The sequence below is a fragment of the Vagococcus sp. WN80Y genome (genome assembly GCF_059621045.1).
Genome location: NZ_JCAQHY010000141.1, coordinates 1 through 45,235, shown reverse-complemented (window position 1 = coordinate 45,235; position 45,235 = coordinate 1). Strand labels below are relative to the sequence as shown.

At 40.4% G+C, this 45,235-nt stretch carries 37 protein-coding genes and 1 pseudogene; 27 read left to right on the top strand and 11 right to left on the bottom strand.

From position 1 onward, the window contains the following. Window positions 1-222 precede the first annotated feature (222 nt). Both AC5KOD_RS08740 and AC5KOD_RS08735 read left to right on the top strand, forming a co-directional pair. Entirely contained in the window at window positions 223-450 is a 228-nt protein-coding gene (locus AC5KOD_RS08740) for a hypothetical protein (RefSeq protein WP_496914167.1), read from the top strand. 200 nt (window positions 451-650) lie between these two features. Next, window positions 651-821 carry a DUF6440 family protein gene (locus tag AC5KOD_RS08735; protein ID WP_496914166.1) on the top strand — a complete coding sequence of 57 codons (171 nt, stop codon included), beginning with the start codon at window positions 651-653 and terminating at the stop codon, window positions 819-821. Window positions 822-890: 69 nt separating this feature from the next. Here the strand turns inward: AC5KOD_RS08735 and AC5KOD_RS08730 are convergent, their stop codons facing one another. Continuing rightward, entirely contained in the window at window positions 891-1,613 is a 723-nt protein-coding gene (locus AC5KOD_RS08730; protein WP_496914165.1) for a GntR family transcriptional regulator, read from the bottom strand. A gap of 195 nt (window positions 1,614-1,808) precedes the next feature. Between AC5KOD_RS08730 and AC5KOD_RS08725 the strand changes: the two genes are divergently transcribed. The 11 genes from AC5KOD_RS08725 to ftsY all read left to right on the top strand — a co-directional run bounded on the left by AC5KOD_RS08725 (window position 1,809) and on the right by ftsY (window position 19,381). Continuing rightward, window positions 1,809-3,545: a class I mannose-6-phosphate isomerase gene (locus tag AC5KOD_RS08725; RefSeq protein WP_496914164.1), complete on the top strand. Its 1,737-nt coding sequence runs from the start codon at window positions 1,809-1,811 to the stop codon at window positions 3,543-3,545. Window positions 3,546-3,557: 12 nt separating this feature from the next. After that, on the top strand, window positions 3,558-4,451 hold the full coding sequence (locus AC5KOD_RS08720; protein WP_496914163.1) for an ROK family protein: 894 nt from the start codon (window positions 3,558-3,560) through the stop codon (window positions 4,449-4,451). 35 nt (window positions 4,452-4,486) lie between these two features. Further along, complete coding sequence (locus AC5KOD_RS08715) at window positions 4,487-6,946, top strand: glycoside hydrolase family 38 N-terminal domain-containing protein (RefSeq protein WP_496914162.1); 2,460 nt, start codon at window positions 4,487-4,489, stop codon at window positions 6,944-6,946. A gap of 16 nt (window positions 6,947-6,962) precedes the next feature. Beyond that, window positions 6,963-9,056 carry a DUF5054 domain-containing protein gene (locus tag AC5KOD_RS08710; protein ID WP_496914161.1) on the top strand — a complete coding sequence of 698 codons (2,094 nt, stop codon included), beginning with the start codon at window positions 6,963-6,965 and terminating at the stop codon, window positions 9,054-9,056. 230 nt (window positions 9,057-9,286) lie between these two features. Further along, complete coding sequence (locus AC5KOD_RS08705) at window positions 9,287-10,573, top strand: PTS sugar transporter subunit IIC (protein WP_496914160.1); 1,287 nt, start codon at window positions 9,287-9,289, stop codon at window positions 10,571-10,573. A gap of 23 nt (window positions 10,574-10,596) precedes the next feature. Then, window positions 10,597-11,343 carry a MurR/RpiR family transcriptional regulator gene (locus tag AC5KOD_RS08700; RefSeq protein WP_496914159.1) on the top strand — a complete coding sequence of 249 codons (747 nt, stop codon included), beginning with the start codon at window positions 10,597-10,599 and terminating at the stop codon, window positions 11,341-11,343. A gap of 3 nt (window positions 11,344-11,346) precedes the next feature. After that, window positions 11,347-12,516: a MalY/PatB family protein gene (locus AC5KOD_RS08695; RefSeq protein ID WP_496914158.1), complete on the top strand. Its 1,170-nt coding sequence runs from the start codon at window positions 11,347-11,349 to the stop codon at window positions 12,514-12,516. 244 nt (window positions 12,517-12,760) lie between these two features. After that, complete coding sequence (gene rnc, locus AC5KOD_RS08690) at window positions 12,761-13,453, top strand: ribonuclease III (RefSeq protein WP_496914157.1); 693 nt, start codon at window positions 12,761-12,763, stop codon at window positions 13,451-13,453. Between the two features lie 76 nt (window positions 13,454-13,529). Continuing rightward, the gene (gene smc / locus AC5KOD_RS08685; protein ID WP_496914156.1) at window positions 13,530-17,111 is read left to right on the top strand and encodes a chromosome segregation protein SMC; all 3,582 of its coding nucleotides are present in this window, start codon (window positions 13,530-13,532) and stop codon (window positions 17,109-17,111) included. A 45-nt stretch (window positions 17,112-17,156) separates the two neighbouring features. Further along, window positions 17,157-17,969 (top strand): Cof-type HAD-IIB family hydrolase, encoded by an 813-nt coding sequence (locus AC5KOD_RS08680; RefSeq protein WP_496914155.1) that lies wholly within the window; start codon window positions 17,157-17,159, stop codon window positions 17,967-17,969. Window positions 17,970-18,040: 71 nt separating this feature from the next. After that, on the top strand, window positions 18,041-19,381 hold the full coding sequence (gene ftsY, locus AC5KOD_RS08675) for a signal recognition particle-docking protein FtsY (protein ID WP_496914154.1): 1,341 nt from the start codon (window positions 18,041-18,043) through the stop codon (window positions 19,379-19,381). 88 nt (window positions 19,382-19,469) lie between these two features. Here the strand turns inward: ftsY and AC5KOD_RS08670 are convergent, their stop codons facing one another. Genes AC5KOD_RS08670 through AC5KOD_RS08660 form a run of 3 tightly spaced genes read right to left on the bottom strand, consistent with a single transcriptional unit; the run spans window position 19,470 to window position 22,343 of the window. Further along, window positions 19,470-19,826: a cupin domain-containing protein gene (locus tag AC5KOD_RS08670; protein WP_496914153.1), complete on the bottom strand. Its 357-nt coding sequence runs from the start codon at window positions 19,824-19,826 to the stop codon at window positions 19,470-19,472. A 14-nt stretch (window positions 19,827-19,840) separates the two neighbouring features. Further along, window positions 19,841-21,406 carry an autoinducer-2 kinase gene (gene lsrK, locus AC5KOD_RS08665; RefSeq protein ID WP_496914152.1) on the bottom strand — a complete coding sequence of 522 codons (1,566 nt, stop codon included), beginning with the start codon at window positions 21,404-21,406 and terminating at the stop codon, window positions 19,841-19,843. A gap of 4 nt (window positions 21,407-21,410) precedes the next feature. Continuing rightward, window positions 21,411-22,343, bottom strand: a complete 933-nt coding sequence (locus AC5KOD_RS08660; protein WP_496914151.1) for a sugar-binding transcriptional regulator — start codon at window positions 22,341-22,343, stop codon at window positions 21,411-21,413. Window positions 22,344-22,571: 228 nt separating this feature from the next. Between AC5KOD_RS08660 and AC5KOD_RS08655 the strand changes: the two genes are divergently transcribed. The 5 genes from AC5KOD_RS08655 (at window position 22,572) to lsrF (ending at window position 28,208) form a co-directional block, all read left to right on the top strand. Beyond that, on the top strand, window positions 22,572-24,062 hold the full coding sequence (locus tag AC5KOD_RS08655) for a sugar ABC transporter ATP-binding protein (protein ID WP_496914150.1): 1,491 nt from the start codon (window positions 22,572-22,574) through the stop codon (window positions 24,060-24,062). 9 nt (window positions 24,063-24,071) lie between these two features. After that, window positions 24,072-25,040 carry an ABC transporter permease gene (locus AC5KOD_RS08650; RefSeq protein WP_496914168.1) on the top strand — a complete coding sequence of 323 codons (969 nt, stop codon included), beginning with the start codon at window positions 24,072-24,074 and terminating at the stop codon, window positions 25,038-25,040. A gap of 127 nt (window positions 25,041-25,167) precedes the next feature. Further along, window positions 25,168-26,202, top strand: coding sequence for an ABC transporter permease (locus AC5KOD_RS08645; RefSeq protein WP_496914149.1), 1,035 nt, complete (start codon window positions 25,168-25,170; stop codon window positions 26,200-26,202). A 1-nt stretch (window position 26,203) separates the two neighbouring features. Next, window positions 26,204-27,298, top strand: a complete 1,095-nt coding sequence (locus AC5KOD_RS08640; protein WP_496914148.1) for a substrate-binding domain-containing protein — start codon at window positions 26,204-26,206, stop codon at window positions 27,296-27,298. Between the two features lie 28 nt (window positions 27,299-27,326). Next, a complete protein-coding gene (lsrF, locus tag AC5KOD_RS08635) occupies window positions 27,327-28,208 on the top strand; it encodes a 3-hydroxy-5-phosphonooxypentane-2,4-dione thiolase (RefSeq protein ID WP_496914147.1) in 882 nt (293 codons plus the stop codon). 208 nt (window positions 28,209-28,416) lie between these two features. Here lsrF and AC5KOD_RS08630 read toward each other — a convergent pair whose 3' ends face one another. Continuing rightward, entirely contained in the window at window positions 28,417-28,569 is a 153-nt protein-coding gene (locus AC5KOD_RS08630) for a putative holin-like toxin (protein ID WP_496914146.1), read from the bottom strand. Window positions 28,570-28,935: 366 nt separating this feature from the next. Between AC5KOD_RS08630 and gshAB the strand changes: the two genes are divergently transcribed. From gshAB to AC5KOD_RS08610, 4 genes are all read left to right on the top strand, one after another. Next, window positions 28,936-31,224 (top strand): bifunctional glutamate--cysteine ligase GshA/glutathione synthetase GshB, encoded by a 2,289-nt coding sequence (gene gshAB / locus AC5KOD_RS08625; protein ID WP_496914145.1) that lies wholly within the window; start codon window positions 28,936-28,938, stop codon window positions 31,222-31,224. Window positions 31,225-31,363: 139 nt separating this feature from the next. Then, on the top strand, window positions 31,364-32,092 hold the full coding sequence (locus AC5KOD_RS08620; protein ID WP_496914144.1) for an alpha/beta fold hydrolase: 729 nt from the start codon (window positions 31,364-31,366) through the stop codon (window positions 32,090-32,092). A 14-nt stretch (window positions 32,093-32,106) separates the two neighbouring features. After that, on the top strand, window positions 32,107-34,638 hold the full coding sequence (gene mprF / locus AC5KOD_RS08615; RefSeq protein ID WP_496914143.1) for a bifunctional lysylphosphatidylglycerol flippase/synthetase MprF: 2,532 nt from the start codon (window positions 32,107-32,109) through the stop codon (window positions 34,636-34,638). A 152-nt stretch (window positions 34,639-34,790) separates the two neighbouring features. Then, window positions 34,791-35,198: a ribosomal maturation YjgA family protein gene (locus tag AC5KOD_RS08610; protein ID WP_496914142.1), complete on the top strand. Its 408-nt coding sequence runs from the start codon at window positions 34,791-34,793 to the stop codon at window positions 35,196-35,198. Between the two features lie 48 nt (window positions 35,199-35,246). Here AC5KOD_RS08610 and AC5KOD_RS08605 read toward each other — a convergent pair whose 3' ends face one another. From AC5KOD_RS08605 to AC5KOD_RS08580, 6 genes and pseudogenes are all read right to left on the bottom strand, one after another. Next, window positions 35,247-36,089: a MurR/RpiR family transcriptional regulator gene (locus AC5KOD_RS08605; protein ID WP_496914141.1), complete on the bottom strand. Its 843-nt coding sequence runs from the start codon at window positions 36,087-36,089 to the stop codon at window positions 35,247-35,249. A gap of 112 nt (window positions 36,090-36,201) precedes the next feature. Continuing rightward, a pseudogene (locus AC5KOD_RS08600) lies at window positions 36,202-37,632 on the bottom strand (PTS transporter subunit EIIC). Between the two features lie 21 nt (window positions 37,633-37,653). Next, a complete protein-coding gene (gene murQ, locus AC5KOD_RS08595) occupies window positions 37,654-38,544 on the bottom strand; it encodes an N-acetylmuramic acid 6-phosphate etherase (RefSeq protein WP_496914140.1) in 891 nt (296 codons plus the stop codon). 35 nt (window positions 38,545-38,579) lie between these two features. Next, window positions 38,580-39,635, bottom strand: a complete 1,056-nt coding sequence (locus tag AC5KOD_RS08590) for a DUF871 domain-containing protein (RefSeq protein ID WP_496914139.1) — start codon at window positions 39,633-39,635, stop codon at window positions 38,580-38,582. A 206-nt stretch (window positions 39,636-39,841) separates the two neighbouring features. After that, window positions 39,842-41,062 (bottom strand): toxic anion resistance protein, encoded by a 1,221-nt coding sequence (locus AC5KOD_RS08585; protein WP_496914138.1) that lies wholly within the window; start codon window positions 41,060-41,062, stop codon window positions 39,842-39,844. 3 nt (window positions 41,063-41,065) lie between these two features. Then, window positions 41,066-41,764 (bottom strand): 5-bromo-4-chloroindolyl phosphate hydrolysis family protein, encoded by a 699-nt coding sequence (locus tag AC5KOD_RS08580; protein WP_496914137.1) that lies wholly within the window; start codon window positions 41,762-41,764, stop codon window positions 41,066-41,068. A 282-nt stretch (window positions 41,765-42,046) separates the two neighbouring features. Between AC5KOD_RS08580 and AC5KOD_RS08575 the strand changes: the two genes are divergently transcribed. From AC5KOD_RS08575 to AC5KOD_RS08555, 5 genes are all read left to right on the top strand, one after another. Beyond that, complete coding sequence (locus AC5KOD_RS08575) at window positions 42,047-42,607, top strand: NUDIX domain-containing protein (protein ID WP_496914136.1); 561 nt, start codon at window positions 42,047-42,049, stop codon at window positions 42,605-42,607. A gap of 44 nt (window positions 42,608-42,651) precedes the next feature. Next, the gene (macP, locus tag AC5KOD_RS08570; RefSeq protein WP_496914135.1) at window positions 42,652-42,939 is read left to right on the top strand and encodes a cell wall synthase accessory phosphoprotein MacP; all 288 of its coding nucleotides are present in this window, start codon (window positions 42,652-42,654) and stop codon (window positions 42,937-42,939) included. A 15-nt stretch (window positions 42,940-42,954) separates the two neighbouring features. After that, the gene (locus tag AC5KOD_RS08565; protein WP_496914134.1) at window positions 42,955-43,644 is read left to right on the top strand and encodes a 5'-methylthioadenosine/adenosylhomocysteine nucleosidase; all 690 of its coding nucleotides are present in this window, start codon (window positions 42,955-42,957) and stop codon (window positions 43,642-43,644) included. Between the two features lie 30 nt (window positions 43,645-43,674). Beyond that, on the top strand, window positions 43,675-44,220 hold the full coding sequence (locus AC5KOD_RS08560) for a cysteine hydrolase family protein (RefSeq protein WP_496914133.1): 546 nt from the start codon (window positions 43,675-43,677) through the stop codon (window positions 44,218-44,220). Window positions 44,221-44,336: 116 nt separating this feature from the next. Continuing rightward, a complete protein-coding gene (locus AC5KOD_RS08555) occupies window positions 44,337-45,092 on the top strand; it encodes a hypothetical protein (protein ID WP_496914132.1) in 756 nt (251 codons plus the stop codon). Window positions 45,093-45,235 lie beyond the last annotated feature (143 nt).

The following is a 45,235-nucleotide window of genomic DNA, read 5'->3' as shown; positions in this document are numbered from 1 at the left end:
GGTCAACAATCGTTTGTTTGAACTCTTCAGTAAATCGTTGTTTTGCCATTTGAGACACGTCCTTTTCTTCTTAGGTATAATTCTACCAAAACGTGTCCATGATTTCATCCTAGCATCATTTATTTAAGTCAGTAATCAAAGCTGTATGCGGAATTATCACAGAGAGAAAAGTTTATCAATTAAGTCATTGATTATTTATTTTTAGAAAGTAGGAGAAAAATTATGAATGAAGTATTGAGTTCAGTAGTAAATTCGCTTATCTATGCAGTACCACTTTTATTGATTATTTTAGTCGTTACTAAAGTAGTTGGAAGTTCGCTAGACAAAAAGAGAGTTCCAGCTGGAAAAATACCAGTAGCGACGGGTAAAGGGTTTATTAATTTTTATTTTGGTGCAGTGCTAATCGTAGGTATTTTTTGGGTCATTATGACAATCGCTCTTAAACTTTAAAAAGGCAACATATAGATTTTAAGGTGGTGTGAGACTGGCTTCATTATTTATTGTTCTGTATGTGGTGACAGGAGAGTTTGAGTGTCTGTTTATTTGGTGGCTTTTTATTTACCAATAATTTTAGAAATGGAAGCTCTCAGAGAAATTTAACTGAAAGAACTAAAAAAACGATATTAAATTAAAAATATGGAGGTAAGAAAATGAGTGATAGACTAGAATTTTCAAAGGTTAAAGGAAGTTTAACAACTAAAGGAACTATTGTGACTGATAAGGAAACTGATGTGGAATATTTAATGATTAGTGAGAGTGGTATCGGTGCAGCCTTGGTGATGTTAGTCGATAAAGACGGAAAGCCTAAGTTAGCTAAGTAGGAAGTTAAGAATTAAGCAAATGTCCCATTCTATCTGATAGGATGGGGCATTTTTGTATCTAAAACCAACTCAATCAAAATCCAGATAATAGCGATACTTACTGCCAATATAAAAGCATTCCGTGTACTCATAAAAGGTCAATTCCTTTTGTGAAGTAAAGCGGACTCGTTTAAGAATTGGCTCGTTTTCGGTGATTTTGAGTAGCTTTTGTAGCTCACGTGTGGCGGAAATCGCTTCGATGTACTCATTTTCTTGATTGACTCGAATTCCTTTTGTTGCTAAGTAATCGTAAAATGATCCGTAATAATCGCTTGATTTTAGGGAGTAATCCTCTCGGTAAACTAAATGAGTTTTAAAGTAGGCGACGATATTTTTACCGTCACCGCGGACGCGTTTCAAGATTAAAATCTCGTCACCGGGTTTGATTTGTAAGTATTTAGCGATTTTATGATCGGCATGGCTTTTGCTAATATCAGCTTGTAGCGTTGTGGCGTTTTTACCTTGCTCGCGTAGCTCTTGGGTAAAGCTTTTGACGACGGTGGCATACTCGTTACTGTCAAGGTCGATTTTTTTGACAAAGGTTCCTTTGGCACGTTCTCGATAAAGTAAATTTTCACTTACGAGTTCGTTGATGGCTTTGCGGATGGTGATACGGCTGACGTGGTAAATCTCGCAAAGATCCATTTCTGTAGGAATACGTTCGCCTTCTTGCCATTTTTCGGTGCGAATGTTGGCTCGCAGCTGGTCAGCAATTTGGGCATATAAGGGGTAAGCAGATTCGTTTTTTAGCATCGTTAAACTCCTTTCGTGATTGCTCCTATTTGTTGGTTGTTATCAGCATTATATCATAGTGGAAAAGCTGATTTCGTTCTATTGTTATAACAATAGGCTGAAAAGGCTGAAACTAGTGGCTTTTAAAAAGACATTTTAAGTTAAAAAGCTATGCTATAATTTTGGTAAGTTAATTTTTAAGGAGGCGTGACACCCGTGGTTTATGATTTTTTTCCAGAAGTGAACGTGAGTGTAGATAAAGAGGTGTTCTCAGGTCAGTCGTCGATTGTGTCTCGATTAAAAGAGCGGATGGCTGCGGAAACACTTAATGTTATAACAATAGACTGCTACCCAGTGATTGATACTGAGAGCGTAAAGAACGGCCTGTTAAATCAGTTAGGGCTAGATGTAATTATTGCCAGTGATGAGTTGTTTTATGACAGCCAGACTGTGACGGAGATGATTTCTGCTAATTTGACGGATGACCGAGTCTTTGGTGTGATGTCGCACCATTCTTTGGCAGACTTTATTGATGAGAAACAGCAAGAGTTGCTACAGCAACAAATTACGGCGGCGTTAAAAGAAGGCTTAAAGGTTGGAATCATCGGCGTTGGGGCTAGTTTAGTTTATCCGTCTGATCTAATTGTTTATGCGGATTTGCCTCGTTGGGAAAGCCAAATTCGGTATCGGTCAGGAGCTTACTCTAACTGGAAAGCGGACAATGCTGGTGAGGATTCACTTCGGATGATCAAGCGAGGCTATTTCTTTGAGTGGCGGGTAGCGGATAAGCATAAGCGCGGACTTTATCCGCAGATTGCTTATTTCCTTGATACGGTTCGTGAGGACTGGGTGATGGCAGGTCGTGAGACATATGAGCAGGCACTTGTAGAGTGTGCTCATCAACCTTTCTCTTTGGTTCCCTTTTTTGATCCGGGAGTCTGGGGCGGTCACTGGATGCAGGAGCAATTTGATTTTCGTAAGGATGAGGTAAACCTAGCATGGAGTTTTAATGGTGTCCCAGAGGAGAATAGCCTGTTGCTGAATTTTGGCGGGACAAAGATGGAGATCCCCGCTAGTAATTTGGTTTATTTTCAAGGAGAGGCCCTTCTTGGCCAGCGTACGTATGGTCGCTTCGGTGCTAATTTCCCTATTCGTTTTAATTTCTTAGACACGATTGGTGGGTCTAATTTAAGCTTACAGGTCCATCCGACGACGGAATACGCTCAAGAAACCTTTGGGGCAACGTATACACAGGATGAGAGTTATTATATCTTAAAGGCAGAAGAGGATGCGAAGGTTTATTTGGGGGTCAAAAATGGCATCACTAAGCCTAAGCTGATGGCAGCATTGGAAAAGGCAGCGAGCGGTGATGGGGAATTTCCTGATGAGGAATTCATTTATCAACAACCCGTCAAGGCTCACGATCACTACTCAATTCCTGGTGGGACGATTCATTCGAGTGGGGCTAACTCAGTTGTGTTGGAGATTAGTGCGACACCGAATCGCTATACCTTTAAACTATGGGATTGGGGCAGAGTTGACTTAGATGGCTTGCCGCGTCCGGTTCATTTGAATCATGGAGCGCCTAATATCGATATTAAGCGAGATGAAGAGTGGGTCAAGCGTGAGCTGGTGAATCCTTTTGTTGTTGTGGCGACGGGGGAAGGCTGGCAGGAGGAGCGTACTGGCTTGCATGAGACAGAGTTTATTGAAACGCGTCGTCATACTTTTTCAGTCCCTGTGATTCATGAAAACCATGGCAGTGTCAATGTTCTCAATCTAGTTGAGGGAGATGAGGCACTTGTCGAGAGCCTAGACGGTAGCTTTGCGCCTTTCAAGGTTCATTACGCTCAGACCTTTATTATTCCTGACACAATTAAGCATTACCGCATTAGTCCAAGCGGTACGAGTCTTGGAAAAGAGCTCAAAACTATGAAGGCTTATGTTAGATAAGGAGGGGCGGCGATGAGCGGTTACTATTTTTTGATGGATGTCGGTGGGACGACGGTGAAGGTCAATTGCTTAAATGAAAAAAACGAACCACTTTTTATTACGAACCGTGAATTTCCTGCTCAATCTCAGGCCAATCGAGAGACGATTTTAACTAATTTTTATGAGATTGTTGTCTCCGTTAATCGTGAGATTTTGGCACAAGGGTATAGGCTACTTGGTGTTGGAGTTGCCTTTCCAGGTCCTTTTAATTATCAAGAAGGCTATAGCTTGATGCAGGGGATGCGAAAGTATGACGAGATCTATCAGGTTAATTTGAAAGAACTGATAAAAGAATGGCTTAGAACGGCTTTTCAGTTAGAGGTTCCGATTGTGTTTGAAAATGATGCGACGGCTTTTGGTTTAGGAGAATTTGTTCAACGACATGGGAGTGGACTAGGTAGAGGGATTTATCTAACGCTTGGCACAGGCTGTGGATCAGCTTTTATAGTAGACGGCCAACTGGTGAGAGCGGGCTACGGGCTGAATAATCAGGGCATGTTGTATGATAGTCCTTTTAAGGAAAGTCGGATTGATGATTATTTATCAGCTAATGGGTTGAAATTACTTGCTCAACAAGAAGGACTGGCAGGGTTAACGGGATATGAGTTATTTTGTCAGGCGGAGCTGGGGAATCAGCAGGCCTTAGCTGTTTTTGAGGGCTTTGGCGAGTGGCTAGGGCAAGCTTTGGCGCCTTTTGTGGCAGAGTTTCAACCAGATGAACTGGTTTTTGGTGGCGAGATTAGCGGCAGTTTGCTTTATTTTCAGCCCGCCCTTGTGCGTAGTTTAGGCGAGTTGTCCGTGATTAGAAAAAGTCAGAATACAAGTTTAGCAACACTTCAAGGGCTCGCGCTCTTGAGTCAGAGATAGCAGGAACGTTTACTTTTTATAAAGGGGTTAGAACAATGACAAAACGAACGCTTTATTTGGTCCATCATTCTCATACGGATATTGGGTATACGGATCGGCAAGAAAAAATTAGTCGGTATCATGTTGATTTTATCAAGAGTGTGATTGGCTTCTTAGAAGAGATTGAAGCTGGCGAGCGCCCTGAGTGGGCAGGCTTCAAGTATACGTGTGAAAACTATTGGCAGGTTGAGCAGTTTATGGCTAATAGCACACAAGAGGAGCAAGAAAAATTTGAGTATTTTGTCAAAAAAGGCTGGATGGACATATCGTTAAGTTATTTGAATATGACGGAGTTGGTTGATGAGCATGTCTTGGCTAAAATGTTTGCGAAGGGTCGTCGCTATGTCGATGGACTTGGACTGGTGGCTAATTCGGCGATGACGGCTGATATTAATGGTTTTTCATGGGGCTACGCAGAGACGATGTATCAAAATGGGATTGAAAATCTCTTTTCGTGTCTGCACACTCATCACGGTATGTTTCCACTTTTCAAAAAACAACTTCCTTTTTGGTGGGAAACACAGGCCGGTAATAAGATTCTTGTCTGGAACGGCGATCACTATCAGACGGGTAATGACTTTCTATTGGTACCTAACTCAGATCAAGCAAAGCAGTATGGACCTGAGGGCTATACGGAGGCAGAGGCTGAGTTACAATTTAAAGTGACAGAGGAGCGGATTTTTGCTCATTTTGATTTGTTGGATGAAGAGGGCTATAGCTTCAATTTTGTGCCTGCGATGATTAGTGGGATTGTGACGGATAATGCGCCGCCAAATCCACGTATGATGGAAGTGATTCATAAATGGAATCAGCTTCATGGTGAGACGATTGAGATTAAGTTGGTGACGCTGAATGAATTCTTTGGCATGCTACGTGAGCAAGACCTTGAGCTTCCGACTTATAGTGGTGACTGGGCTGACTGGTGGGCAGATGGGGTTGGTTCAACTCCGGCGCCGACAAAAATCTACCGAGATGCTCAGCGCAAATACCGAGTAGCTAATAAGCTTGATCCAGAGGCTACTTTGGGTAAACCAGACTTATTAGCTGAGGCTGAGCAGAATTTGATGATGTATGCTGAGCATACGTGGGGCTATCATTCTTCTGTGGGACAGCCGTGGAATACCTTTGTTAATGACTTGGACTACCGCAAGGCGGCATATGCGATTAATGCTAATAGCCTGATTTCTCAGCATTTGGATGAGATTTTAGCGAAGCTTGGGGAAGAGTCGATTCAGATGAATCGTGGGTCTCATTATAAGATCATTAATCCTCATGCTCGTCCGGTGACGGAGCATGCAAAAATTTATATCAAGCATTGGGAAACGGTGGATGACTCTTATTTCCATCTTGAGACCTCTGACTTTATTGAAGTGGTTGATTGCCAAACAGGTGAGGTTATTCCTTCACAAGTGGCAGATACGTCTCTAGGGAAAGAGATTGAATTTTTAGTTGATTTAAAGGCGGAAGAAGAGCGAATCGTTCGATTACGACGAGTAGCAACCCCACCTGCTAGACGGAAAAATTGGAATCATGCCTATATCGGTACGGAATTAATTGCTGATGTGGCCTCTTATGATGGCTATGAGCATTTGGTTTCTCCTTATGGTATAGAGACGGCGGATTTCAGCTTGGTTATTAATCACACAACAGGGATTGAGCAGCTTGTAGACAAGCGTACTGGGGCGAATCTACTTCATCAAAAGCAAGAGCATGCGCCTTTTGCAGGAGTTTATGAGGTGACGCCAATCACGACAGATGCGTGTACGGAGCGTCGAATTATGGGACGTAACCGCAAAGGTCGGGTAACAGAACGATCTGTCGCACAGCTTAAATCAGTTAAGGTAACGGTTGATGGCCCAATTTATACGATTTTTGAATTGGACTATGAACTAGTTGGAACCAAGATGTATACTGTGGTCTTGCGAGTTTATAAGGACTTGCCACAATTAAATGTAACGGTCAGAATTCAGAAGGAAAATGAATGGGCGCCTGAAAATCTGTATGTGCCACTTTCCTTTAGTTATGGTGATGAAAGTGAGTTTTATGTGGAAAAAACAGGAACAATTTTCCGTCCGGCGATTGATCAATTGCCAGGAACTAATACGGAATTTTATCTGTTAAATAATGGTTTAACCTTTACCGATGGTCAGCATGGGTTGGTAGTTGCGACGAAGGACACGCCATTAATCACACTAGGAAGCTTAGACAGTCATTTAGTTGAGCTGTGTTCAGCTGAAACAGCGGCTAAAAATCAAGAGGTCGTGTATTCTTGGCCGATGAATAATTTCTGGGAGACTAACTTTAAGGTTGATTTATCTGGTTTCTACGAATTTGATTATCAGCTATTCTTGATGTCTAATGAATCGCCTGAAGGGTTGATTGAAAAGGCGTCTGAATTAAATGAAGGAATTTTAACAGTTGCCTATAATCCGAAAGTAGACGAACAGCTTTTCTAGAAAGGGCGGAAGAGAGATGAAAAAAAAGCTTCATGTAGTGTTTAAAACCCACTTAGATATTGGCTTTACTGATTTAGCTAAAACAGTTGTGGAACAGTATTTGACTGATTTTATTCCGCGGGCGTTGCAAATTGGTGAAGAGGTGCCAGATCAGTTTGTTTGGACGACAGGTTCATGGTTGATTGATTTTTATTTGAAGCATCCTGAGGTAAGCGATCAGGATAAGGCGCGGATGGCACAAGCGATTGAACATGGCACGATTAAGTGGCATGGCTTACCAGTCACGATGCACAGTGAGCTGATGGATCAGCGCTTGTTTGAATACGGGCTGTCGATTTCGGAGTCGCTGGATCAACGTTTTGGGACTCAGACGATAGCGGCTAAGCTGACAGATGTTCCTGGTCACACGATTGGGATTGTTCCTTTAATGGCTAAGGCTGGCTTGAAATATCTACACATTGGGGTTAATGCCAGCTCCGCTATTCCTCATGTGCCAGAGATGTTTCTCTGGCGCAGTCAGGATGGCTCTGAGATTGTGGTTCATTACGCGCAAGATTATGGTGAAACCTTTATGCGTGAAGGCTGGGATGAGATGTTATACTTTGCTCACAGCCATGATAATGCTGGGCCACCAAGAGATAGTCATGAGGTGACTGAGCTGATGGCACAGTTAGCCACAGAAAATCCAGACGTGGAGATTGTGGCGTCAAGTCTCGATAGCTTTGCCGCGGCAGCGTGGGAAAAGCGAGAGACTTTGCCAGTAATTGAAGAGGAAATTGGCGATACATGGATTCACGGTGTGGCCTCAGATCCGTTAAAAATTGCTGATTACTTTAGCCTACTGCGCTTGCGCGATCAGTGGTTAGCCGAGGAGCAGTGGACGGTTGAGGAGCCTGAGTATCAAGCTTTTTCTGAGCAGTTGATGCTAGTAGCTGAGCACACGTGGGGCGGTAATGGCAATGTCTTTTTACCTGATTATACCAATTACCCGATCGCTGATTTTGAGGCGGCTCGCAAGCGTGATGTGATTACGTTTAATCACGACCGCTCAACGATGGATTTTGGCGATTTGATGGCGCTGATTAGTACGGATATTGAGTCGGAGGCTTTTCGACCGAAACGTTCTTATAAGCTTTATGAAGAATCGTGGCAGGAGCAGCGAGATTATTTAAAGGAAGCTGTGGCTTGTTTAAGTGAGTCGCGTCAGGCTGAGGCGAAGAAAGTGTTAGCACCAGAACAGCGAGAGATTCAGCCGCTACCGTCTGGGGTGACGGAGTCGGTGATGCCAGGGAAGGTTTATCAGTTTGGCGAGCTCTCGCTCTCGTTTTCACCAAGTGGCGGGATCAGCTTCTTGGAGAGTGCTGGTCGTTCGTTTGTTGCTGAGGGGCATGAGTTTGGTGGCTTATCTTATGAACGATTTGATTTTGCTAATTATGCGGATTTCTTAAGTAAATACAGTCGTTTGACTCGTTTTACCTCAAGCTGGTGTTTAGTAGATTTTGCTAAGCGGGGAATCGAGGCGTTTCAGACAATTCGCTACGAGCTGATTAAGCCGATGATTGAGGCCTCTTCGATGGTTCAATCAGGGTCACAATTAGTGGTGAGCTTTGATCTGTCCTTTACTGATTACCAACAAAAAATGTGGGGCTTACCACGGAAGAATCAATTGGTTTACGAGATTGATTTGGCAAAACTAAGCATTAAAGGAAACTTGAAATGGAATGGGAAGCAGGCAAATCGTATGCCAGAGGCGTATTGGTTGGAGACGAGTTTGCAGGTTGCCAATCCTTTCAGATGGAAAATGACCAAGTTAGGCTCACGTCTATCACCCTACGATGTGGTAGAAAATGGCAATCGGAGTATTCACTCATTGTCTCAAGAGGGGCTGAATTATACGGGGATTGAGGGAGAAATAGGGATTAGAAGCCTTGATGCCCCGCTCTTCTCCTTTGGTCGTCGCGGGTTATTGATTTTCGATAATCAACAGTGTTCCTTAAATGACGGGATTTATGTCAATCTCCAAAATAATGTCTGGGGAACGAATTTCCCAGCTTGGTTTGAGGATGATATGCTGTATCGTTTTGAAGCGGATATTTCTCAGAAAAAATAAGCAGTCTTAATTATTTCGATCATTAGAACGGATACCTATTTACAGATTGTTTTACGAGACTTATTACTATTTAAATAATTGAGCTACAAGCCAACTGAATAAACGAAGTGAATGAGCTATACCTACTTTTTTGGAATTTATCCCAAAAGTATGTATGGTTTATTTGTTTGAAAGCTACTATAATCATGGAGTATTCTATTAAATGACAAAAAAGATTATGGAGGAAAGTAATGAAGAAGTTTATTAGTACAATAGAAGATAAGGTGGTTCCGGTGGTTTCAAAAATTACCAATACGCGCTATTTTACGGCGTTAAGATCTGGTTTTTTAGTTATTATGCCCTTGACCATTATTGGGTCATTTTTTCTATTGTTGACAGATTTTCCATTGCCAGGTTATGCTGATTTTATGGGTTCCATTTTTGGGGATAATTGGACCTCTTATATTGAATCGGCTTACCGCGCTACCTTTAATATGATGGGATTCTTGTTGGCAGGAACGTTAGCATACAAATTGGCTGAGCTGTATAAGCTCGATGCGTTATCGTCTATGATACTTTCGCTTGTGTCGTATGTGGTGGTGACGCCTAAAAGTTTAGTGACAGAATCTGGTGAAACAGTTGGCAAGATCATGTCCTTTGACTGGTTAGGGACACAGGGCGTTATTACAGCGATGATTGTTAGTGTGCTAACCGTTGAAATTATCCGTTTTTGTGTTAAACGCAACCTCGTTATAAAAATGCCAGAATCTGTTCCAGATATGGTATCAAAGTCTTTCAGTGCGTTAATCCCGGGCTTTTTAACGGTGATTGTTATGTTGGTGCTTGCAGGTCTTTCAACTTTATATGCAGATTCGTTCCCTCATCTGATTTATAAAATTATTCAAATTCCTTTAGAGGGATTGACGTCTTCTTTAGGTGCGATTACAGTAGTTGCTGGACTTAATGGCTTCTTATGGTGGTTTGGTATCCATCCAACAGTTGTTAATTCAATCATTAATCCGCTATTAAATGCAAATTCAGTGAAAAATCTGGAGTTGTTTAAGGCGGGGAACCTTAGCTTGGAGACTGGAAATGTTGGAACGATTCAGATGATCGACCAATTTGCAACAATTGGTGGCGCAGGTGTAACATTAGGGTTAGTGATTGCGATGATTATTGTGGCAAAATCAAGTCGTTTAAAAACCATGTCAAAATTGAGTGTGGTTCCATCGCTATTTAACATCAACGAGCCAATTATTTTCGGTTTGCCAATGGTCTTTAATCCCTTGATGCTTATTCCGATAACGATTGCTCCAGTAGTGTCAGTATTAATCGCGTATGGTGCGATTAGAGTAGGCTTTATGCCGTTATTTAATGGTGTGATTGCGCCTTGGCCAACGCCTCCAATTTTCTCTGGCTTTTTAGTAGCTGGCTGGCCAGGTGCCGTTGTGCAAGTGGTGTCGATTGCAGCGGCGACAGTTATTTACTATCCCTTTGTAAAAGCACTGGATAATCAATATCAGCAAGAAGAAAAATAATTTGAATAGTTAGGAAAATAATCATGAGTTTACAGAGGCAAATTTCGACTAATGTAGAAGAATTAACAGGTAACGAGAAACAGTTATTACAGTCGTTACTCTTGGATCAACAAAAGATTTCAATGGCCGACTTTACTGTCAGTAAGTTGGCGGATAAGTACAATGTTTCGCGGACGAGTGTTCATAGGCTATCGCAAAAAATAGGGTATAGTAGCTTTATTTTATTTAAAAATGATTTTTTCTTGAATGAAAAAAACAGCCATTTTGTTGACAGTCAATCATTATATATTGAGACGATTATTGCGAATTACAACATTGTGCTGGAATCTATTACAGAAGACCTTCTACAGAAAATTATTTCAGCAAAGCGGATTGTTATTTATGGTATGGGAATGAGTAGCTATATTGGCAAGATGTTTCAGGTGAAATTGTTATTATTGGGAATTAACTCTGAGCAATACGATGATTCACGCTTTATGCGTATTTCCGCAGAAAAATTAAATCCTGAAGAGGACGTTGTTTTAGTGCTTTCTAGAAGTGGAAAGCCGCCAGAACTTATTGAAGCGATTGTCATTGCCAATACTAAAAACGTCAATGTCCTCTTGGTGACAGAAAATCCAGATTCGCCTTTGGGCTTGATGGCGACGGATATTATCAGCACGTCGCAAAGTGTTGATAAGGATCATGAAATTGATACGCGTTTGAATGTTCATTTGGCGATGGACATTCTGATTAATAAGTTAGTTGAATTAATGGAAAAGGATGTATAAGCGGTGGATAGATTTTCTGAGATAATGAACCGAACGCAAAACGGATCAAAAAAATGGAACCGTCAGTACATTGAAAAACGATTTGGAAACGTCCCTGAAACGATTTATCCTTTGTTTATTGCTGACATGGATTACAAGTTGGCTGGGGAAATCAGTCATTTTGTAGAGGCGGCATTTTTAGAGAAGGATTTTGGGTATTTTGATTTACCAGATAGTTATTATCAAGCGATTATCGACTGGTATTACCGGCAGAATAATCTTGTGCTTGAAAAGGAGTGGCTCTATCCTAGTATTGGAACGGTTTCGGCGATGCACTTTGCTGCCTCGGCTGTTTCAACTGGTAGAGGTATCCTGTTATTAACGCCCGTTTATGGGGTGTTTGAAACAATTGCTCGAAACTTTGGGGAGTTAACGACTCTTGATTTGCTGAGTGATGAGGGGCATTATTACTTAGACATCGAGGCGTTTGAAACTAGTATTAAAGAGAATGATGTCTCGATTTTATTATTTTGTAACCCTCACAATCCGTCCGGTAAAGTCTGGACAAAGACTGAACTAAGTCAGATTGTTGCGGTTTGCAAAAAGCATGAGGTACTAATTATTTCTGATGAGATTCATAGTGATTTTTGTAGAGCAGGTTATTCGTTCAATTCGTTGGTGATGTTTTTCGATCAGTATGATCAAATTATTGTCAGCAATTCTGCTAATAAAACCTTTAATCTATCGGGATTAGATAGTTCTTATCTTGTGGTAAAAAGCCAAAAGCTTTTATCAGAGGTACGTCGAGAGCATGAAAAGTATCATGTTTCTGTTAATCGGTATGGCGCTAAATACACGGAAGCGGCGTATACGGTAGGGGCGGATTGGCTGGTTGACTTACGGGCCAAAATTACTAGCCACTTGACTTTAGTGACTGAGCTGTTAAAAGACGAAGAAATTACTATCTATGCGCCAGAGTCGAGTTATCTTATTTGGATGCGATTGACGAAGGTTCAGGAGGTTGAGCAGTTTGTCAAGGCTCTCGCTCAGGAAACTGGTGTTTTAGTGGAAACAGGAACGAGATTCATTGCGAACAATAAGGGATGTATTAGAATCAATGTGGCGACGTCAACAGAGTTATTGGAAACAAGTTTACTCAAGTTTAAGGCCTTTTATAGCAGTTACCGAGAGTAGTTGACTGGGACTTGTCTGAGGGGAGTCGAATAGAAAACAAATAGCTCTTCTTCACTGGATAGATGGTCAGTGAGAAGGGCTTTTTCAGATAATATAAGTATTTTTGAATATTTCCGCTAAAACATTTTCAAACTGAGTGAAAACCAGTATAATGGGAAGGGTATGGGGAAAAATATAAAAATCAGTTTAGCGTTGAAAGCTCAGGTCTGTCGCTTTCAAGCTTTTCAGTAAGGATGTTACAAACATGAATGAACAATTAATAAAGCTCGTCAAGCACAAGTATCAAGTTGAATTTACCGATCCAACACTATTGGAGCAAGCTTTCACCCATTCATCTTATGTAAATGAGCATCGATATTTGCAATTAGCGGATAACGAACGTTTGGAATTTTTAGGAGATGCCGTTTTAGAGTTAATCGTCTCAGAGTTTTTATTTGGTTTTTATGACAAATTACCTGAGGGCAAGTTAACAAAAATTCGAGCAGCAATTGTTTGCGAGGACAGTCTCGCGAAATTCGCTAAAGAATGCGAATTTGATCAGTATATCCGTTTAGGAAAAGGCGAGGAAAACTCTAATGGTCGGCAACGTCCGTCCTTATTGTGTGACCTGTTTGAAGCTTTTTTAGGCGCTATGTACTTGGATCAAGGCCTAGTCGAAGTAGAAAAGTTTGTGGCGAAGGTCGTTTTTCCTAAGATTAAATCTGGTGCTTTTTCACATGAGATGGATCATAAGACCGCTTTGCAAGAAATCTTGCAACGGAATGGTGATATCGACATTGAATACCGCTTAGTTCTTGAAGAAGGGCCTGCCCATGACCGTCAATTTTCGGTGGAAGTGAGCGTTGGTGGCAATGTGATTGGAACGGGTGTTGGAAAATCGAAGAAATTGGCGGAACAGCGTGCAGCAGAGTGTGCCATTATGACGATGAAGAAATAGACAAATCAGCTGAACAGATGAGGCAATTTTACATCTGTTCAGCTGGCTTTAGTTTGAAGAAAGGGGCCTTGTATTCGTGTATTTAAAAAAAATCGAAATTGCGGGGTTTAAATCCTTTGCTGAGCGGACAGTCATTGAGTTTGATCGTGGCTTGACAGCTGTCGTTGGGCCTAATGGTAGTGGTAAAAGTAACATTACTGAGGCAATTCGTTGGGTTCTTGGTGAGCAGTCAGCGAAAAGTCTTCGTGGTGGTAAAATGCCAGATGTCATTTTTGCTGGAACAACTCGACGCAAGCCGCTAAATATAGCAGAAGTAACGGTTGTACTGGACAACGAGCAACGGTTTTTGCCACTTGATTTTAGTGAAGTTAGCGTGACTCGTCGTTTAAAAAGAACGGGCGAAAGTGATTTTTATATCAATAAGCAAAGCTGCCGTCTAAAGGATATTATAGATCTCTTTATGGATTCTGGTTTAGGAAAAGAATCTTTTTCGATTATCTCTCAGGGGAAAGTCGAAGCGATTTTTAATAGTAAGCCAGAGGATCGCCGAGGGATTTTTGAAGAAGCTGCGGGGGTACTGAAATACAAACAGCGCAAGCGACAAGCGGAGCAAAAATTATTTGAAACAGAAGATAATTTGAACCGGGTTCAGGATATTATCTATGAGCTAGAGGGGCAGTTAGAACCCTTGGCTGAGCAGAGTCATATTGCTAAAAAATACCTACAGCTAAAGGAACAGTTAACCTCGATCGATGTGAGTGTAACGGTTCGTGAAATCGATCAATTAAAAGCTGAGTGGCAGGTGCGCCAGCTAGAATTGACTGAGGTGAATGCCACCTTAGAATCAGTTGGTGAAGCGATTGGAAATTTTGAGCGTACGTTGATTAATATGCGTGATAAGCGAACGCGTTTAGATGAAAAACTAGACTTAGAGCAGCAGCATTTGCTGTCTGTGACGGAGGCTTATGAACAAGCTGAGGGTCAAAGAAATGTCTTGGTTGAGCGCTCTAAGAATACCGAGAAGACGACGTCTGAGTACGATCAAACCCTTCAAAGTATTCGCGCTAAGCTGGCTGCTTTTGAGGAAGAGAAAGAAACTTTAACTCAAGAATTGGTTAAAAAAGAAGCCAAAAAAGCTGAATTAGTTGCGACAGTCAACGAGTTAACAGAGCTAGTTGAAACATATAGTAAGTCAGCTAAGGAACGTTTAGCTGAGTTGCGAAGTGAGTACGTTGAGCTGATGCAAAATCAAGCTAACACGAGCAATGATTTAAAGCATTTGGAGAAGCAATATCAACAGGAAAGTACTAAAAATCAAGTGGCGATTGATCAACATCAACAGTTGATTGAGCAGCAGGAGCAGTTATCAGAACGAGAAACGGCTGGTCATCTAAAGCTAGATAAGCATGCTCAGGCGCTTGAGCAGTTGCGGAGAGAATACGCAGAGGCTCAAAAAGTAGCGAAGATGGCGAAGCAAGAGCTTGCGGTGAAAGAGAAGCAGATGTATGATGCAATGGGAATTTTGCAGCAAGCCAAAGCTCGCCAAAAGAGTCTACAAGAACTACAGGAAAACTATGCGGGCTTTTATCAAGGGGTTCGTGCAGTCTTAAAGGCTAAGGATGAGCTATCTGGTTTGGTTGGAGCTGTTGCTGAGTTGATTACGGTCCCTCAGGAATTGGCCTTGGGGATTGAAACGGCTTTAGGTGGTGCGGCTCAGAGTGTGATAGTTGAAGACGAGCGAGCAGGTCGCGAAGCGATCGCTTATTTAAAAAATAAACGCTTAGGTCGAGCCACATTCTTACCTCTGACGACGATTAAACCACGAGCTATTAATCAAACCGTTCGTCAGGAATTGAAGGGAACTGCTGGTTTTATTGGAATTGCCAGTGAGTTGGTAACATTTCAGCCTCAGATAAAAAATGTGGTTGAGAATCTCTTAGGTGTGACGATTTTAGCCCGTGATTTGGCGAGTGCTAACCAAATCGCCAAGCAGGTTCGCTACCAATTTCGGGTAGTCTCTTTAGAGGGAGACGTGATGAATCCGGGCGGTTCGATGACTGGGGGAGCTACGCGTAAGGGCAACCAGGGAAATTTATTTGCCCAAGCGGGTGAGCTTCAAACCTTGACGGAGCAGGTAGCGAAGATGTCGTCTGAGTTGGTCAAGCGTGAGGCGATTGTTCGAGAGTTGAAGGAAGAGGTCGCTGACGCGGATATTCAGCTCGAACAGCTTCGTGAAGCAGGTGAAAAGGCTCGGATTAAGGAGCAAGAATTAAAAAATAATTTAGAGATGCTTGAGACTGAGCGGAAGCAGCTAACTCGAGAGCAGCAGTCTTTTGAAAATGAGTCCCAAGGCTTAACTAATTTCTTGGCTGATTATGAGGCTCAAAAGGCTAAGCTGACTCAACAAATGGCGACGATTCAAGAGGCTCGTCAGGCATTGGATGAAGAGATGAATCAGACAGATGCTCAGGAAGCGATCAACACGAAGCGTCGTGAAGAAGCGCAGGAGCAGCTTAAAAATCGCCAATCCAAAGTAGCCGTTGTTTCGGAACAGATTGTTCATTCTCAGCAGCTGATTGCGGATAAAGTGGCACAGGTTGAGGAAGCACAAGCTGAGGCGGATCGTTTGGCTGAGCAAATTAGGTCGTTGACAGATGATCGTTCGACTCATGCGGAGTCTCAGGAATCAATCCAAGGGCGGATGCTTGAGTTAAGCGAGCGTAAAACGAGCTTGCAGGAGCTTTTAGTTAACTTGAAAGAAGAGCGGGAAGCTGTCCATCAGAAAATTGCTGAATTAGATACGGATTTGACGACGGCTAATAAAAACCAACAGGAGTTACTTGGAAAAAAATCCAAGGCTGAAGTGATTAAGAGTCGTTCGGAAGTTGGCATGGATAATGCGCTACAGCATCTTCAAGAGGACTATAGTCTCACCTATGAGGCGGGGAAAGATATGTATCCTCTCGAGGTTGAATTTGAAGAGGCTAAGGGGAAAATCCGCAGTTTGAAACGAGAAATCGATGGTTTAGGGCCTGTTAATATGGGGGCGATTGAGCAGTATGAGTCGGTTAACGAGCGCTATACGTTCTTAATTACTCAACGAGATGATTTACTTGATGCGAAGGACAGTTTATTTGAAACGATGAACGAAATGGATGACATCGTTAAGGAGAAATTTGAAGAAGTCTTTACAGCGATTCGTGAGAAGTTTAGAATTGTTTTCCCTAATATGTTTGGCGGTGGACATGCGGATTTACGTTTGACTGATCCAACTGATTTACTGAATACGGGGATTGAGATTGTGGCACAACCGCCTGGTAAGAAGCTACAAAGTTTAAGCTTGCTATCTGGTGGTGAGCGTGCACTAACGGCGATTGCTTTGCTGTTTTCAATTATTCAAGTGCGCCCTGTTCCTTTCTGTGTGCTCGATGAGGTTGAAGCGGCTCTTGATGAGGCCAATGTTGCACGCTTTGGTCAGTATCTTAGTCATTTTGAAGACGACACTCAATTTATCGTGATTACTCATAGAAAAGGGACGATGGAAGCAGCTGATGTGCTTTATGGTGTGACCATGCAGGAATCTGGGGTATCGAAAATTGTGTCTGTTCGCTTGGAAGAAATCAACGAGCGTGGCGACATTGAAATTGAAACAGCGTGATTAATTAGTTGAAAATGTCAACTAATATGAAAGGAATCAATTGAGATGATTAAATTAATCGCCATTGATTTAGATGGCACCTTATTAACAGATGATAAGCGCATTTCTGCGCGTAATTGTGAGACATTAAAGCGAGCGAAAGCTCAGGGAGTTAAGGTTGTTTTATGTACAGGTCGGCCACTAAATTCGGTGGTTGGCCATTTGGAAACCTTGGGATTAACGGAGCCGGGGGATTATGCTGTGACGTTTAATGGTGGCTTGGTTCAGAAAAATGATACTGGGGAAATCTTGTCAAAGGATGTCATGAGCTTTGAGGATATTGAAACCTTGTATCAATTGACTGCGTCCTTAGAGTTACCGCTAGATGTCGTGTCAAATGAGACGGTTTTTAGGATTCAGCCGCAGCCTGAGGCGTATCCATCTGTATACAATCAATTGAACTCGATCTTAACATTTGAAGATAAAACTTTAGAGGAGCTTCCTCAAGGTCGAGATTTTAATAAGATGGTCTGCGCAGTCGATGGGACTTATTTGGAACAGCAGCTACCTAAAATTCCTGAGAGTTACCATGAGCGGTATAATATTGTTCGATCAGGTGAACGATTGTTTGAATTTTTGAATAAACACGTTACGAAGGCGAACGGTTTGATTAAGCTGGGGCAAATCTTAGGGATTGATGCCAGTGAGATGATGGCCTTAGGTGACGAGGAGAATGACTTGTCAATGATCGCTTACGCAGGTTTAGGGGTAGCGATGGCAAATGCTTCGGTTGAAATTAAAGAAGCGGCTCAATATATTACGGATTCTAATGAGGATGACGGTGTGGCGACTGCGGTTGAGAAATTTGTGTTAAACTAGAGATATAAGTGAGTAAATAAAAGATAGTAGGATAAAGGTCTATCCTGATATGGAAAAAGGAGGTTAATCATTTGGGATTTTTTAATAAGCTGAAAAAAGTTTTTACTGGAGAGCAAGCTGATCAAGTGGCAGAAGAAGTTGTTGAGCCAGAGGTCGATACCCTAGAAGGTGAAGAGAAACTTTCAGATACAGTTGAGACTGTCGAGGAAGAGAGTGCTGAAGAGGCGCTGATTGAAGCGGAACCGGTTGAGCAGTTACCTGTGGAAGAGCCAGAAATAACTGAGGTACAGCCTTCTGTTGCGGATCTTGAAGAAGTCATTTCTGAGGTTGAAGTTGAAAGTGAAGAAGAACCTGTAGTCGTTCCTGAGGTGTCGATTGAGATTGTTGAGGTTCCCCCTGTTAAGGTTGAGGAGGTGCCAGAGGTTACGGCAGAGCCAGAGCCAGAACCAGAACCAGAACCGTCGACAGAATCTGAGTCCGCCAAGAAAATGGATAAAGGCTTGAAAAAAACACGTCGAACGTTTTCACAAGTGTTAAATGAGTTGATGGCTAATTTCCGTAGTGTTGATGAGGATTTCTTTGAAGAATTGGAAGAAACTTTAATTACAGCGGATGTGGGCTTTGAAACAAGTTTGCAAATTACGGATGAGCTACGACAAGAAGTTAAGTTGCGTAATGCCAAAAAGAATAGCGATGTCCAAAAGGCAATCATTGAAAAAATGGTTGAGATATATGAAGAAGGTGACGAGGGCGAAAACAATGACTTGAACATTCAACCAACTGGCTTGACAGTCATGTTATTTGTTGGCGTCAACGGTGTCGGTAAGACGACAAGTATTGGGAAGTTAGCGAATCAATACCGTGAAGCTGGTAAAAAGGTCTTAATGGCCGCGGCGGATACGTTTAGAGCGGGAGCGATTGATCAGTTAGTTGTCTGGGGCGAACGTGCTCAGGTAGAAGTTGTTCGTGGCAAGGCGGGAGGTGATCCTGCGGCTGTTGTGTACGATGCGATCGAGAAAGCGCAGGAGCAACAGGCGGATATTTTATTAGTGGATACTGCCGGACGCTTACAAAATAAAGTAAACTTGATGAATGAGTTAGAAAAAATCAAGCGAGTGATTCAACGTGAAATCCCTGATGGTCCTCATGAGGTGATGCTAGTAGTTGATGCGACGACTGGTCAAAATGCCATGGTTCAAGCGAAGCAATTCAAGGAAACGACGAATGTTACGGGGCTTGTTTTGACTAAATTGGACGGCACGGCTAAAGGTGGGATGGTTTTGGCGATTCGAAATGAATTACATCTGCCTGTTAAATTAGTTGGTTTAGGTGAAGGGATTGACGATCTACAGCCGTTTAATCCAAGTGACTTTATTAATGGCATGTTTAAAGAATTATTGACAAATGATTAAAGTAACAGCATGGTTTTTGAGGGTTTTTAGCCGTCAAACCATGCTGTTTTTTTGTCTATATCTCTAAAAGTAGAAAAGAGAATTTAACTTAATTATGAGGGACAAAGTCTGGTGCATCGATTTTATCAATTTCTTGAAAAGGAGCTAAGGTTGAAATCATTAGAATTGGTTCATTGTAATTATTTTTTACGTAGTGAACTTCCTTAGGGGCAATATGAATGAATTGTCCTTTTTCTAAAGTAATCTTTTTCTCGTCAACATAAATATCAATTTTCCCTTCAATAACATAAAAATTTTCTTCCATGATATTGTGGTAATGAGCGGGGAAATCTTGTCCTGGATTAAACCGAACCACAGCAAAATTGGAACGAGGTCCTTTCATCAGGTATTTTGGTCCACTGTCACCGAAGCGATAGTCTTTTTCTTTTTCATCAATATAAAACATATTTCCACACCTTTCTATTTTACGCCTGGCGCAATCCACATATGCTTAGTCAATCCTTGATCGCTCAGGGATAACTGTGACTGATAGATTTTTTGCCAATCTGCGTATACCTTCTTGTAAATTTTATGATTTGTTTGATCAGGATAGAAGTGTTTATCCCATTTAATAAAGGCCTCTGTTTCAGTTAAATCATGATAAATACCTACGCCGATGCCAGCTAAGAAGGCTGCACCTAATGCTGTCGCTTCTTTGACGACAGGTGTTTTAATGGTTTTACCAGTAATATCTGAGATGATTTGGCACCAGCTAGTGTTGTTAGAGGCGCCACCTGCAAAAATTATAGTTGCTGGACTTTGCCGTGTTAAGGAATCAATGTATGACAAATGCCCATAGGTTACAATTCCAGCACTTTCCATGATGGCTTTATAGAAAGTGTATTTGTTAAACTTTTCTGAATCTAATGAAAAGTTAGTGAATGTTGGTGCGCAATGTTTTAAATTCAAGAAGTTCATTTCGTTTGAGAAAAGCGCATACATTCCATTGCATCCAGCTGGAATTGTTGAGGTGTGCTCATCGAGTAAAGAGTAAACGTCAGTTCCTGTGGATATGGCTTGTTGTTTTTCATTTTGACAAAAGGCATCTCTAAACCAACGCATGGCTAAACCGGGATTCCAGGCGATTGATTCGAATTGCCAAATGTTATTGATTGCGTGGCAATTGAGTCTAACTCGATGAGAAGGGTCAGGTGCTGGCTTATCCACATTAAATTCATATTGCCAAAAGCTTCCACCGAAAAGAGCGGCCTGATTCTTTTTTGTTGCTCCAACTCCGATTGATCCTAATTGGGCATCTCCACCTCCAGCAATAACGGGAGTATTAGGTAAAAGCCCTGTTAATTTGGCTATATTATTAGTCACTCCACCAATTTGATAACCGCTTTCAATTACAGGTGGGAAAATATTGTCTTTGAGGTTGACTTGTTTGGCTATTTTTTTGTCCCATGATCGTTCTTCTAGTGAAAAAAGACCTGTTGTGCTAGCGTTACTTGGCTCGGTGGAAAGGATTCCTGTGAGTTTGTAGGTAATCCAATCGTTGAGCATATTAATAGTGCGCATTTTGCTATAAATTTCTGGTTCATTCTTTTTTACCCAAAGTAATCTTGGAATGGCGCTCAGGGCGAAAGAGTGTCCGGAAATTTGATAGAGCTCTTTTTCTAGTGAAGGATAGTTGTTTTTAAGGTCGACGGCCTCTTGCTGGCTTCTGGCATCTACATTAGAAAACGCTAACAGTTCATGACCTGCCTCATCGTATAGAACGAAGCCTTCACGCATAGTGGTGGTGCTTATGGCGGCGATTTCTTCGGCAGAAATACTTGATGTTATCAGTAATTCGCGAATACATTCAGTAATTATTAACCAATTTTCTTTACAATTAAAGTTAATGCTACCTGGATAACGAGGGTCCGGTAAATGATGCCATTCTCGTTGAGCAATGGCTTTTTGATTTCCGAAGAAATCAAAAGCGACTGCCCTAAAACTACCTGTTCCTCCGTCTAAAGCGAGAAGAAACCTTTTGTTCATAATATTAATCCTCCTTAATTAATTCTCTTGCTGTTTCTTCATTTGTGATGAGGGTGTTGATATATCCCCCTTTAAGAGCAGCTTTGATAGCAGCGGTCTTACTTTTGCCAGCAGCAACCCCGATGATATTATCGAAAGACTTGACTTTATCTAAGCTAATCCCCACCAATTTTTTTTCGATGTCTGATTCAACTAATTGTCCCTCTTTGTTAATAAAATGCATTAGAACATCTCCAACCGCTCCTTTCATTTCTAACTTAACAAAGTCGTTTTTACTCAGGATATCTGATTTGATGATTGTGGCCTCGTCATCCATGCCGCCGATACCTACAACGCTTATATTAGCTAAGTTAGTCATTTCCATGATTTCTTTAATGGGGTCCTCTAATAAAATACTCTTCGCTGTTTGTTCAGAGCTCATCAAAAGTGGTGAGGGAAGTAAATAGAGTTGAGCATTAAAAATATTAGATTTATTATTTGGTAAATATGGGGAAACCCCACCTGTCATTGAAATGATTGATAATCTTTTATCAGATATATTAGCTAAGTTGTTAACGATTCGTCCTAAAGTATCACCATATCCCATGTTGATATAAGCGTTGTCACTAATCATGTCATTGATATACATTGCCGCCGCTTGAGCGATGGATTCGTTGATATTATCTTGATCACTTGTTGGGACGATAAAAACATCTTTTAAGCCAAATGTTGTCATTAATGTTTGCTCGGTTTCAATTTTCTCGCGATCTGCAACTGGAATTTTGAATTGAATTAGATTTAATGCTCGAGCTTCTTCTAGCATTTTAATTACCTTCAAACGCGTTATTCCGATTGAATCAGCGATGCTTTTTTGAGTCATACCTTCTATATAGTACATCCAGACTACTTTAGTGAGTAAGGATCTTTCGTACATATTGGCTATTTCTTTATTAGTCATAAAATTCCTCTTTCTATACTTTTGTGATATAATTATAACAAATGTTTATAGTTAAATCAAGAAGTTTATAATTATCAAAAATTACATGTTGACATATAAGCGGTTTCAATATAAACTGAGGTCAAGAAGTTAGCAATCATTTGTTACAAAAGTTTTAGTTTATATTCAAAAGTTTGAAACTTGAGTTAAAAGCTGAGACAAAAGTTATTGAAGGAGGTTGTTATTATAATGAAACAAACACCCTTATTGAATTGCCAAGATATTTCAAAATCTTTTGGTAAGAACCATGTACTAAAAGGAATTGATATGCGCTTGTATGCTGGAGATGTATTGGCAATTATTGGAGGAAACGGAGCAGGAAAAAGTACTTTAATGAAGATTATTATGGGAATTTATCGGTGTGATAGAGGGAATCTGACTATTGATGGTGTTGTTCTAAAAAAATTCACCCCATCGGCAGCACTCTCTAATGGTGTTTACTTAGTTCCGCAGGAGCCAATGCTTTTTTCAAACATGACAATAGAAGAGAATGTTTTATTAGGGCTTGATGGCAAGAAAGCTGATAATAAGAAACGATTACAACATTTAATAACAGAGTTAGGATGGAAATTAGACATACAGCGACAAGCAACAACTTTATCAATTGCAGAGCAACAATTAGTTGAGATAATTAAAGGGTTGATCCGGAATTCTAAAATATTGATTTTGGATGAACCGACAAGTTCTTTAACGTTTAATGAAATTCAATCACTATTTGAAATTGTTGATAAGTTAAAAAGTAAAGGAGTTGGAATTATTTACATTACTCATAGACTAAATGAGGTTTTCGAAATCGCTAGTCGAGTAGCGATTATGAGAGATGGAAAGATTACATCAGAAGGAAACGTGAGTGAGTTTACTAATCAAAAATTGATTCAAGCGTTGTTGCCAGATGATGTAGAACTGAAAGTTGAAAATAGGAAAACAATGGCGAATAAATCTAGTGATGAAGTGATTTTTAAGATTGATGGTTTGTCTGGTCATGGTTTTGCTGATATTGAATTAGACGTTCGAGCAGGAGAAATACTCGGATTGGCAGGCGTTGTTGGCGCAGGACGAACGGAGCTGGTTGAAACTATTTTTGGAAGAGATAAAGTGAAGAAAGGCAAGGTTTATGTTTCAGGGGTAGATATAACTGGAATGACTACTAAACAAGTGATTGAATCAGGATTAAATTATGTTCCAGAAGATCGATTCAAAAATGGCATTTTTAGAATTAGTGACATTGGGATGAATATTTCATCTGCTTCCTTAAGTTCGATGGGGAAAGTATTTATTAATCGTAACTATGATCGATTGCTTTACAAAGAGTATCAACAATCATTTGTGATTAAGGCTACTGGAATCGATCAAGAGATTGGGGCTCTTTCAGGAGGCAATCAACAAAAAATTGTTATTGCACGAGCGTTAGCTTCGGTTCCTAAAATATTGATATTAGATGAACCGACTCGTGGGATAGATGCAGGTGCTAGAGAAGATGTCTATAAAATTATCTATAAGCTTAAGGAGCAGGGGGTAGCTATTTTATTAATCTCTTCGGATATGGAAGAAATAGTTCAATTATCTGATCGGGCTCTTACAATGTATCGTGGGAGAATTAATCAAGAATTTAATATGACAGACATTACTCCCGATAATTTAATGAGTGCGGCATTCGGTGTAGTGAAAGAGGTGGTCTAATTGAAAAAAATGATTAAATCAAGAGAGTTTATGTCAGTAATTGTAATCGTTTTAATTTTTTTGATGGTGGGGATGTTTAACTCTAGTTTTCTTGGGAGTAAGAATATTTTTCAAACAATTAATGGTAGTGTTGTATACGCACTTGTAGCGATTGGAATGGCCTTTGTTTTATTTATTGGTGAAATAGATGTATCAATCGGTGCAACATTGGGATTTTCTGCCGCTCTAGCAGGGAATTTCATTACTCAAGGACAATCTATTTTTATAGCGTTAGTTGCTGCGGTGATTTTTGGAGCATTTGTCGGAATAGTTAATGCACTAGGAGTTCTTTACTTCAAAATACCTTCAATAATTATGACGCTTGGAACTAATGGCATTGTGCGTGGGTTAATTTATGTTTATACGGGCGGTAAATGGATAGAAAATTTACCTTTAGGATTTAAAAGGTTGGCTCAGAAAGACTTATTTGGAACAGTCTCTATTTTCTATTTGAGTGTTTTGGTTTTAGCGCTAGTCATTTATATATATACAACACGAACAGATCAAGGTAAGTCTTTTGTAGCGATTGGCGATAATGAAGATGGAGCGAAATTGATTGGAATACCGATTAATAAAACAAAGTTGATTAGCTTCATTACATGTAGTGTTTTAGCAGCTGTTGCTGGCGTACTATACGCTAGTCGTGTCGGATTTATTACACCGACAGCAGGTATGGGTTATGAAATGACGGCGATTGCAGCCTGTGTTATTGGTGGTATTAATCTAAATGGAGGTGTCGGCACTGTTTGGGGAGCTGTTACAGGCTCTATCATTATGGCCTCAATTAGTCGAGTATTAGTTTTCTTAGGCTTCCCTTCAACGTTTGATAATACTATTACAGGCTTAATACTGATTTTGATTGTTGTGGTGGGAGCTGTAATGAATAAACGGTCAATTGAAAAATTAAGACAACAGCGTTTAGCAGCAAAAATTGAATGAACGTTGATAGATGTATGAGGCCTGCCGTAGTCGAACTATCAGATTGCTTTTTCTGGGACTAATAGATAGTTTGAGTGTTGTTGAAGAATGGGCAAAATGGTTGTCAGATAGTTGAGGAGGAATAGTGATGGAAATGATAAACAATAACTTGGAGAAACAACGCCCCAAAATTAAGTTAACGTGGCGGTGGGAGTATTTTTTAATCGCCTTATTAATTGGAGAGATGATTATTTTTGGAGCAATTAATCCGAGGTTTTTGAATCCTGTCGTTTTCTTAGGAAGTATCAATGATTTTATGCCGATTTGTATTATTTCTTTGGCCGTAACGTTTGTCATGATAACAGGCGGAATTGATATTCAAGCTGGCTCGATTGTGGGGCTAACTTCAATTTCAATAGGCTTACTTTGGCAAGAATTTGGTTTAAATATTTGGTTAGCTAGTTTACTAGGAGTGTTAATTGGAGCGGCTAGTGGGTTATTTAGTGGAGCGCTTATTGCTAATACAGATGTTCAACCAATGGTTATAACTTTAGGCGGCTCCTTTCTTTTTTCAGGTCTGGCTTTAGCAGCAACCAGCATTAGTTCAGTAGAATCATACAAAGGCATTAGTGGTTTTCCAGAGCGTTTCACTCATCTTTTTCGTGGAAGTGTTTTGGGAATTCCTAATCAAGTTATCTTGTTTTTAGTTCTTATTATCTGTTGTTATGTCTTACTACATAAGACTCAATATGGGCGCAAAATATTTTTGATTGGTGTTAATCGCAATTCTGCCGAGTATTCTGGGATTAAAACAAATGGGATTATTATGAGTACGTACATGATTTCAGGGATTAGTGCCGCAATAGCTGGAATTGTTTTGACTGGGTATCTGGGGACGGCAAAAGCAGATTTTGGTAAAGAGCTCACTTTACCTATTATTACAGCTGTGGTTTTAGGTGGAACGCTAAATACAGGAGGAAAAGGTCATGTTATAGGGACAGCGCTTGCTTCAGTTGTAATTGGTATTATGCGTTTTGGTTTGTCAATGTCGGGAGTGAATACTCAGTATTTAGATATCCCAGTTGGAATTTTACTGATTGTATCACTGATTTTACGATCGTTTATTGATGGTGGAATTATTAAAAATGTCTTTAATAAAATTATGAATAAAAAGGAGAATTAGAATGAAGCATAAAAAGTTAATGAGTATGGCAGTTTTAGCTGTTTCTTCGATCTTGATTGGAGGGTGTTCAGGAGCATCAGATGAGGCAGGAGGAAAAAACAAGGGAGCAGAAGATGGCAAGTTAGTTGTTTTTGTACCAAAGTTAACAGGGAATGCCTTCTTTGAATCGGGCAATGACGGTGCTCAAGAGATGGCTAAGAAGAATGGCTTTACAGTAAAGTATGATGGTAATCCAGAAGCTTCTGTAGCCAATCAAGTGACGATTATCAACAATGCCATCCAACAAGGGGCAGATGCAATTTCGGTTTCAGCAGTTGACGCAACAGGGCTAGACGATGTTTTAAAGCAGGCGAAGAAAGCTGGTGTAGCTGTTACGACATGGGATTCAGATGTGTCAGTAGATGCTCGATCGTTGATGGTTTCTCAAGGGACGCCAGAGCAGTTGGGGCAAATGTTAGTTGATATGGGAAATGACGGGCTAACCAATCGAGGAAAGGATCCCAAAAAAGATAAAATCAAGTATGTTTGGCACTACTCGCAATCAACTGTAGCAGATCAAAATTCTTGGCAAAAAGCAGGTGAAGAGTACATTAAAAAGAACTTCCCTAACTGGGAAAATGTGGCCCCAGATAATTATTACAGTGAACAAAATGCAGAGAAGGCGATTACAGTAGGGGAAGCAATTCTTTCAGCTCATAAAGACATTGACTTGATTATTGCCAATGATTCAACAGCTTTGCCAGGACAATTACAGGCTGCTCAAAATAACAAATTAACAAAAGACGATATCACGATTACTGGGTTTGCTTCACCTAATTCGATTAAGGACTACGCGAAGGCTAATGTTCTGGATCGATGGGGGTTATGGGATGTCACTATTCAAGGAGGGATGGCAGTTTATTTGGCTAATTATCTTGCCTCAGGTAATGAGGTGAAAGTCGGTGATAAAATTGATATTCCAGATATCGGTGAAGTAGAGGTGTTAAATAACAGTGTGTTAGATCCTAAAGCAAAAGATCTTGAGGATTCTGGAGTTGTAGTATTACCTGAACGAACCGTTTATACGGTAGATAATGTAGATGATTACAACTTTTAGAAAATAAATTAATTAATGGAGGATTATCATGGCAGATTTAGATGGTTTAAAAGTAGCAAAGGATTATCATTTAGACAAAGAATTTAATGTAGGCGGTGATTTTCATGTAAAGGGAGCTGCTCATTTGGATTGGGGAATGAAGAAACGTTTAACGAATATTTTTAACCCAGTAAGTGGAAAAACAGTGATGTTTGCATTTGATCATGGCTATTTTATGGGATCGACGGCTGGATTAGAGAGACTAGATGTTATTATTCCAGAAGTGATTGATGAAGTAGATGTTTTGATGGGGACACGGGGTGCGTTAAGAACTAGCGTGAACCCTGCTATGACTAAAGGAATTGCCTTAAGAACAACTTCAGGTTCGACTATGTTACAGGATGATTTAAGTTTTGAAATAAACGCTGTAGATATTGAAGATGCTGTCAGAATGAATGCTGATTGTATGGCGGTTCAGACATTTATTGGAGCAGATGGTCAATTATCAAGTTTAGATAACCTATCGCAGACAGTTAATCATGGTATTCGTCATAGCATTCCTACTATGGGAGTGATAGCTGTTGGGAAAGATATGGAAAGAACGGATCGCTTCTTCAAGTTAGCAACAAGAGTTGTAGCAGAGCTAGGGGCTAATATCGTTAAATCTTATTATTGTGAGAATTTTTCAGAAGTTGTTTCTGCTTGTCCTGTGCCAATAGTTGTTGCTGGCGGGAAAAAATTATCAGAGCAAGATGCGTTAACATTAGCTTATAATGCCATTAGTGAAGGTGCGGCTGGATTGGATATGGGAAGAAATATTTTTCAAAGTCATAACCCGAAAGCTATGGCAGTCTGTATTGCTAAAATTGTACACGAAACCTATACGGATAAAGAAGCATTTGAGTTGTACACAGATTTAGTTAACAGATAGTTGAGGAAGTGAAAAGCAAGGCTTAGATTAATGTACTTTACCCTTCTTTTGTATAAAACAAAGATTTCTTGTGAAAGTCATTTGAAAGTGTTACACTGAAATAGAAAAAGAGTCGTGCGCTAACACGACTCTTTAACCACAGAGCTAACCGTTCTAAGAACGGTAGCAGAAATTAACAAAAAGACCTGTCAACTCCGGCTAAAGAGTTTTATTGACGGTCTTTTTTGCTGTGTTTATTACTGATCTTTAGTATAAGATTTAGAAATGAAATGATAAACATTCCAAATCCAAACATTAGACCAATTGCTTCAGCTACACTCACAAGGCACCTCCCTTTCTTTGGATTTAATGATACGTTCATAAGCATCACACTCCTTTGAATAGGATTTGCCACCGACTTAAAACCACTCTGTTTTCTTAGTATAACAGTCTTTCCTTAGAAAACCATTCTTTTTTAGTTAAGGTAGTTTAGAAGCATTAAGGTGTTCTTTTAGTTAAGTAACAACGGATCAATTAATTGTTAGCTAGCGACTCTTTTATGATAAAAAAATAATTAGTGTTTTAAGCGCGAGGATATTTTTTATCGAGGGAAACTTGAAGCGTTGGGAATGAGTCAAGTCACCCTTCATTACATGTTAATAGTTGTAAATCAATTAACAGCATTTTATTTAGGACAATGCTATAATCAGTTCAAAGAGTACAAAATTATAGAGGTGAATTTAATTAGATGAAGACATTACAAACAGCATTGAGTAAAGATAAAATTAGCGCGTTATTTAAAGAAGCGCGTTTTGGAATAGAAAAGGAAAGTCAGCGGGTGACACTAGAGGGAAAGCTGGCTACGACGGATCATCCAAGCACCTTAGGAAGTCGTAATTTCCATCCATCTATTCAAACCGATTTTAGTGAAACCCAGCTAGAATTAATCACGCCAGTTGCTAATTCGCCACGGGAAGCTTTGGAACATTTGGCGGCCATCCATGAAGTGGCCTTGCGTTCTATGAATAAAGATGAGATGCTCTGGCCGTTAAGTATGCCACCAGCCTTGCCTGAAAAGGATGAAGATATTATCATTGCGAAGCTGGAACGCTTCGAAGATGTTCTTTATCGACGCTATTTAGCGCGTTCGTATGGGAAACGCAAACAGATGGTAAGTGGTATTCATTATAATTTTGAGTTTTCTCCAGAGATGATTGAGCGACTTTATGCGGAGCAGACAGCTATTATTGATTTTGAGTCATTTAAAACAGAAGTTTATTTGAAAGTGTCCCGTAATTATTTGCGTTATCGGTGGTTTATCACCTATTTATTAGGAGCCTCACCACTATCTGAGGATGGTTATTTCACTGGCTGTGACACAGATATTCCTGATGAACCTGTGCGTAGTATTCGTAACAGTAAGTTTGGGTATACAAATCATGACGATGTTTTTGTTTCTTATCGGTCAATTCAAGCGTATGTGGAGGAAATAGAAGCCTTAGTGGACCAAGGGGTTATGTCTGAGGATAAAGAATTTTATTCGCCTGTAAGATTAAGAGGTGGGAAAAAGGTCTCTGATCTGAAAGATTATGGGGTGCAGTATATGGAGGTTCGTAATATCGATAACGATCCTTTTGCGCCTTATGGTATTACGGAGGCTAACATCGAATTTATTCAATTATTTTTGATGTACATGCTTTGGTTGGATAATGAAGGTGCCGATAAAGATCAGTTATTGCGTGATGGCGATCGCTTAAATAATCAAGTGGCACTAGAAAATCCACTGAGTCAGACGGAGCTGCGGTCAGAAGGGTTAGAGCTGATCGAAGGAATGAAAGAGATGGCTCAGGCTATTAAGTTGCCAGAGCGATTGAAGGAAATGATTGCTGAGGCAGCCGATTATTTTGAAGATCCCACTAAGACTTTGTCAGGTAAGTGGTTAACACAGGTCGCTGAGGGAGAGAGCCAGCATGACCTTGCTTTGGAAAAAGGGCGCGCTTATCATGAAAAAGCATGGGAGAAGCCGTACCAGCTAGCAGGTTTTCGTGATATGGAATTATCCACTCAGTTGTTGATGTTTGATAGTATGCAGATGGGGATAGACGTAGAAGTACTAGATCGTCATGATCAGTTTTTAAAGCTAAGGTTTGGCAAGCATGTTGAGTATGTAAAAAATGCCAATATGACAAGTAAAGATACCTATGTTGTACCTTTGTTGATGGCAAACAAAACAGCGACGAAAAAAGTATTAGCAAGAGCAGGCTTTCAAGTACCAGGTGGCAAAGAATTTGCGACGATGGAAGAGGCGCTTGCGAGCTACGGTTATTTCGCTGAGCGAGGAATTGTAATTAAGCCTAAATCGACAAACTACGGAATCGGTATCTCTGTATTTAAAGAGGGCGCTAGTTTTGAGGATTATCAAGCCGGGCTTAGGATTGCATTTAAAGAAGATACCGAGGTCTTAGTGGAGGAATTCTTACCAGGGACTGAATACCGCTTTTTTGTTATTAATGGTCATGTAAAAGCTATCTTGCTACGGATTCCAGCAAATGTCACAGGAGATGGCAAGCAGACGATCGCTCAATTGGTCGCCGAGAAAAATCAAGACCCACTACGTGGCAGTCATCACCGATCACCTTTGGAGCTGATTCAACTAGGGGAGTTGGAAAAACTCATGTTGAAGGAGCAGGGCTATACAGTAGAGGATGTTTTACCAGAGGGAGTCATTGTCTACTTGCGCGAAAATTCGAATGTGAGTACGGGCGGAGATTCGATCGATATTACGGATGACTTTGATGATAGCTACAAGCAAATTGCCGTAGAGGCTGTAGAAGCGCTGGGGGCTAAAATTAGTGGGATTGATTTGATTATTCCAGATAAGACGATTCCAGCGATTCGTGATAGTCGCGCCTATGGGATTATTGAAGCTAACTTTAATCCAGCAATGCACATGCACGCTTATCCTTTTGCTGGTCAGGGGCGTCGACTGACTCAAGATGTGCTGCACTTACTATTCCCAGATTATCATTCTTATTAATCTGGATATATTATAGACGCTTATAAATAAACACTGAAAACGAGAAATTCTGGTTTTTGGTGTTTTTTTATGATTCGATGGCATTCTAATTGCTCGAATATAGACAAAATAGTATGATAAGAGAGAAGAAGGTGATGGGATGGAAGCAATTAGTAATTATGTTAAGTCTTTTGATGGAACCTCATTATTTTATCAAACATACGGCGAGGGTGATGTGCTGATTCTCCTTCATGGAAATGGTGGTAGTTCCAGTTATTTTAAAAATCAAATCGCGACATTTAGTCGTTATTTTAAAGTGATCGCAATGGATAGTAGAGAGCATGGAAAATCTGGTAATAAAGAGAATTACTTATCGTTTCGCTTAATGGCACAGGATATTTTAGCCATTTGTCGGCAAGAAAGGGTAACCCGAGTTAGTTTATTAGGCTTCAGTGATGGCGCCAATTTGGCTATGACTTTTGCTGTATTGTATCCAGATTACGTTGATAAGTTGGTGCTAAACTCAGGTAATCTGGCACCAGAGGATCTAACTTGGTGGACGCGAAAACTTTCTCAGCTAGGGTTTGGCTTGACCTCTTTAGTCGCGAGAATCTCCAAGTTAGCGGCTCATTTTTCGCGCTTACTTGGCCTAATCGTCAAGCCACTGGATATTACTAAAAAGGATTTAAGTCATCTGACTCAGCCTACATTGGTGATTGCAGGTGAACGTGATAGCATTAAGATTAGTCATACGGAAGCGATCGCCAAGGCACTTCCTCAAAGTGAATTAGAAATAGTTCCGAAGGTTGGGCATGCGTTAGCCAAAAAGCGACCAGACTTTTTTAATCAGCGTGTGTTACGATTTTTAACTAAAAATAAAAGCAAATAGAAAGGTGATGTGACATGTCTCAATTAGTAGCATGGTTTAAAAAGCGTGCCCAACTATTAAAACTCTTATTTTTAATCTCTGTCAGTGTGATTGTGGTGCGTGAGGTAGTATCGATTGCCAAAACGACGTCCTTGAATCAGTTACAAGAAGTTCTCGCGACACTAAATCCCTTAGCAGTTGTTTTAATGGCAGTGATTGGGTGTGTGGCGGTGATTCCAATGCTGTTTTATGATGTTATTTTAACGAATCTATTACCAGAAAAACGGCCATTGCCCTATGTCATTCAAACAAGCTGGATTACTAATACAATCAATAATCTGTGTGGCTTTGGTGGGTTGATCAGTACTGGACTTCGGACGCAGTTCTATGGTAAAAAAGTAGCAGGGAAAGACTTTCTAAAGGCCTTGTCAAAGGTATTGTTATTTTTTATGTCAGGTCTTTCTCTCTATTGTTTGATTTCCTTAATACTAGTCTGGGTTGGTCAAGGTAACCCTTATTTACAGAAGTACTGGGTATGGTTAGCAGGAGGGAGTCTTTACTTTCCAGTAGTACTAATCGTGACACACCGTAGCCAAGCTGATTTTTTTGATGATTTGACCCTAAAAATTGAGAGTCAATTAGTAGGCGCGTCTTTTTTAGAATGGACGGGAGTCTTGGTGACTTTTGTCAGTATTGGCAAGCTAATGGGAATAGACTTTTCGCTAACACAAGTGATACCGCTATATATCGCTTGTTCGATTATCGGAATGATCTCCATGATACCGGGGGCTTTAGGTAGCTTTGATGTTATGATGCTACTTGGCCTAGCAAATTTAGGAATTCCTCATGGAACCGCCGTAATTTGGATTTTATTGTACCGTTTATTCTATTACTTGATTCCCTTTATAATCGGGTTACTACTTTTAAGTCATAATTTGGGTGAACAATTCAATCAGCGGTATAATGGGATTCCAAAAGAAGCGGCTAGTAAGCTTGCTCACTATGCCTTGGTTACATCGCTCTATTTTTCAGGAATCTTACTGGTACTATCGGCGACGATTCCAGAGGCTTTCAATGATTACCCTGTGATTGGTAAATTGAATCCAGCTTCCTTTCACTTTTTGACACAAACACCAAGTCTTTTTATTGGGTTTTTACTATTGGCAATGGGTCGCGGAGCGGCTCAAAAGGTCAAAAAGGCGTTTATGCCGACGGTTATCTTGTTAAGTGGGTCTATTTTATATGTGATTTGGAAAGAATTCTCTTGGGCATTGGTTGTTATTTTAGCCTTGGTTTTAGTTTTTGTGATGCTGTCTAAGAGTCAATTTTATCGTGAAAAATTAGTTTACTCATGGGAGATGCTGACGGTAGATAGTCTTTTATACAGTGGGTTGGGCTTCTTATATGTGATTATTGGGGTGTATAATTTGCCTCATCGACATCACCGTGTTACTCACAACTTTCTAATTTTCCCTTCCGAGCACTTGTGGTTTTTAGGGTTAGTGACGATCGTGCTAACCGCCACATTAGTGTTGGCCTTTATCCGTTATTTATCTAAAAGCGAGCTGACTTTAGGGGAACAGGTCAATGAGGAGAAAGTAAAAGCGTTACTGGGAAAATATGGAGGCAATGAAACCAGTCAGCTAATCTTTTTAGGGGATAAGGAGCTGTTCTTTTATGAAGTAAAAGGAGAGCCAGTGGTGTTATTTCAATATAAAGTAAAAGTGGATAAATGTATGGTGATGGGAGAACCGATAGGCGATCCGGCTTATTTTTTACCTGCCATTGAAGCTTTTGTTGAAGAGGCTGATCGCTTGGGCTATCGTTTAGTTTTTTATGAAGTTCAAGAATCATTTGTGATGCTACTACATGAGCATGGCTTTGACTTTTTAAAAATGGGAGAAGAAGCGTATGTTGAGGTTCAGACCTTTACTATTTCAGGTAAAAAATTGAAGGGCGTTCGCTCATTACTTAATAAAATGGAACGTGAAAACTTCACCTTTGAGTTACTAGAGCCGCCTTTTTCAGGCGAGCTATTGACAGAATTACGGCAAATATCTGATGAGTGGCTAGGAAATCAACCAGAGAAAAGTTATTCTATGGGGTATTTTGACGACGAGTATCTAAGTCGTGCACCGATTGCAGTGATAAAAAATGAAGCTGGGCAATGTGTGGCGTTTGCTAATATTATGCCAACGTATAATAAGGAGCAACTAACCATTGATTTGATGCGACATCATCGTGAGGCACCATCTGGTGTGATGGATGCGCTATTTACTAATTTATTTGAGGTTGCTAAGGAGCAAGGCTACGAGTATTTTAATATGGGGATGGCACCGCTAGCGAATGTTGGTTATGCAAGAAATAGTTTTTTCCAAGAGCGAGTGGCTCACTATATTTATGAATACGGCACTCATTTCTACTCCTTCCAAGGCCTCCGAAATTACAAAAGCAAGTATGCGAGTCGGTGGGTCGCAAAATACACGGCGTATCCTAAAAATAGCTCGTTGATCTATACGTTGATTCAGTTGCTAGTATTGGTGAATGCGCCAAAGGACAGTAAATAATAGTTAATTAGAGCGTTATCCGAGGAAAACTTGGCTAACGCTTTTTGGTTTGTCTTCAAATAAGCGAATTAAATTTTGTTAAAGCTTAGAGTATTCTGCAGAAGAGGCAGGAAAAATGAGTATAATTAATAAAAATGAATGGAGAGTGAGAAGTGAACGTGAGAGATCGAATAGTTTATGGTGGCTTGGCTCTAGTGACGATGGTCGCTGGGCTACTGTCGCGTCAGTTTGCCCCTTTTTTACCAGAAACTGTGAATGATTATTTGGGAGATAGCCTATGGGCTTTGATGATCTTTTGGGGATGTTGCTGCTTATTTCCAAGAATGAAGCAACTGAAGCTCGTGTTAGTCGCCTTGGTTTTTTGTTACGTAATAGAGGTTAGCCAACTGTATCACCCAGAGTGGCTTGAGCAGATAAGAAGAACGACTCTTGGTGGCTTGATTTTGGGGTACGGGTTTCTTTGGCGGGATTTAGTGGCGCATACGATTGGGGTATCAGTAGGCGCCTTAGCTCGAATGGCACGATTACCTTATAATCGCCGTGAATCAACTAAAGGGTGAGTTAGTTGAGCTCACCCTTTAGTTGTTCTATTAAACACTGAGATTTACTTAGACCTTTTTGACAATTTCTTTTGACTGACTTAAGCGTTCAATAGTACTATCATAATGCCTAGAAGCGTAGGCTGAAAATAGAATATCGACTGTAAAAAGCTGAACCAACATGGAACTGGATGCCGAACTTCGTAATACAGCTTCACCACCACTGGCTGTTTCAAGAATCACATCTGCAATTTTGCCTAACCGTGAATTAGTTGAATGGGTCATAACAACTAGATCGATACCTTTTTCCTTAGCAATTTCCCCTAAGTGAATCAGTTCTGACTTCTCACCAGAGTTGGAAATGGCAAAAAATAGTCCCTTAGAAGGATTGGTGACTAAAGAGGTAGCCATTAAATGATAATCCTTGGAAAAAAAGACATTTTTACCGATTCTTGTTAATTTTTGAAAAATATCCTCGGCGACAAGTCCAGAAGCACCAATACCATAAGCATAAATTACCTGAGCCTCATCCATCATCGTCATGGCTCGTTCGATCATAGTATCATCTAGTTTTGTGATCGTTTCTTTAAACGCATTCTCGACTTTAAAATGTAGTTTCTTTTTAATCTGAGAAATTTCTTCATCTTTGACAATATCGGTGTGCAATTCCTCAGTGATTTGAGGCAAATTAGTTGATAGCTGTAGCTTTAGATCAGTAAAGCCTTCCAACCCTAATGAGTGGCATAGACGAACTATAGTTGCAGGGCTAGATTTAGCCTTTTTTGATAAAGTTGTGACATTCATGTGAATGACGTCAATGGAGTTGGCTAAGATCCATTCTGCGAGTTTTTTTTCAGCTTTGGCTAAACTTCCGAGTCTTTCTTGAATGATAAATAATATATTGTTTGGCATGTTTTTCACCTCGTTTCTATCATACACTGTAAAAAAAAGACATACAATCAAAAATTCTGATTATATGTCTTTTTACTAAGTCTGTTTTAACCTATAAATTCGATGAGAAAGGTTAGTTGCCTAACTGCATTTCTTTAGTAGTTCCGAAGAAATAAGTGGCGATAAATCCACCTGCGTAACCGGCTAAAAGACCGAGGACATAACCAAACCAGTGGCCATTAGCAATGAGTGGGATTAAAGCAACACCACTTGGGCCCACTGAGGTTGCGCCAATATTGCCGATAAGTCCGAGGACGCCACCGCCAATACCGCCACCAATACAAGCTGTAATAAATGGACGGCCTAATGGTAGGGTTACGCCGTAAATCAAGGGTTCGCCAATGCCTAAGATTCCAACAGGCAAAGCCCCTTTAATTAACTCAACTAAGCCTTTATTTTTGTAACATTTTACCCATAAAGCAATGGCTGCTCCAACTTGACCAGCTCCGGCCATAGCTAGGATTGGCAATAATAAAGTGCTGCCAGTTTGCTCGATCATTTCTAGATGAATTGGCGTTAAAATTTGATGCAGGCCAAACATAACCATTGGCAAGAAAGCAGCGCCTAATACGAAACCAGCAAAGGCTCCACCAACATTTAAAACAGAGTTAATCACGCCAACAAGTGAATTAGAAATCGCACCTGCAATTGGCATAATCAAGAAAATAGTCGTCAATCCCATAACTAATAACGTAATGGTAGGGGTTACAATAATATCAATTGAATCAGGAATGACTTTACGCAATGTTTTCTCAATAAAGGACATCACCCAAACAGCGAAGATTACGCCGATAATGCCACCTTGTCCAGCTGTTAGGCTACCACCAGTAAAAATATTAGGCAAAGGTGCCTCGATATTCATACCCGTTAGTAAAGTTACGCCACCGATAACCCCACCTAAGCTAGGCGAAGCGCCAAATTCCTTAGCACTGTTCATACCGACGTAAATGACTAGATAACCGAAAACCCCATTTTTGATAATGTTCATAACGGTGACAATATTTACCTATGTATCCCCAGAAATAGTTCCAGCAGTTAGTAAATTACCAACAATTGAGGCAAATCCGCCAATAATACCGGCACCAACAAAGGCTGGGATTAAGGGAACAAAAATATTAGAAATGGCTTTTAGAGCCTTTGACCAAGGTTTCTGGTTTTTGCGCTTAACCTCAGCTTTCATCTCGGCCGCTTTTTGTTCAACGGCCTCTTTCCCACTAGTGGAGCTGTCAGAAGGGAAATCATCACCTAAGTTTACCCCAGCAATGTCCACCATCGCTTGCGCTACTTTATTAACCGTACCCGGTCCTATCACGATTTGAAGGGTATCATCCTCGACGATTCCCATAACTCCATTAACTGCTTTTAGGCCTTCCATATCGACCTTCGAGTAATCCTTGATTCCCATTCTAACCCGTGTCATGCAGTGAACCACTTTTGATACATTTTCTTTTCCACCAACATTTGCATAAATTCCTTTAGCAATATCTTGAATTTTATCTGCCATTTTTGGTCACCCCAACTTTTTTTATTTTAGTGTCTGTCTAATAAACCCATTGCCAGCCACTAATTTCTCCTCGGCTTTTGTTTTTGTTGCCCCTGTCAAAATCATTACGATCGCTACTTTAACATTTTCCTCTGCATCAATAAAGGCTTTTTCTGCCACTTCATAGGAACAGTCTGTGGCTTCCATAATAATCCGCTTTGCTCGTTCGACTAGTTTTTCATTGGTTGGTCGGACATCCACCATCAAGTTTTTATAGACTTTACCGATGCCGATCATAGAGACGGTTGATAGCATATTAAGGACTAATTTCTGTGCGGTCCCTGATTTCAAACGAGTTGAACCAGTTAAAACTTCTGGTCCGACTTCTACTTCAATTGGGAAGCTAGCGTAGCTGCTAATTTCAGCGTCTTTATTACATGAGATAGTGGCGGTTGTGGCGCCAACTTCTGTGGCGTAAAGTAGTCCGCCAATCACGTAAGGCGTCCGACCACTAGCCGCAATTCCAATCACAATGTCATTTTTTGTTAAATTAATCGACACTAAATCATTTTTGCCTAGCTCGCGAGAATCTTCGGCACCTTCAACTGCCACTGTCATGGCACTCATGCCGCCTGCGATTAGACCTTGAACCATTTCAGGATCAGTACCAAAGGTCGGCACACATTCAGCGGCGTCTAAAATCCCAAGTCGTCCACTAGTCCCAGCTCCTGCGTAGATAAGTCGGCCGCCTTTTTTAAAGCTTATCACAATTTGTTGAACGACAGCTTCGATTTGAGGCAGGGCCTTTTCGATTGCAAGGGGCACACGTTTATCTTCCGTGTTCATGATTGTTAGTGTCTCCATGACAGACATTTGATCCAAATTCATTGTGTTCATGTTTCGTGTTTCCGTTGTTAATGAGTCAATATTCATTTTAATTACGTCCTCCTAAATTAAGTGCGACTCTTTTACTGATAAAATTCGTATGTCTGACCAGGTTGAATCCACTCGACTAATTCGAGATGTGCCGGGATCACTTTAGCGACAACATTTACCCGGGGATCAGCTGGTAGTTTCTTTTTTGTTAGTTGCAACTCGCCCATGTATCGCCCGTATAAGTGATTATCCAAAGTAACTGATCCGCGATCTCGTTTGATACAAGACTCTTGATTAATTGTCGGTAACTCTTTAAAGCGCGCTTCTTGACTACGCACCACATCACGAGCATCATCTACACGATTAGTGTGGCTACAGAGGAACAACTCATGATAGTGATCAGTCAATGGCATTACTTGTAAGCTGACAACGTCATCTTGAAAATATCGATTAAATTGCGTCATTGATGAGTGTGAAAGTCGCTCATCGCCGATTGCTACTTCATCGACTAAACAGTCTTTAATTAATTCAATGCCACCTGCAAGTGGCGTTAGTTGACGATGTTTTTCCAAGGTTGGGAGATGCTCGAATAAAGGGCCGCGTAAGGTCTCGTCGCCAGGAACAAAGGCGACAATTTTGAAACCTTGTGACTTTAGCCACTTGTTTCGTTCGACAAAAGACTCTTTTGCTAAACCTGTTTCGTTTCGTGGGTAATAATTGTGCCATAATTCCATCTGAGAAAAATCAGCTTGATGTCGTTTTAGTTCCAAAACTTCTTCAGATGTTAGGGTGCTGGCATTTAATCCGACCATCATTACCTGTGAAACTGAGGCAATGGTTGCCATAGAAATCCCATAATCCATTCGGATACCCGTAATCCCGATTGCTTTCAGGGGCGTGACATCTTCTTCAATTTTAATTCCAATCGCCTCTAGCGCTTTCGCAGAAATATCCACCATCAGGTTGAGATTCAGCTCTTGAGTGGCTTTTCCTAAAGCGTGAATCCGCTTTAAATAAAGAGACGAATCATCTTCTGGAATATGAAGAGAGGTAAAGACAGTATTAAAATTAGCCGACTTCATTTGTGTCATGTACTCATAAGTTGAGTCACTGATGTCTTCATTTAGAAATAGTGAGAAACCTAACATTTTTTCCTCCCTTAATTATTTTTTATTAATTCCTAGCTGATAAGGTCATTATACCTTTTAAGAAATAATATTTCAAGTTTCTGTTTTTTTATCGTTTTAAATGGAATTTTATTCCTTTATAAAATTGAAATAGTCAATTTAGTTGCCAAAAAAACCACTCTTAAGGGGAAAACTCCCCTTAAGAGTGGTTTAATAGTATAAAGCTATTACTGCGTCATTTCTAGCAGTTTATTTTTCAAATCATTTTCCATGTTAGCTAATTCAATTTCAGCGGCACGACGACTTTCTTTACCTTCTTTTTGAATGCGAATGGTTTCTTGAATAGTTTCAACTAAATCATTTTGCGTTTTTTGTAAGGTTTCAATATCGACAATTCCGCGCTCATTTTCTTGAGCAGTCTCAATCGCTGAAATTTTCAACATTTCTGAGTTTTTCTTCAGTAAATCATTGGTTGTTTCAGACACTTGACGTTGCGCAGTAACGGCGTCTTTTTGACGTAATAAAGTTAAGGCAATCGCCACTTGGTTTTTCCATAACGGAATCGCTGTGTTAATTGAGGCTTGAATTTTTTCAGCCAGAGCTTGGTTCGTATTTTGAATCAAACGGATTTGCGGAGCTTGTTGAATCGTGATTTGACGAGCTAAATTTAAGTCATAGGTCCGTTTGTCTAAGCGATCTAAAAATTGATTGAGGTCATTGACTGTTTGGACATCCATCTGATCGCCTGTTTGCTCTGCGTGTTTCATAGCAGCAGGAATTAACTCTCGCTGTAATTCTTCCATCTTCACTTCGCCAGCGGCAATGTAAATATTCAAGGCATCAAAATAGTCTTTGTTTTTATGATACAGTTGCTCAAGCATCACATTATCACTTAGTAAGCCATTTTTTTCCTTGTCTAATTTTACCGCAATTTTATCAATTTGAGCCCCAATTTTTTGGTACTTTGCTGTAATCTCGTAAATGGATTCTTTGACTTTACCAAACATCCGTTTGAAAACATTTGATTCTTGTGCTTGAAGCTCTGAAGGGCTTGCTTCATTTAAGCGATACATTAATTCGTTTAAAGAATCGCCTAAAGGGCCGATGTCTTGATTTTGTACGTGATTTAACATCGAATGAGAGAACTCACCTAGTTTTTGTTGAGCCGCTGCGCCGTAGCTTAAGACAGCTTGGGAATCAGTGACATCAATTTGAGCGGCCAAGTCTTTCGCTTGTTTTTGTCGATCCGCTGGTAGGCGGTCTAACAATTTAGGCGCTTCTTTCAAATTTGATAATTCATTAATTTCATTTGTTTGAGCGCTCGTTAACGTTGCATTTGTTGGATCGATGAATGGATTACTCAGTAAATCATCTAAAGTACTTGTGACAGGTGTTGCTTGTTTGATTGGTTCAGTTGTTAAATCTTCCAAATTTAATTCATCTGACATACATTAATTCTCCTCTTTCTCAGTATAAGCCATTTTTTCTTGATTCATCTGCTCTCTTGAGAGGTTTTGTTTAGCTAAAGTGATCTCAACATCTAGTTCATCTAGATCGTCTGCCATAAAACGTTCATAATCTGATACGAGCAATTTAGAAACTTCGTCAATCACATTAGAACTTTTTTGTAGGGCATCATAGGTATTTTTTGTTTTGATGTCATGAGCATTAATCTCAAGATACTTGTTAGTTAAGTCTACCAAATTTGGTAGGTGATTGTAAAGAAAGCGGTCAGCTAAATGCAACTTTGTTGGCTCTTTTACGAGTTCTTTAAACATTGCTTTAGCGGCTTTGACTGTATCGTTTCTCAAATCAATGGCTTTCAGCTTGGCAACAGCATTCATGTTTTCATCTAACTGAATAACCTGTTTTTTAGCAGTGGCCATTGTTTCACGGAAAAAGGCAATTTGCTTGTCGTCCATCCCTAATTCTTGGTAGTGCTTTTCTTTTTGCAAAGAAACAACTGGAACTGATTTAGTAGCTGGTGATTTGCGACGAGTGATGATTTTTAGGATAACGCGCGCTAAAACTAGCAAGACTCCTAGTATAAGTAAGGAACCAAACACACTTCCCGTGTCATCGAACACCACGAAGAACCCAATAACAGCAAGTATATAGATGGCAAATTTTGAGATATTTTTTATGTTCATTTTATCTTTCACTCCAATTCCTTTTGATTAACTTCCATGTCCTTATTTTAGCACAGAAGTAGGTCACTAGGGTATCAGTCCTAAGTTTGATTTAATTTAAACTTAGGACTTAGTTAAGAATTACCTGACGATGAACTAAATTTACCTACTTATATAGGAAAGTTCTGGTAAAATAAGCGAGACCTTACAAAAATGTCAGCCATCTAGTTGCTTAAGTAATTGAAAAAAAGTCCAGTAAACGGTATGATTAGGACAAGAAAACAGGATATGTGAGGGTGAAAAATGAAATTTGAAGAGTTTGAGGAAAAAACGATCAAGCGTGAGACACTTTTTTCAGGTCATATCATTGAGTTAGCCGTGGATGATGTCAAATTACCTAATGGAGAGCTGGCCAAGCGCGAACTGGTTTTTCACAATGGCGCAGTTGGAATTATCGCCTTAACTGCTGACCAACGGATTATTTTAGTGAAGCAATTTCGCAAGCCACTGGAGAAAGTAATCTTAGAAATACCAGCTGGTAAGATTGATACCACTGACGGAGATACCCTTGAGACTGCGAAGCGTGAACTCGAAGAAGAGACTGGTCAGCAAGCAAAGAATTGGGAATTTGTCAGCGAGTTTTCTTCAGCGCCAGGCTTTACCAATGAGATTCTTTATATCTATAAAGCGACCGACTTAGTCACAGTCGAGAATCCTTTGCCTCAGGATGAGGATGAGCTGATTGAACTGCATGAATTGACCCTAGAGGAAGCGAAGGCAGCCATTGCGAGCGGCGATATTTATGACGCTAAAACAATCATGGCAATTCAATATTGGGAACTAGAAAGCTTACGCAAGTCGTAACAAAAAAATCAACGTAATTAAGTCGTTTAGTGGGAGGTGCAGTCATGTCTAAAAAAGAACCGTTGCTAACCCGTGCCAAGATTCGGGAATTAAAAGAGCAAGAAAGTAAATTAACGAAGCTTAAAGAGCTTGAGTTGCAAAAACAATTCGAGGCGGAAGAAAAGAAGATTGGCAAAGTATTTTCTAAGGAAAAGAAAAAGGTCAAGTCGGTTAAAGGCAGCCGTGCCCTTCAAAATGAACAAGTGCATGAACGCAGTAGTTTTTTAACAAAAGCAATTATTATTGTGGCACTACTTTTAGTGCTGATGTTTTTAGCTGTTAAGTATTTATAGAGAGGAATTAATCGAGTGAAAATTGGAATTATTGGGGCTATGTCAGAGGAGATCCGCCTACTGCGTCAGACGATGAGTGAGCAAACAGAGTGGAGCGAGGCTGGTGCGACCTTTATTTCTGGCACAATCGGAGATAAAGAGGTGGTTGTCGTTCAGTCGGGGATTGGGAAAGTGCTAGCAGCCGTTACAGCTACTCTTTTGATTAGCCATTATGAGGTGGATAAGCTAATTAATACAGGCTCTGCTGGTGGAATCGGTGATGGCTTGGAGATTGGTGATTTGGTTATTTCTGATAAATTAGCTTATTTTGATGCAGATGTTACCGCCTTTGGTTACCAGATGGGACAAATGGCGGGGATGCCGCTTTATTATGAAGCGGATAAAGAATTGATTGCTCAGGCTGAGACAGCGGCGAGAGAGAACGGGCTACAAACTCGCACAGGGCTAATTGTGTCAGGCGATACTTTTGTAGATAATCAAGAAACAATTAGTCGAATTAAGCACTATTTTCCAGAGGTTTTAGCTAACGAGATGGAAGGGGCAGCGATTGCTCATGTGGCTCATCAATACAAGGTGCCCTTTGTCGTTGTTCGCGGGATGAGTGATGTTGGTGATGAGTCAGCAAGTGTTAATTTTGATGAATTTATTATAGAAGCTGGGCGCAAGTCAGCAGAAATGGTGATTGCTTTAGTTAAGGCATTGTAACGTAAATAAAGCGTAAAGGGAGTAAGTCGAATGAAAGCTTTGTTGTCGATTGATTACACAGAAGATTTTGTTGCAACAGATGGTGCGCTGACGACTGGTGAATCAGGGCAGCGGATTGAAGGGGACTTAGTGGCTGTTACACGACAATTTATTGAAGCCGGTGACTTTGTGGTTTTTGCGATTGACGCACATGATCCTGCAGATCGTTACCACCCTGAGAACAAGTTATTTCCTCCCCATAATGTGATTGGAACTCCAGGGCGTCAGCTTTATGGGGCGTTGTTACCACTGTATGAGGCTAACAAGGACAAGGAAACGATTTATTGGTTTGATAAACGACATTATTCCGCTTTTAGTGGGACGGATTTGGATTGTCGATTACGAGAACGTGGGATAACAGAGCTACATTTGACAGGTGTATGTACAGATATTTGTGTCCTACATACTGCCGTTGACGCTTATAATTTAGGCTATCAATTGGTTATTCATGAAAAAGCGGTTCAGAGCTTTGATCCTCAGGGACATGAGTGGGCGCTGCGTCATTTTAAGAATACATTAGGAGCAACTATTGTCTAATTGAGTGAAACGATCCTATGTCTTATATAGTGTTGAATTAAGTTACGCTATATAGCCATTTCTTTTTTATATCTATTGTTGATGGGTGATTCATATCAAAGAGAGTTGGTGAATGGATGGTAGAAGCGAATGTCTGCCTACGGGATAATTATGTCACTATTAACGGCTCTTACGGAGGGAATCAGGAGTGGTTTCGCGATGGGGTGTTTGGCAACGGGGATTTGATCGGACTTGGCGGCTGTGGGTTGATTGCCATGGCGGATACGTTGCTGTATGTATCAGCTCACGAAGAGTTGTCTCAAAGTTTACCAGATTTAGTGGTAACAAATAAGTTGACAATGGCAACTTATCGACTTCTAGTCGAAACGCTCTTTTACCGCTATTTACAGCCTTGGCGTAATCCATTTTTTAATCCAGCTACCTATCATAGTGATGCTAATTTTGTTCTGGGGATTCAAGGGTGGCAATTGAAACGAGGCGTCAATCGTTTTTTTAAGTATCGTCGTAGTCAATTTTTTTCAACTAAAAATCAAGAAAAAATAAGCCAAGCCATTCAACAGCAGCTTAAAGCTGACCGCCCAATTCCTTTAATGATCGGTCCGACAAAAGACATGTTTCCAACAGTACTTCGGTGCTTGGGGCGTAATCAGGAAGTGTTTGTTCAGCACGTTTCGCGTTTTGAGCATGAGTTTCCACCACGTGATATAGCTGTTGAACGAACGGCGATGAGTGCTCATTGGGTAACGGTTACGGGGTATTACCGAGAGGAGAGAGAGTACGTGGTTATTTCTTCTTGGGGAGAGCGCTATGTGATGGATTTGACTGCTTACCTCGCTGATAGAGAGAGGATTGGCGGGATTATTGTTCTGTAGTGTGGACTATTCTTAAAATTAGTAGAGTTTGGGACGTAAGTCCGAAGAACCTTAAGATAGAAGACCGAAAATCGTAAAAAATGATTTTCAGTCTTCTATTTTTTAGATTATTAGGAGAATCCTCTTTGTTTTCTAGCTTACTT

Bases quoted from the DNA above. Each gene is read 5' to 3' on its own strand.
- AC5KOD_RS08740 (WP_496914167.1), top strand. From the start codon at position 223: ATGAATGAAGTATTGAGTTCAGTAGTAAATTCGCTTATCTATGCAGTA.
- AC5KOD_RS08735 (WP_496914166.1), top strand. From the start codon at position 651: ATGAGTGATAGACTAGAATTTTCAAAGGTTAAAGGAAGTTTAACAACT.
- AC5KOD_RS08730 (WP_496914165.1), bottom strand. From the start codon at position 1,613: ATGCTAAAAAACGAATCTGCTTACCCCTTATATGCCCAAATTGCTGAC.
- AC5KOD_RS08720 (WP_496914163.1), top strand. From the start codon at position 3,558: ATGAGCGGTTACTATTTTTTGATGGATGTCGGTGGGACGACGGTGAAG.
- AC5KOD_RS08715 (WP_496914162.1), top strand. From the start codon at position 4,487: ATGACAAAACGAACGCTTTATTTGGTCCATCATTCTCATACGGATATT.
- AC5KOD_RS08710 (WP_496914161.1), top strand. From the start codon at position 6,963: ATGAAAAAAAAGCTTCATGTAGTGTTTAAAACCCACTTAGATATTGGC.
- AC5KOD_RS08705 (WP_496914160.1), top strand. From the start codon at position 9,287: ATGAAGAAGTTTATTAGTACAATAGAAGATAAGGTGGTTCCGGTGGTT.
- AC5KOD_RS08700 (WP_496914159.1), top strand. From the start codon at position 10,597: ATGAGTTTACAGAGGCAAATTTCGACTAATGTAGAAGAATTAACAGGT.
- rnc (WP_496914157.1), top strand. From the start codon at position 12,761: ATGAATGAACAATTAATAAAGCTCGTCAAGCACAAGTATCAAGTTGAA.
- AC5KOD_RS08680 (WP_496914155.1), top strand. From the start codon at position 17,157: ATGATTAAATTAATCGCCATTGATTTAGATGGCACCTTATTAACAGAT.
- AC5KOD_RS08670 (WP_496914153.1), bottom strand. From the start codon at position 19,826: ATGTTTTATATTGATGAAAAAGAAAAAGACTATCGCTTCGGTGACAGT.
- lsrK (WP_496914152.1), bottom strand. From the start codon at position 21,406: ATGAACAAAAGGTTTCTTCTCGCTTTAGACGGAGGAACAGGTAGTTTT.
- AC5KOD_RS08660 (WP_496914151.1), bottom strand. From the start codon at position 22,343: ATGACTAATAAAGAAATAGCCAATATGTACGAAAGATCCTTACTCACT.
- AC5KOD_RS08655 (WP_496914150.1), top strand. From the start codon at position 22,572: ATGAAACAAACACCCTTATTGAATTGCCAAGATATTTCAAAATCTTTT.
- AC5KOD_RS08650 (WP_496914168.1), top strand. From the start codon at position 24,072: ATGATTAAATCAAGAGAGTTTATGTCAGTAATTGTAATCGTTTTAATT.
- AC5KOD_RS08645 (WP_496914149.1), top strand. From the start codon at position 25,168: ATGGAAATGATAAACAATAACTTGGAGAAACAACGCCCCAAAATTAAG.
- AC5KOD_RS08640 (WP_496914148.1), top strand. From the start codon at position 26,204: ATGAAGCATAAAAAGTTAATGAGTATGGCAGTTTTAGCTGTTTCTTCG.
- lsrF (WP_496914147.1), top strand. From the start codon at position 27,327: ATGGCAGATTTAGATGGTTTAAAAGTAGCAAAGGATTATCATTTAGAC.
- AC5KOD_RS08630 (WP_496914146.1), bottom strand. From the start codon at position 28,569: ATGAACGTATCATTAAATCCAAAGAAAGGGAGGTGCCTTGTGAGTGTA.
- gshAB (WP_496914145.1), top strand. From the start codon at position 28,936: ATGAAGACATTACAAACAGCATTGAGTAAAGATAAAATTAGCGCGTTA.
- AC5KOD_RS08620 (WP_496914144.1), top strand. From the start codon at position 31,364: ATGGAAGCAATTAGTAATTATGTTAAGTCTTTTGATGGAACCTCATTA.
- mprF (WP_496914143.1), top strand. From the start codon at position 32,107: ATGTCTCAATTAGTAGCATGGTTTAAAAAGCGTGCCCAACTATTAAAA.
- AC5KOD_RS08605 (WP_496914141.1), bottom strand. From the start codon at position 36,089: ATGCCAAACAATATATTATTTATCATTCAAGAAAGACTCGGAAGTTTA.
- murQ (WP_496914140.1), bottom strand. From the start codon at position 38,544: ATGAATATTGACTCATTAACAACGGAAACACGAAACATGAACACAATG.
- AC5KOD_RS08590 (WP_496914139.1), bottom strand. From the start codon at position 39,635: ATGTTAGGTTTCTCACTATTTCTAAATGAAGACATCAGTGACTCAACT.
- AC5KOD_RS08585 (WP_496914138.1), bottom strand. From the start codon at position 41,062: ATGTCAGATGAATTAAATTTGGAAGATTTAACAACTGAACCAATCAAA.
- AC5KOD_RS08580 (WP_496914137.1), bottom strand. From the start codon at position 41,764: ATGAACATAAAAAATATCTCAAAATTTGCCATCTATATACTTGCTGTT.
- AC5KOD_RS08575 (WP_496914136.1), top strand. From the start codon at position 42,047: ATGAAATTTGAAGAGTTTGAGGAAAAAACGATCAAGCGTGAGACACTT.
- macP (WP_496914135.1), top strand. From the start codon at position 42,652: ATGTCTAAAAAAGAACCGTTGCTAACCCGTGCCAAGATTCGGGAATTA.
- AC5KOD_RS08560 (WP_496914133.1), top strand. From the start codon at position 43,675: ATGAAAGCTTTGTTGTCGATTGATTACACAGAAGATTTTGTTGCAACA.
- AC5KOD_RS08555 (WP_496914132.1), top strand. From the start codon at position 44,337: ATGGTAGAAGCGAATGTCTGCCTACGGGATAATTATGTCACTATTAAC.